52 protein-coding genes are annotated in these 55,262 nt (G+C 72.8%); 17 read left to right on the plus strand and 35 right to left on the minus strand.

What is annotated here, in order from left to right; translation table 11 throughout:
• From ABZ441_RS29300 to ABZ441_RS29315, 4 genes are all read right to left on the minus strand, one after another.
• A partial coding sequence (locus ABZ441_RS29300; RefSeq protein WP_358979634.1) for a DEAD/DEAH box helicase occupies nt 1–1,498 on the minus strand: 1,498 nt, incomplete at its 3' end.
• Between the two features lie 197 nt (nt 1,499–1,695).
• A complete protein-coding gene (locus ABZ441_RS29305) occupies nt 1,696–1,899 on the minus strand; it encodes a cold-shock protein (protein WP_015607926.1) in 204 nt (67 codons plus the stop codon).
• 619 nt (nt 1,900–2,518) lie between these two features.
• Nucleotides 2,519–3,031, minus strand: a complete 513-nt coding sequence (locus ABZ441_RS29310; RefSeq protein ID WP_358979638.1) for a pyridoxamine 5'-phosphate oxidase family protein — start codon at nt 3,029–3,031, stop codon at nt 2,519–2,521.
• Nucleotides 3,032–3,079: 48 nt separating this feature from the next.
• Entirely contained in the window at nt 3,080–3,880 is an 801-nt protein-coding gene (locus tag ABZ441_RS29315; protein WP_358979640.1) for a VWA domain-containing protein, read from the minus strand.
• Nucleotides 3,881–4,059: 179 nt separating this feature from the next.
• On the opposite strand from ABZ441_RS29315, the gene ABZ441_RS29320 reads away from it, so the two are divergent.
• A complete protein-coding gene (locus ABZ441_RS29320; RefSeq protein ID WP_358979642.1) occupies nt 4,060–4,971 on the plus strand; it encodes a rhomboid family intramembrane serine protease in 912 nt (303 codons plus the stop codon).
• A gap of 175 nt (nt 4,972–5,146) precedes the next feature.
• Entirely contained in the window at nt 5,147–6,310 is a 1,164-nt protein-coding gene (locus ABZ441_RS29325) for an SLC13 family permease (protein WP_358979723.1), read from the plus strand.
• Nucleotides 6,311–6,440: 130 nt separating this feature from the next.
• On the opposite strand, the gene ABZ441_RS29330 is transcribed toward ABZ441_RS29325, so the two are convergent.
• The 3 genes from ABZ441_RS29330 to ABZ441_RS29340 all read right to left on the minus strand — a co-directional run bounded on the left by ABZ441_RS29330 (nt 6,441) and on the right by ABZ441_RS29340 (nt 13,622).
• Nucleotides 6,441–7,901 carry a glutamate synthase subunit beta gene (locus tag ABZ441_RS29330; RefSeq protein WP_358979644.1) on the minus strand — a complete coding sequence of 487 codons (1,461 nt, stop codon included), beginning with the start codon at nt 7,899–7,901 and terminating at the stop codon, nt 6,441–6,443.
• The gene (gene gltB, locus ABZ441_RS29335; protein WP_358979646.1) at nt 7,894–12,453 is read right to left on the minus strand and encodes a glutamate synthase large subunit; all 4,560 of its coding nucleotides are present in this window, start codon (nt 12,451–12,453) and stop codon (nt 7,894–7,896) included. The genes ABZ441_RS29330 and gltB overlap by 8 nt, the downstream gene beginning before the upstream one ends.
• A 437-nt stretch (nt 12,454–12,890) precedes the next feature.
• Nucleotides 12,891–13,622 carry a VIT1/CCC1 transporter family protein gene (locus ABZ441_RS29340; protein WP_358979648.1) on the minus strand — a complete coding sequence of 244 codons (732 nt, stop codon included), beginning with the start codon at nt 13,620–13,622 and terminating at the stop codon, nt 12,891–12,893.
• Nucleotides 13,623–13,845: 223 nt separating this feature from the next.
• Between ABZ441_RS29340 and ABZ441_RS29345 the strand changes: the two genes are divergently transcribed.
• The 7 genes from ABZ441_RS29345 to ABZ441_RS29375 all read left to right on the plus strand — a co-directional run bounded on the left by ABZ441_RS29345 (nt 13,846) and on the right by ABZ441_RS29375 (nt 21,752).
• Nucleotides 13,846–15,033: an ADP-ribosylglycohydrolase family protein gene (locus tag ABZ441_RS29345; protein WP_358979650.1), complete on the plus strand. Its 1,188-nt coding sequence runs from the start codon at nt 13,846–13,848 to the stop codon at nt 15,031–15,033.
• A 62-nt stretch (nt 15,034–15,095) separates the two neighbouring features.
• Complete coding sequence (locus ABZ441_RS29350) at nt 15,096–16,355, plus strand: ADP-ribosylglycohydrolase family protein (protein ID WP_358979725.1); 1,260 nt, start codon at nt 15,096–15,098, stop codon at nt 16,353–16,355.
• Nucleotides 16,288–17,487 (plus strand): ADP-ribosylglycohydrolase family protein, encoded by a 1,200-nt coding sequence (locus ABZ441_RS29355; RefSeq protein WP_358979652.1) that lies wholly within the window; start codon nt 16,288–16,290, stop codon nt 17,485–17,487. The genes ABZ441_RS29350 and ABZ441_RS29355 overlap by 68 nt, the downstream gene beginning before the upstream one ends.
• On the plus strand, nt 17,484–18,851 hold the full coding sequence (locus ABZ441_RS29360) for an ADP-ribosylglycohydrolase family protein (RefSeq protein ID WP_358979654.1): 1,368 nt from the start codon (nt 17,484–17,486) through the stop codon (nt 18,849–18,851). Before ABZ441_RS29355 ends, ABZ441_RS29360 begins: the two co-directional genes overlap by 4 nt.
• Nucleotides 18,848–19,732: a ribokinase gene (gene rbsK, locus ABZ441_RS29365; RefSeq protein ID WP_358979656.1), complete on the plus strand. Its 885-nt coding sequence runs from the start codon at nt 18,848–18,850 to the stop codon at nt 19,730–19,732. Before ABZ441_RS29360 ends, rbsK begins: the two co-directional genes overlap by 4 nt.
• Nucleotides 19,729–20,937: a CoA transferase gene (locus ABZ441_RS29370; protein WP_358979658.1), complete on the plus strand. Its 1,209-nt coding sequence runs from the start codon at nt 19,729–19,731 to the stop codon at nt 20,935–20,937. Before rbsK ends, ABZ441_RS29370 begins: the two co-directional genes overlap by 4 nt.
• A complete protein-coding gene (locus ABZ441_RS29375; protein ID WP_358979660.1) occupies nt 20,934–21,752 on the plus strand; it encodes a CoA ester lyase in 819 nt (272 codons plus the stop codon). Before ABZ441_RS29370 ends, ABZ441_RS29375 begins: the two co-directional genes overlap by 4 nt.
• Before the next feature lie 137 nt (nt 21,753–21,889).
• On the opposite strand, the gene lgt is transcribed toward ABZ441_RS29375, so the two are convergent.
• From lgt to hisI, 11 genes are all read right to left on the minus strand, one after another.
• The gene (lgt, locus tag ABZ441_RS29380; protein WP_358979662.1) at nt 21,890–22,861 is read right to left on the minus strand and encodes a prolipoprotein diacylglyceryl transferase; all 972 of its coding nucleotides are present in this window, start codon (nt 22,859–22,861) and stop codon (nt 21,890–21,892) included.
• 84 nt (nt 22,862–22,945) lie between these two features.
• Nucleotides 22,946–23,767, minus strand: a complete 822-nt coding sequence (locus tag ABZ441_RS29385) for a thioredoxin domain-containing protein (protein WP_358979664.1) — start codon at nt 23,765–23,767, stop codon at nt 22,946–22,948.
• 75 nt (nt 23,768–23,842) lie between these two features.
• Nucleotides 23,843–24,655, minus strand: coding sequence for a tryptophan synthase subunit alpha (trpA, locus tag ABZ441_RS29390; protein ID WP_358979666.1), 813 nt, complete (start codon nt 24,653–24,655; stop codon nt 23,843–23,845).
• Nucleotides 24,652–25,932 (minus strand): tryptophan synthase subunit beta, encoded by a 1,281-nt coding sequence (gene trpB, locus ABZ441_RS29395; protein WP_358979668.1) that lies wholly within the window; start codon nt 25,930–25,932, stop codon nt 24,652–24,654. Before trpB ends, trpA begins: the two co-directional genes overlap by 4 nt.
• Nucleotides 25,933–26,065: 133 nt before the next feature.
• Nucleotides 26,066–26,347: a tryptophan synthase subunit(beta) gene (locus tag ABZ441_RS29400; RefSeq protein ID WP_358979728.1), complete on the minus strand. Its 282-nt coding sequence runs from the start codon at nt 26,345–26,347 to the stop codon at nt 26,066–26,068.
• A complete protein-coding gene (gene trpC / locus ABZ441_RS29405; RefSeq protein ID WP_358979670.1) occupies nt 26,344–27,153 on the minus strand; it encodes an indole-3-glycerol phosphate synthase TrpC in 810 nt (269 codons plus the stop codon). Before trpC ends, ABZ441_RS29400 begins: the two co-directional genes overlap by 4 nt.
• A 113-nt stretch (nt 27,154–27,266) precedes the next feature.
• Nucleotides 27,267–27,764: a DUF2752 domain-containing protein gene (locus ABZ441_RS29410; RefSeq protein WP_358979672.1), complete on the minus strand. Its 498-nt coding sequence runs from the start codon at nt 27,762–27,764 to the stop codon at nt 27,267–27,269.
• A 91-nt stretch (nt 27,765–27,855) separates the two neighbouring features.
• A complete protein-coding gene (locus ABZ441_RS29415) occupies nt 27,856–28,107 on the minus strand; it encodes an HGxxPAAW family protein (RefSeq protein WP_205019572.1) in 252 nt (83 codons plus the stop codon).
• A gap of 95 nt (nt 28,108–28,202) precedes the next feature.
• Nucleotides 28,203–28,862, minus strand: a complete 660-nt coding sequence (locus ABZ441_RS29420; RefSeq protein ID WP_358979675.1) for a TIGR02234 family membrane protein — start codon at nt 28,860–28,862, stop codon at nt 28,203–28,205.
• A 41-nt stretch (nt 28,863–28,903) separates the two neighbouring features.
• Nucleotides 28,904–30,397, minus strand: coding sequence for an anthranilate synthase component I (locus ABZ441_RS29425; protein ID WP_358979677.1), 1,494 nt, complete (start codon nt 30,395–30,397; stop codon nt 28,904–28,906).
• An 11-nt stretch (nt 30,398–30,408) separates the two neighbouring features.
• Nucleotides 30,409–30,789, minus strand: a complete 381-nt coding sequence (hisI, locus tag ABZ441_RS29430) for a phosphoribosyl-AMP cyclohydrolase (RefSeq protein ID WP_358979679.1) — start codon at nt 30,787–30,789, stop codon at nt 30,409–30,411.
• Nucleotides 30,790–30,874: 85 nt separating this feature from the next.
• On the opposite strand from hisI, the gene ABZ441_RS29435 reads away from it, so the two are divergent.
• Complete coding sequence (locus tag ABZ441_RS29435) at nt 30,875–31,507, plus strand: TIGR03085 family metal-binding protein (RefSeq protein WP_358979681.1); 633 nt, start codon at nt 30,875–30,877, stop codon at nt 31,505–31,507.
• Nucleotides 31,508–31,570: 63 nt separating this feature from the next.
• Here the strand turns inward: ABZ441_RS29435 and ABZ441_RS29440 are convergent, their stop codons facing one another.
• From ABZ441_RS29440 to ABZ441_RS29450, 3 genes are all read right to left on the minus strand, one after another.
• A complete protein-coding gene (locus ABZ441_RS29440; protein WP_358979683.1) occupies nt 31,571–33,166 on the minus strand; it encodes a cation acetate symporter in 1,596 nt (531 codons plus the stop codon).
• A 273-nt stretch (nt 33,167–33,439) separates the two neighbouring features.
• Nucleotides 33,440–34,789, minus strand: a complete 1,350-nt coding sequence (locus ABZ441_RS29445) for a helix-turn-helix domain-containing protein (RefSeq protein WP_358979685.1) — start codon at nt 34,787–34,789, stop codon at nt 33,440–33,442.
• 127 nt (nt 34,790–34,916) lie between these two features.
• Nucleotides 34,917–37,700 (minus strand): LuxR family transcriptional regulator, encoded by a 2,784-nt coding sequence (locus ABZ441_RS29450; RefSeq protein ID WP_358979730.1) that lies wholly within the window; start codon nt 37,698–37,700, stop codon nt 34,917–34,919.
• A gap of 178 nt (nt 37,701–37,878) precedes the next feature.
• Here ABZ441_RS29450 and ABZ441_RS29455 point away from each other — a divergent pair, with 178 nt between their 5' ends.
• Complete coding sequence (locus tag ABZ441_RS29455) at nt 37,879–38,652, plus strand: alpha/beta hydrolase (protein ID WP_358979687.1); 774 nt, start codon at nt 37,879–37,881, stop codon at nt 38,650–38,652.
• An 87-nt stretch (nt 38,653–38,739) separates the two neighbouring features.
• Here ABZ441_RS29455 and ABZ441_RS29460 read toward each other — a convergent pair whose 3' ends face one another.
• The 9 genes from ABZ441_RS29460 to hisD all read right to left on the minus strand — a co-directional run bounded on the left by ABZ441_RS29460 (nt 38,740) and on the right by hisD (nt 45,571).
• The gene (locus tag ABZ441_RS29460; RefSeq protein ID WP_358979689.1) at nt 38,740–39,666 is read right to left on the minus strand and encodes an alpha/beta hydrolase; all 927 of its coding nucleotides are present in this window, start codon (nt 39,664–39,666) and stop codon (nt 38,740–38,742) included.
• A 190-nt stretch (nt 39,667–39,856) separates the two neighbouring features.
• Entirely contained in the window at nt 39,857–40,612 is a 756-nt protein-coding gene (gene hisF / locus ABZ441_RS29465; protein WP_358979691.1) for an imidazole glycerol phosphate synthase subunit HisF, read from the minus strand.
• Complete coding sequence (locus ABZ441_RS29470) at nt 40,609–41,007, minus strand: RidA family protein (RefSeq protein ID WP_358979693.1); 399 nt, start codon at nt 41,005–41,007, stop codon at nt 40,609–40,611. Before ABZ441_RS29470 ends, hisF begins: the two co-directional genes overlap by 4 nt.
• Nucleotides 41,004–41,729: a bifunctional 1-(5-phosphoribosyl)-5-((5-phosphoribosylamino)methylideneamino)imidazole-4-carboxamide isomerase/phosphoribosylanthranilate isomerase PriA gene (gene priA / locus ABZ441_RS29475; protein ID WP_031099004.1), complete on the minus strand. Its 726-nt coding sequence runs from the start codon at nt 41,727–41,729 to the stop codon at nt 41,004–41,006. Before priA ends, ABZ441_RS29470 begins: the two co-directional genes overlap by 4 nt.
• Nucleotides 41,729–42,370 (minus strand): imidazole glycerol phosphate synthase subunit HisH, encoded by a 642-nt coding sequence (hisH, locus tag ABZ441_RS29480; protein WP_358979695.1) that lies wholly within the window; start codon nt 42,368–42,370, stop codon nt 41,729–41,731. Before hisH ends, priA begins: the two co-directional genes overlap by 1 nt.
• Nucleotides 42,371–42,379: 9 nt before the next feature.
• A complete protein-coding gene (locus ABZ441_RS29485) occupies nt 42,380–42,547 on the minus strand; it encodes a hypothetical protein (RefSeq protein WP_358979698.1) in 168 nt (55 codons plus the stop codon).
• Nucleotides 42,544–43,137, minus strand: a complete 594-nt coding sequence (gene hisB / locus ABZ441_RS29490; RefSeq protein ID WP_358979700.1) for an imidazoleglycerol-phosphate dehydratase HisB — start codon at nt 43,135–43,137, stop codon at nt 42,544–42,546. Before hisB ends, ABZ441_RS29485 begins: the two co-directional genes overlap by 4 nt.
• Nucleotides 43,134–44,252 carry a histidinol-phosphate transaminase gene (locus tag ABZ441_RS29495; protein WP_358979702.1) on the minus strand — a complete coding sequence of 373 codons (1,119 nt, stop codon included), beginning with the start codon at nt 44,250–44,252 and terminating at the stop codon, nt 43,134–43,136. Before ABZ441_RS29495 ends, hisB begins: the two co-directional genes overlap by 4 nt.
• Nucleotides 44,249–45,571 carry a histidinol dehydrogenase gene (gene hisD, locus ABZ441_RS29500; RefSeq protein ID WP_358979704.1) on the minus strand — a complete coding sequence of 441 codons (1,323 nt, stop codon included), beginning with the start codon at nt 45,569–45,571 and terminating at the stop codon, nt 44,249–44,251. Before hisD ends, ABZ441_RS29495 begins: the two co-directional genes overlap by 4 nt.
• A gap of 161 nt (nt 45,572–45,732) precedes the next feature.
• On the opposite strand from hisD, the gene ABZ441_RS29505 reads away from it, so the two are divergent.
• From ABZ441_RS29505 to ABZ441_RS29525, 5 genes are all read left to right on the plus strand, one after another.
• A complete protein-coding gene (locus ABZ441_RS29505) occupies nt 45,733–47,334 on the plus strand; it encodes an oxidoreductase (RefSeq protein ID WP_358979706.1) in 1,602 nt (533 codons plus the stop codon).
• Nucleotides 47,335–47,554: 220 nt separating this feature from the next.
• The gene (locus ABZ441_RS29510) at nt 47,555–48,589 is read left to right on the plus strand and encodes a hypothetical protein (protein WP_358979708.1); all 1,035 of its coding nucleotides are present in this window, start codon (nt 47,555–47,557) and stop codon (nt 48,587–48,589) included.
• Nucleotides 48,590–48,600: 11 nt separating this feature from the next.
• Nucleotides 48,601–49,377, plus strand: coding sequence for an LON peptidase substrate-binding domain-containing protein (locus ABZ441_RS29515; protein WP_358979710.1), 777 nt, complete (start codon nt 48,601–48,603; stop codon nt 49,375–49,377).
• 16 nt (nt 49,378–49,393) lie between these two features.
• Nucleotides 49,394–49,894 (plus strand): Cys-tRNA(Pro) deacylase, encoded by a 501-nt coding sequence (gene ybaK, locus ABZ441_RS29520; RefSeq protein ID WP_358979712.1) that lies wholly within the window; start codon nt 49,394–49,396, stop codon nt 49,892–49,894.
• A 72-nt stretch (nt 49,895–49,966) separates the two neighbouring features.
• The gene (locus ABZ441_RS29525) at nt 49,967–50,341 is read left to right on the plus strand and encodes a TraR/DksA C4-type zinc finger protein (protein WP_358979714.1); all 375 of its coding nucleotides are present in this window, start codon (nt 49,967–49,969) and stop codon (nt 50,339–50,341) included.
• 38 nt (nt 50,342–50,379) lie between these two features.
• Here ABZ441_RS29525 and ABZ441_RS29530 read toward each other — a convergent pair whose 3' ends face one another.
• The 5 genes from ABZ441_RS29530 to ABZ441_RS29550 form a co-directional block, all read right to left on the minus strand.
• Nucleotides 50,380–50,553 (minus strand): hypothetical protein, encoded by a 174-nt coding sequence (locus ABZ441_RS29530; RefSeq protein WP_205019594.1) that lies wholly within the window; start codon nt 50,551–50,553, stop codon nt 50,380–50,382.
• Between the two features lie 125 nt (nt 50,554–50,678).
• Nucleotides 50,679–51,407 (minus strand): ABC transporter permease, encoded by a 729-nt coding sequence (locus tag ABZ441_RS29535; RefSeq protein ID WP_358979717.1) that lies wholly within the window; start codon nt 51,405–51,407, stop codon nt 50,679–50,681.
• Between the two features lie 34 nt (nt 51,408–51,441).
• Nucleotides 51,442–52,323, minus strand: coding sequence for an ABC transporter permease (locus tag ABZ441_RS29540; RefSeq protein WP_358979719.1), 882 nt, complete (start codon nt 52,321–52,323; stop codon nt 51,442–51,444).
• 22 nt (nt 52,324–52,345) lie between these two features.
• Nucleotides 52,346–53,329 (minus strand): ABC transporter ATP-binding protein, encoded by a 984-nt coding sequence (locus tag ABZ441_RS29545; protein WP_358979732.1) that lies wholly within the window; start codon nt 53,327–53,329, stop codon nt 52,346–52,348.
• 112 nt (nt 53,330–53,441) lie between these two features.
• Nucleotides 53,442–54,701, minus strand: coding sequence for an NYN domain-containing protein (locus ABZ441_RS29550; protein ID WP_358979721.1), 1,260 nt, complete (start codon nt 54,699–54,701; stop codon nt 53,442–53,444).
• A gap of 267 nt (nt 54,702–54,968) precedes the next feature.
• Between ABZ441_RS29550 and ABZ441_RS29555 the strand changes: the two genes are divergently transcribed.
• Nucleotides 54,969–55,148 carry a hypothetical protein gene (locus ABZ441_RS29555; RefSeq protein ID WP_205019596.1) on the plus strand — a complete coding sequence of 60 codons (180 nt, stop codon included), beginning with the start codon at nt 54,969–54,971 and terminating at the stop codon, nt 55,146–55,148.
• Nucleotides 55,149–55,262: the final 114 nt, after the last annotated feature.

A 55,262-nucleotide genomic window follows, 5' to 3' on the forward strand; every position in this document is an offset into this window, starting at 1 on the left:
CTGCGGCGCCCGAGCCCGCGCCCGTTCCGCCGCGGCGGCCGCGGCCGCGGCTGCCCGAGCGGAAGGATCCGCCGGCCGCGGAGCCTGAGCCCTGGCCGCCGCGCGTGCGCGGCTTGGGCTGCGTCGGCTGCGGTACCTCGATGACGATCGCGACGCCGGACGGCTCGCGGGCACCCGTGATGCGGCTGAGTTCCTCGTCGCTGGACTTGATGCGGGTGGTGCGCGGCGCGATGCCCGCGTCCTGCATCAGCCGGGTCATGTCCCGCTTCTCGTCGGGCAGCACGAGCGTGACGACGCTGCCGGACTCGCCGGCACGCGCGGTGCGCCCGCCGCGGTGGAGGTAGTCCTTGTGGTCGGTCGGCGGGTCCACGTTGACGACCAGGTCGAGGTCGTCGATGTGGATGCCACGGGCCGCCACGTTCGTCGCGACGAGTGCGGTGACCTGGCCGTTCTTGAACTGGTCCAGGGTCCGGTTGCGCTGCGGCTGGGACCGGCCGCCGTGCAGGGCGGCCGCCCGTACGCCGCTGGCGAGGAGCCGCTTGGCGAAACGGTCGGCAGCACGCTTGGTGTCCACGAACATGATCACGCGGCCTTCACGGGCGGCGATCCGGGTGGCGACAGCCTTCTTGTCCGTCTCGTCCACCACGTGCAGCACGTGGTGCTCCATGGTGGTGACGGCACCGGCCGACGGGTCGACCGAGTGCACGACGGGGTCGGTGAGGAACATCTTGACCAGCCGGTCGATGTTCTTGTCGAGGGTCGCGGAGAAGAGCATCCGCTGCCCGCCCGGCTCGACCTGCTTGAGCAGCGCGACGACCTGCGGCATGAAGCCCATGTCGGCCATCTGGTCGGCCTCGTCGAGGACGGTGATCGACACCTGGTCGAGCCGGCAGTCGCCCCGTTCGATGAGGTCCTTGAGCCGGCCCGGCGTGGCGACGAGGACTTCGGCGCCTCGGCGGAGCGCTCCGGACTGCCGGCTGATCGACATGCCGCCGACGACGGTGGCGACGCGGAGGTTCACAGCGGTGGCGTACGGGGTCAGCGCGTCGGTGACCTGCTGGGCGAGCTCTCGGGTGGGGACGAGCACGAGTGCCAGCGGGGCGTGCGGCTCACAGCGGCGTCCCGCGGTGCGGGCGAGCAGCGCCAGGCCGAAGGCCAGGGTCTTGCCCGAGCCGGTGCGGCCACGGCCGAGGATGTCCCGGCCGGCCAGCGAGTTCGGCAGGGTGGCGCCCTGGATGGGGAAGGGGTCGGTCACGTCCTGTGCGGCGAGGGTCTTCAGCAGCGCGGCGGGCATGTCCAGGTCGGCGAAGGCGTCGACGGCGGGCAGTGCGGGGGTCAGGGTCTCCGGCAGGGCGAACTCGCCGCCCTGGGCGGGCGCGGTCCTGCGACGGGCCGGTGCCTTGCCGGATCCTCGGTTGTTCGCCTGTGTCCGGTCCGTGCCGCGCCCCTTTATCGGGCGGTTGCGGGTCGGTCGGTCCTGGCGTTCGGAGCGGGTCATACGGAATTGCCCTCCTGGGGGATTCCTGGGATTACTGCCGACTGCTGCGGACTGCTTGGTGTGCGCCCCAGGATGCATGCACAGAGCAGGTGTCCCGGCGGCGGAGCCGCACCGGGAATGGTCGAGTCGGAAACAGCACAAACCGGGGCCCGCACCTTCACGGTGCGGGCCCCGGTTGCGAGGTACGCGTCCGGCAATTAGGCCGGGACGATGTTCTCCGCCTGCGGGCCCTTCTGGCCCTGCGTGACGTCGAAGGAGACCTTCTGGCCCTCCTGGAGCTCACGGAAGCCCTGGGTGGCGATGTTGGAGTAGTGGGCGAAGACGTCGGCGCCGCCGCCGTCCTGCTCGATGAAGCCGAAGCCCTTTTCCGAGTTGAACCACTTCACGGTTCCAGTAGCCATGTCATTCTCCTAAAAGAGGTGCAGTGCCGGAAATCCGCACTTCACGAATTCCAAGTCGCCGCATTGAGCCCCATCCGGAGAAAGCCGGAAAACAATAAAGCGCCTGAGGAGGGTTCCCGTCAGGCGCACATAATGTTCATGGGTACCAAAACTGCAACTCGGCAACCGTAGCACGTTCTGTCGGCGGGCGGCAGATCAGTCCGCTCCCGCGCGCCGGAGAATCTGCCGGCCGGGTCGGCTGCGGGGAGCGTTCGTCGCGGCTCCCCGAATCGTTCACCGACGCTTCGCGCGCTGTTCTCCCAAGGGGTGCGCGCCCCGGCTTCGACGGGGCGGCGGAGTCCGGCGGGCGGTGCGGCAGGGGGCGGGACGTCCCTCGTGGGGGACGGCGGATTCACCTGATCGCCGTACCGCCACGCATGCGGGCCGGGCGCTCCCGGCAGCCGGACCGGTGGCCGGGGGTTACGCCGGAAGAGTGCCGCCCGCGGCGAACGGGCGCCTCCGCACCGGTCGGTTCCGCACCGGCCCGGTGCCGCCCCGGCCGGTGCGTCGGGCGATGGAGGGTGAGGCCGTCCGGCAGGAGCGCGAGTCCCCCGGCACCACGTGGCCGCCGGGCGGGGTGTCACGACTCGCGGACGGGGCTCTCGTCGGTCCCTCTGCGCAGGGTGCGCAGGGGGTGGCCGGGGCGCCAGACCTGTACGACGAGGTCGTCACCGTCGAGTCCGGTGCGGACCACCTCGGCGGGGTCGGCGCGGAAGAGGAGGAAGGGCTGTGGCGGGGTGACCTCCTCGATGAAGCGGGCCAGTACGGCGGCGTCGGTGATCTCCACCGCCCGTCCGGAGATGCGGATGTCCCCGTCGGCCATCTCCGCGTCCGGCCCCGGGTTGGCGTGGATGGCGAAGCGCGGGTCGCGCCGCAGGTCCAGTGCCTTGCGGGAGTTCGGCATCATCCCGAACCACAGCGCGTCCATCCGGAACTCGGTCTCCAGGCCGGTGACGCGGGGGGAGCCGTCCGCGCGCAGGGTGGCGAGGACGTGGTGCTTGTACTGCTGGAACCTGGTGCGCACGGTGTCGGCGAAGGCGGGTTCCGCCGCGCGGAAGTCCTGCCAGGAACTCGGTGTCACGTTCGATGTCATGGGCGCCATCGAACCGCGTCATCAGGACATCTTCTGTCGTGATGGGTCCTACGTCACCGGATCGGACGCCACCGTGTCGCGTTCGCCGTGCGCCCGGTGCGCGGGTCGGCCGACGAGCCCCTGGGCGCGGGCGGCCGCCAGCCAGTGCGGGAATTCGGCGACGAGCCGGTCGTAGAGCTCCGAGTCCGGGAGGGTGCGGGGGTCGGGGCCGGCGTGGAAGAAGCCCGCGTTGTCGAGGGGGCGTTTGGCCGGGACGGCGAGCTCGTCGAGCCGGCGCAGGAAGTCGAATTGTGAGCTCCGCTTGTTGCCGAAGCCGATGAACTGCCAGAACAGCGGGAGTTTCGCCGCCTTGCAGAGGTAGCGTTCCGCCGCGTGCTTGCTGATCGGCCCGCCGTCCGTCTGGAAGACGACGAGGGCGGGCGCGGTGGAGCCGCTGTCGAGGTAGTGGTCGATGACGGCGTCCATGGCCAGGTGGTAGCTGGTCTTCCCCATGTGTCCGAGACCGGCCACGATCGCGTCGATGCGGCCGTGGTGGTTGCCGAGGGTGAGGTCGGTGACGGCGTCGACGTCCGTGGAGAAGAAGACGACGGGCACCCGTCCGTCGTCGTCCAGATGGGCCGAGAGACCGAGGACCCGGTCGGCGAGCGCCTGGACGCTGCCGTCCTTGTAGTACTCCCTCATCGAGCCGGAGTGGTCGAGCACCAGGTAGACCGCGGCGCGTCCGCCGCTCATCCCGTGCTTCTCCAGGGAGATCCGGGCGCTCTCGTAGTGGCCGGCGATCGCCGGTGCCTGTTCCCGTATCTTGTGCAGGCTGATGGCCGGACCTGCGGCGTCGTGCGTACCGGTCATGTGGCTCTCCGATCGGGCGGGGCTCGTGCCGCGGCGGCTACGGGAGTTCCGAGCGTAGGGCAACGCCGGCGCACCCAGGTGTCCCGCTCCTCACCCGCGTTCGCTATCTTGAGCGCCCTCGCCTCATGGGGTCCTCCTGCCCGTGCACGAGCCCCCGCCCACGAATGAAGGAGCCGGCCATGGAGGCCGCCGCCACCACGTGTTACCGCCACCCGTCGTACGAGACGTATGTGCGGTGCACGCGCTGCGACCGGTACATCTGCCCCGACTGCATGCGTGAGGCGTCGGTCGGGCACCACTGCGTGGAGTGTGTGAAGGAGGGACAGCGCTCGGTCCGTCAGGCCCGTTCGCTGTTCGGCGGGGCGGTGCCGAGTGCCGCGACGCCGGTCGTGACGTACGTGCTGATGGCGCTGAACATCGTCGCGTACGTCGTCGAGGTGGTCCGGTCCGAGACGGTGGACCGGTTCGGGATGCTCGGGGCGGTGCTGGTCGATCCGTCGGGCGGGCAGTACTACTACAAGGGCCAGACCTATCCCGGGCTCGAGCTGACGGGGGTGGCCGACGGCGAGTGGTACCGGCTGCTGACGGGGGCCTTCCTGCATCTGCCGCCGGACGCGTCGTTCGGCGTGATGCACCTGGTGTTCAACATGCTCGCGCTGTGGAATCTGGGCCGGGTCGTGGAGGGGCAGCTCGGACGGGCCCGTTATCTGGCGCTGTACCTGTTGTCCGCGGTGGGTGGTTCGGTGCTGGTCTACCTGGTCTCGCCGGAGACGACGGCGGTCGGCGCCTCGGGTGCGGTCTTCGGTCTGGCGGCCTCCTTCTACGTCATCAACCGGCGTCTGGGCCGGGACATGCGGGCGGTCAACCGTTTCATGGCGGGGTTTCTGCTGTGGATGGTCGTCTCCGCCGTGTTCACCTCGTGGGAGGGGCACCTCGGTGGTCTGCTGACCGGCGGTCTGGTGACCTACGGGCTGGCGTACGCGCCGGCCAGGCTGCGGACGTCGGCGGCGCAGCTGGCGGGCGGGGTGGTGCTGGTCGCGCTGCTGGCCGTGGTGGTCGCCGTGCGGACGGCCGCTCTGACCGGGGCGTGACGGCGCACTCGCCCGCGGACGAACCGAGTCCACTTTCTGGGATCATCGTCCCATGGTGAGAGATTCCTCCGCAGAGCGGCCGGAGACCGCGGGCTCCGGGGGCGAGGGGCCCGTGGACGGGCCGGGTGAAGGGTTCGGAGCGGGGATTCGCCGTGGTGTCCGGCGGCTGCATCCGCTGGACTGGCTCGCGGGTGGCCTGCTGGTCCTGGGGGTGCTCGCGGTGGCGACCGGGCTGCTCCCCTCGGACGCGGCCGCGGACGAGATGCGGCGCACCGGGCCGCTGGTGGTGTTCCTGGGCACGGTGATCGTGATGGCCGAACTGACGGGCCGGGCTCAGGTCTTCGACGTGGTGTCGGCCTGGGTGGCGCGGGCGGGGCGGGGACGTTATCCGCTGCTCTTCGGGCTGTGTGTGCTGTTCGCCTCGCTCACCACGATCACGCTGAACCTGGACACGACGGCGGTGCTCCTCACCCCGGTCATGCTGTCGCTGGCCTCCCGGGTCGGGATCGCGGCGTTGCCTCTGGCGATGACGACGGTGTGGCTCGCGAACACCGCGAGTCTGCTGCTGCCGGTCTCGAATCTGACGAATCTGCTGGCGGCGGACCGGGTCGCGCTCTCGCCGTCGGGTCTCGCCGCGGTGATGTCGCTGCCTCAGCTCGCGGCGATCGCGATGACCGCGGTGTGTCTGTGGGTCTTCTACTGGCGGCGTGGCCGTCGCGGCGCGGACCGGTACACCCCGCCGGGTCCCACGGTGGCCGCGGATCCCGTCCTGCTGCGGATCTGTTCGGTGGCCTGTGCGGGCTTCCTGCTGGCGATCATGGTCGCGGACGTGCCCCTCTGGTCGGCGTCGCTGACCGCGATGGTGGTCGTCGTGGTGGCGTTCGCCGTACGGCGCAGGGAGGAGTTGCGGCTGTCGCTGGTGCCGTGGCGGCTGCTGGTGCTCGTCCCGGGGATGTTCCTGGTGGTGGAGACCGTCAGCGCGCACGGGCTGCACACGTTGCTGGAGTCCCTGCTGGGCTCGGACAACGGCTTTCCGGGGATGCTGCGGTCGGCGGCGGTGGGGGCGGGGCTGTCGAACGTCCTGAACAACCTTCCGGCGTATCTGGCGGGCGAGGCGGTCATCCCGGTGGGTAACCACGAGCAGTTGCTGGCGCTGCTGATCGGGGTGAACGTGGGGCCGCTCGTGACCCCGTGGGCGTCCCTGGCGACGCTGTTGTGGTTCGAGCGGTGCCGCTTGCACGGGACGAGGATCGAGATGCGCCGTTTCGTGGGGACCGGTCTGGTGCTGTCGGTCACGGGCACCCTGGCCGCCGTGTCGGCGCTGGCGCTGGTCGGCTGAGTTCCGGTGCCGGCCGGTGTCCGCGAGGTCCTGGACACGCCGCGGCGCCCGCCCTTGTCCGGTCGGGGACGGGGGCGGGCGCCGCGTTCAGTTCCGTACGCCGTTGTACGGGACGTCTGTGTTGCCGCGATCAGACCATCAGGGAACGGTCCGTCGGGCGGATCGGGGCGTGCAGGGCGCTGGTCCCTGTCAGGAAGCGGTCCACGCCGCGCGCGGCGGAGCGGCCCTCGGCGATGGCCCAGACGATGAGGGACTGGCCTCGGCCCGCGTCACCGGCGACGTAGACGCCGTCGACGTTGGTCGCGTAGTTCTCGTCGCGTGCGACGTTGCCGCGCTCGTCGAGGTCCACGCCGAACTGCTGGACGAGGCCGTTGGCCTGGTCGGTGCCGGTGAATCCCATGGCCAGGGTGACGAGCTGGGCCGGGATGACGCGCTCGGTGCCGGCCTTCTGCTCCAGCTTGCCGTCCTTGAACTCCACCTCGATGAGGTGCAGGGACTGGACGTTGCCGTCCTCGTCGCCCTCGAAGTGGGTGGTGGAGACGGAGTAGATCCGCTCGCCGCCCTCCTCGTGCGCGGAGGTGACCTTGTAGAGCATGGGGAAGGTCGGCCAGGGCTGGTTGGCGTTACGCTCCTCGCCCGGCTGCGGCATGATCTCCAGCTGGGTGACGGAGGCCGCGCCCTGGCGGTGGGCGGTGCCGACGCAGTCGGCGCCGGTGTCGCCGCCGCCGATGACGACGACGTGCTTGCCCTCGGCGGTGATCGGGGAGACGGTCAGGTCGCCCTCCTGCACCTTGTTGGCGAGCGGGAGGTACTCCATCGCGAAGTGCACGCCCTTGAGGTCCCGGCCCGGGACGGGCAGGTCGCGGGAGACGGTGGCACCGGCCGCGATGACGACGGCGTCGTACCGGCGGCGGAGCTTGGCGGCGTCGATGTCCTTGCCGATCTCCACCTCCGTGCGGAACTTGGTGCCTTCCGCGCGCATCTGCTCGATGCGGCGGTTGATGTGCGACTTCTCCATCTTGAACTCGGGGATGCCGTACCGGAGGAGTCCTCCGATGCGGTCCGCGCGCTCGAAGACGGCGACGGTGTGACCGGCCCGGGTCAGCTGCTGGGCCGCCGCGAGACCGGCCGGGCCCGAGCCGACGACGGCGACGGTCTTGCCGGAGAGGCGCTCGGGCGGCTGCGGGGTGACGTCGCCGCTGTCCCACGCCTTGTCGATGATGCTGACTTCGACGTTCTTGATGGTGACGGCCGGCTGGTTGATGCCGAGGACGCACGCCGACTCGCACGGGGCGGGGCACAGGCGGCCCGTGAACTCCGGGAAGTTGTTCGTGGCGTGCAGGCGCTCGGACGCCGCCGACCAGTCCTCGCGGTAGGCGTAGTCGTTCCACTCGGGGATGAGGTTTCCGAGCGGACAGCCGTTGTGGCAGAACGGGATGCCGCAGTCCATGCAGCGGCCGGCCTGCTTGCTGATGATCGGGAGCAGTGATCCCGGAACGTAGACCTCGTTCCAGTCCTTGACGCGCTCGCCGACGGGGCGGGTCCGGGCGACCTCGCGTCCCGTGGTCAGGAAGCCCTTGGGGTCAGCCATTGGTCGCCGCCTCCATCATCTTCTCGGTGGTCTCCTGCTCGGAGAGACCGGCGAGCTCAGCGGCGTCCTTGGCGGCGAGCACTGCCTTGTAGGTGGACGGGATGATCTTGCTGAAGCGGGCGACCGAGGTGTCCCAGTCGGCCAGCAGCTTCTCGGCGACCGTGGATCCGGTCTCCTCCCGGTGGCGGCGCACGACGTCGTGCAGCCACTGCCTGTCGGTGTCGTCGAGGAGTTCGACGGCGCCGACGTTGCCGGTGTTGACGTTGTCGAGGTCGAGGTCGATGACGTACGCGATGCCGCCGGACATGCCTGCGGCGAAGTTACGTCCGGTCTCGCCGAGGACGACCGCGTGTCCGCCGGTCATGTACTCGCAGCCGTGGTCGCCCACGCCTTCCGAGACGACCGTGGCACCGGAGTTGCGGACGCAGAAGCGTTCGCCGGTCCGGCCGCGGAGGAACAGCTCGCCGCCGGTCGCACCGTAACCGATGGTGTTGCCGGCGATGGTGGAGTACTCGGCGAGGTGGTCGGCTCCACGGTCCGGGCGGACGATGACGCGGCCGCCGGAGAGGCCCTTGCCGACGTAGTCGTTGGCGTCGCCCTCCAGGCGCAGCGTCACACCACGCGGTACGAAGGCGCCGAAGGACTGGCCCGCGGACCCGGTGAAGGTGATGTCGATGGTGTCGTCGGGCAGGCCCGCACCGCCGAACTTCCTGGTCACCTCGTGGCCGAGCATGGTGCCGACGGTCCGGTTGATGTTGCGGATCGCGATCTGCGCGCGGACCGGCTGGGCGGCCTCGGCGCTGTCGGCGCCCAGGGCGTCGGCGGCGAGCTTGATCAGCTCGTTGTCGAGGGCCTTGGTCAGTCCGTGGTCCTGCTCGTTGACGCGGTGGCGTACGGCGCCCTCGGGCAGTTCGGGCACGTAGAAGAGGGGCTCGAGGTCGAGGCCCTGGGCCTTCCAGTGGTTGACGGCCCGGTCGGTGTCGAGGAGTTCGGCGTGGCCGACGGCCTCCTCGATCGTGCGGAAGCCGAGCTCGGCGAGGATCTCGCGGACCTCTTCGGCGATGAACTCGAAGAAGTTGACGATGTGCTCGGCCTTGCCGGAGAACCGGCTCCGCAGGACGGGGTTCTGGGTGGCGATGCCGACCGGACAGGTGTCGAGGTGGCAGACGCGCATCATGACGCAGCCGGAGACGACGAGCGGCGCGGTCGCGAAACCGAACTCCTCGGCGCCGAGCAGCGCGGCGATGACGACGTCGCGGCCGGTCTTGAGCTGGCCGTCGGTCTGGACGACGATGCGGTCGCGCAGGCCGTTGAGCAGCAGGGTCTGCTGGGTCTCGGCGAGGCCGAGCTCCCAGGGGCCGCCCGCGTGCTTGAGCGAGGTGAGCGGCGAGGCGCCGGTGCCACCGTCGTGTCCGGAGATGAGGACGACGTCGGCGTGGGCCTTGGAGACACCCGCGGCGACCGTTCCGACGCCGACCTCGGAGACCAGCTTCACGTGGACGCGGGCCGCCGGGTTGGCGTTCTTGAGGTCGTGGATCAGCTGAGCCAGGTCCTCGATGGAGTAGATGTCGTGGTGCGGCGGGGGCGAGATCAGGCCGACACCCGGGGTGGAGTGCCGGGTCTTGGCCACCCACGGGTAGACCTTGTGGCCGGGCAGCTGGCCGCCTTCGCCGGGCTTGGCGCCCTGCGCCATCTTGATCTGGATGTCGTCCGCGTTGACCAGGTACTCGCTGGTGACACCGAAGCGGCCGGAGGCGACCTGCTTGATGGACGAGCGGCGCGCCGGGTCGTAGAGACGCTCGGAGTCCTCGCCGCCCTCGCCGGTGTTGGACTTGCCGCCCAGCTGGTTCATGGCGATGGCGAGGGTCTCGTGCGCCTCCTGGGAGATGGAGCCGTACGACATGGCGCCGGTGGAGAAGCGCTTGACGATGTCGGCGGCGGACTCGACCTCGTCGAGGGAGATCGGCTCGCGGCCGCTCTTGAAGCCGAACAGTCCGCGGAGCGTCATGAGGCGCTCGGACTGCTCGTTGACCCGGCCGGTGTACTTCTTGAAGATGTCGTACCGGCGGTTGCGGGTGGCGTGCTGAAGGCGGAAGACCGTCTCGGGGTCGAAGAGGTGGGGCTCGCCCTCGCGGCGCCACTGGTACTCGCCGCCGATCTCCAGCGCGCGGTGCGAGGCGGAGATGCCGGAGGCGGGGTACGCCTTGGTGTGCCGGGCGGCAACCTCCTTGGCGACGACGTCGAGTCCGGCGCCGCCGATCTTGGTGGCGGTGCCGTTGAAGTACTGGGCGACGAAGGCCTCGTCGAGGCCGACGGCCTCGAAGACCTGGGCGCCGCGGTAGGAGGCGACGGTCGAGATGCCCATCTTCGACATGACCTTGAGGACGCCCTTGCCGAGGGCGTAGATCAGGTTGCGGATGGCCAGTTCGGGCTCGGTGCCCTCGATGAACGTGCCGGCGCGGACGAGGTCCTCGACGGACTCCATCGCGAGGTACGGGTTGACCGCGGCGGCGCCGTAGCCGATGAGCAGCGCGACGTGGTGGACCTCGCGGACGTCTCCGGCCTCGACCAGCAGGCCCACCTGGGTGCGCTGCTTGGTGCGGATGAGGTGGTGGTGGACGGCGGAGGTGAGCAGCAGCGAGGGGATCGGCGCGTGCTCGGCGTCGGAGTGCCGGTCGGACAGGACGATGAGGCGGGCGCCGTCCTCTATGGCCGCGTCGACCTCGGAGGTGACCTGTTCGATGCGGGCGGCGAGGGCCTGGCCGCCGCCGCTGACGCGGTAGAGGCCGGAGAGGGTCGCGGCCCTCATGCCCGGCATGTCGCCGTCGGCGTTGATGTGGATGAGCTTGGCCAGCTCGTCGTTGTCGATCACCGGGAAGGGCAGCGTCACCGCTCGGCACGCGGCGGCGGACGGCTCCAGGATGTTGCCCTGGGGGCCGAGCGTGGAGCGCAGCGAGGTGACGAGCTCCTCGCGGATGGCGTCCAGCGGCGGGTTGGTGACCTGGGCGAACAGCTGGGTGAAGTAGTCGAAGAGCAGCCGGGGGCGCTCGGAGAGCGCGGCGATCGGCGAGTCGGTGCCCATGGAGCCGAGGGGTTCGCCGGCGGTGCGGGCCATCGGGGCGAGGAGGACGCGGAGCTCTTCCTCGGTGTAGCCGAAGGTCTGCTGGCGGCGGGTGACCGAGGCGTGGGTGTGGACGATGTGCTCGCGCTCGGGGAGGTCCTCGAGCTCGATCTCGCCGGTTTCCAGCCACTCCTCGTACGGGTTCTCGGCGGCCAGGGAGGCCTTGATCTCGTCGTCCTCGATGATGCGGTGCTCGGCGGTGTCGACGAGGAACATCTTGCCGGGCTGGAGGCGGCCCTTGCGGACGACCTTGGCGGGGTCGATGTCCAGGACGCCGACCTCGGAGGAGAGGACGACGAGGCCGTCGTCGGTGACCCAGTAGCGGCCGGGGCGCAGACCGTTGCGGTCGAGGACCGCGCCGACCTGGGTGCCGTCGGTGAAGGTGACGCAGGCCGGGCCGTCCCAGGGCTCCATCATCGTGGAGTGGTACTGGTAGAAGGCGCGGCGGGCCGGGTCCATGGAGGCGTGGTTCTCCCACGCCTCGGGGACCATCATCAGCACCGAGTGCGGCAGCGAGCGGCCGCCGAGGTGGAGCAGCTCCAGGACCTCGTCGAAGGAGGCGGAGTCGGAGGCGTCCGGGGTGCAGACGGGGAAGATCCGGTCGAGCTGCGCTTCTCCGAAGAGGCTGGAGGCGAGCTGGGACTCACGGGCCTTCATCCAGTTGCGGTTGCCCTTGACCGTGTTGATCTCGCCGTTGTGCGCGACGAAGCGGTACGGGTGGGCAAGCGGCCAGCTGGGGAAGGTGTTGGTGGAGAAGCGGGAGTGGACCAGCGCGACCGTGGTGGCGAAGCGGCGGTCGGAGAGGTCCGGGAAGAACGGCTCCAGCTGCCCGGTGGTGAGCATGCCCTTGTAGACGATCGTGCGGGCGGAGAGCGAGGGGAAGTACACCCCGGCCTCGCGCTCGGCACGCTTGCGCAGGACGAAGGCCTTGCGGTCCAGCGCGATGCCGGTGCTGACGCCGTCGGACACGACGATCTGGCGGAACTCGGGCATGACGGCGCGGGCGCCGTTGCCGAGGATGTCCGGGGTGACCGGGACCTGGCGCCAGCCGAGGACGTCGAGGCCCTCTTCGGCGGCGATCTTCTCGATCTGCTTGACGGACCCGGTGGCGTCGTCCGCGGGCAGGAAGGCGATGCCGACGGCGTAGGAGCCGGCCTCGGGGAGGTCGAACCCGGTCTCGTCGCGGAGGAAGGCGTCCGGGACCTGAAGGAGAATGCCGGCGCCGTCACCCGAGTCGGGCTCGGATCCTGTGGCGCCGCGGTGTTCGAGGTTGCGCAGTACGGTCAGCGCCTGCTCGACCAGCTCATGGCTGGCCACACCGGTCAGAGTGGCCACGAACCCGACGCCACAGGCGTCGTGCTCGTTACGGGGGTCGTACATCCCCTGCTGGGCGGGGCGACCGTCCATGGGCGACCAGGCGTCGGAACGCATTGGCTCTCCCGTCGTCGTCGTGGCATGTGCTGTGCCGAGGGACGACGCTGGCCCTCTGCGAAATTTCGTGCAGGTTACATGATGGAACGCTTCTCAAAAAGCGGAAAGACTGTTCCAACATGCGGACACCACGGAGCCGTGGTGCGGGTGGGTCACGGTCGGAAGGATCGTTGTGGATCACTGTCCGGGGAGACCGCAGAGAGCGGGCGTCGTTGCCCGCGAGTGTCTACGGCTCTTGCCCGGCGGTCATCGAATCGAAACCGCCGAGTAACGGCTACTTATGTGTAGCACTGCATAGCGTCTCATTTTACGGTGGGCGCACCCCATCCGCCCAGTGACGTGCGTCAAGACGTACGTCACACCGGCGGAACGCCGGCGGAACACCGGAACCGTCCGCGAGGTCCCGCCCCCTTCGGGGCCTCCGGGCCCCGGTCCGGTCAGCCGGCCGCCACTCCGAGCAGCGTGCCGAGTCCGTACGTGACCGCGGCGGCCGCCCCGCCGAGCACGAGCTGGCGCAGTCCGCTGAACCACCAGGTGCGTGCCGTCACCCTGGCCACGACCGCGCCGCAGCCGAACAGGCCGACGAGGGCGAGCAGCACGGCGGGCCACAGCCGGTCGGCGCCGAGCAGGTAGGGCAGCACGGGGAGCAGGGCGCCGAGCGCGAAGGCGCCGAAGGAGGACAGAGCGGCGACGAGCGGCGAGGGCAGGTCGCCCGGGTCGATGCCGAGCTCCTCGCGGGCGTGTATCTCGAGCGCCTGTTCCGGGTCGCGGGACAGCTGCCGCGCGACCTCCTGGGCGAGCGCGGGCTCGACCCCGCGGGACTCGTAGAGGGCGGCGAGCTCCCGCATCTCGTCCTTGGGGTGTTTGCGCAGCTCACGCCGCTCGACGGCGAGCTCCGCCTCGACGAGCTCCCGCTGCGAGGCGACCGAGGTGTATTCGCCCGCGGCCATCGAGAACGCACCGGCCGCGAGCCCCGCGAGTCCCGTGATGACGATGGTCTGCTGGGAGACCGCTCCCCCGGCGACGCCCGTCATCAGGGCGAGGTTCGAGACGAGACCGTCCATGGCGCCGAACACCGCGGGCCGCAGCCAGCCGCCGTTGACGTCACGGTGGGTGTGGTTGTCCCGATGGGCCTCGTGCAGTACGGCGTCGGTCTCGATGATGGACACAGCTCTCCCCTTCTCCCGGAGCGGTCCCCGATCTGATGCTTCCGCTCCGCACCGTCGAAAGTACGCACGAAAAACGCCTCCCGCCAGCAAGGAAGGCCGAACTTACCTGCCGCGAGGGCGTCACTCGGGCGGACGATTTGTACGAAATACGAGCCTCTCTTCGGTGTGATCGGGGAAACCTCGCGTATCCGGTCGTTCCGGGTGCGAGGGAAAGGTCTTCACGATGGAGCTCATGGCGGACACTCCGGCGGCGGGCACGGCCGACCGGGCTCGGGGGGCCCTGCTGGGGCTCGCGGTGGGGGACGCGCTCGGCGCCCCGGCGGAGAACATGCGCCCCTCCGAGATCCGCCGCCGCTGGGGCCGCATCGAGGGCTTCGTCAGCGACGATCCGGCCGGGACCGATGACACCGAGTACGCGATCTTCTCGGGGCTCCTGCTGGCCAGGCACGGTTCGGCGCTCACCGTCTCGCACGTCGAGCGGGCCTGGCACCACTGGATCGCCGATCTGGACGAGGGCCCGTTCCGGGGTGCCGGATTCAGTGAGCGCGGCACGCTGGAGAATCTGCGGCGCGGTCTCGCCGCCCCGATCTCGGCCCAGCACCGGCACGCCTGGAGCGACGGTCTCGCGATGCGGGCGGCGCCGTTCGGGGTATTCGCGGCGGGCCGGCCCGCGGAGGCCGCCCGGCTGGTGGCGGTGGACGGGCAGGTCAGTCACGACGGGGAGGGCATCTACGGCGGACAGGCGGTCGCGGCGGGGGTGGCCGCCGCGATGGTGGGGGCGGGGCTCGCCTCCGTGATCGCCGCCGCGCTCTCGGTCGTACCGATGGACTCCTGGACGGCCCGCTCGCTGCGCCGCGCGGTCTCGGCCGCGCAGCGCTCGTACCCGGACCGGCTGGCCGGGGAGCGCGCGGTGCGTTCCGCGGTGGTGATCGGTGGCTACCCGTGGACGGATCTGGCGCCGGAGGCGGTGGGCCTGGCCTTCGGGGCCCTCACCGCGGCGCGCGGAGACTTCCCGACGGCGGTGCTCACGGCCGTGAACATGGGCCGGGACGCCGACACGACGGCCGCGGTGGCGGGCGCGCTGGCCGGTGCCCTGCACGGGGCGTCGGCCATCCCCCGGGACTGGGCGGCGGCGATCGGCCCGGTGCGGGGCAGTTGCCTGCCGTCGATGCGGGGTTACCACGTCCTGGACATCGCGGAACTCCTGACCCCGGACGACGGGGAGGACCCGCCGGGGGTCCGGGCCACCCCGGAGCAGGAGCCCTCCGCGCGCCGGGAGTCCGCGGTCGCGCCCCTCTCCCCGCGGCAGGGGGTGTCCGGCGGCCCACGGCTCTCGGGCGCCGGGTGGCAGACCCCCGTGCGCACCGGGCCGGCGGCACCGGCCGCCGCTACGCGGCAGGGCTCCCGGTGACCGCGGCCCCCCGCACTCCGCGGGGCACGGCCGAGGTGGCGGAGTCCGCCCCGCACGTCGCGATCCGGATCACCGCGGCACCGGCGGCCGCGGTCGGCGCGAAGGGGCCCGGCGCACCGGGACGGCAGGCCCGGATCGAGGGGCTGCTGCTCGGACTGGCCGCCGGTGACGCCGCCGGGTGGCCGGCAGCGAGGCACCGGGCCGCCCGGATGCCGGAGTGGACGAGGCGGCTCACCCGGGAGCTGGACACGTTCGCGGAGCAGAACGCGACGACGACGCTGCCCGTGCCCATCGCCCTCAACCAGCCGCCGGAACCGCTGCGGCTCGGCCCGTCCGACGACGCCGAGTGGGCCGCGTTCGCCGCCAGGACCGTGCTGGCCGCCGCGGCGGACCACGCTCCGGGCCTCTCCCCCGGCCACCGGATGCGGGACGCGATCGACCGGTCGTGGAACGCGCTGGCGGCCAAGGTCGCCGCCGCGAGCGCCCGGGCCCCCGAGGTCGAGTCGGCCGTCCTTCCGCTCCGGGCCCGGATCTCCGTGCGGGCCGGGCTGGGCAATCTGGCCGCCGGGCTGCGCCCGCCCGCGACCGGTCACGACAATCCGCACTACTTCGACGACGCGGCCTGTGTGCGGGCCGCCGTGCTCGCGGTCGTGCACCCCGGCGACCCGGCGGCGGCGGCCGGGCTCGCCGAGTTCGACGCCCGGTACACCCAGGACGGGGACGGCGTGCACGGCGCGCGGGCCGTCGCCGCGGCGATCGCCGAGGCACTCGCCGGCGCGGACGTCGGCACGGTGGTGAACGCCGCGCTCGACCAGCTTCCCGAGGGGACCGAGATCGCCCGCAACGCCGTCCACGCCGTGCGGCTGGCCCGGGAGTTCGCCGACGAGGCGGCGGGCGCCTTCGCGCTCGTCCCCGTACTCGAGCATCAGATCGTGGACCACGTCTACAGCTACGGGATCGCCGCAGCCGAGACCGTGCCGGTCGCCCTCGCCCTGACGGCGGCGGCCCGGGGCGATTTCGCGCAGGCCGTCCCCGCGGCCGCCTGCCTGTCCCGGGTCGCCGATTCGGCACCCGCGCTCGCCGGAGCCCTGACCGGGGCGCTGGGCGGGACGGCGTCCGTGCCCGCGGGCTGGCGGGAGGCCTGCCGGACACTGGCCGGGTGCGCGCTGCCCCGGCTCGCCGGCACGGACCTGATCGAACTCGCCGGGCTGCTGGCAGCCACGGAACCGGTCACCCCGGGTGGACAATTCCGGCATGACACACAAAGCAACCGAGCCTCGCGCGGTCGGTACGGCCACCACCACGACGCTCACCCTGGATGAACGCATCACCGGAGCGCTCGTCGGCGCGGCCGTGGGAGACGCGCTCGGCGGTCCCGTCGAGGGCTGGACACCCGCCCAGATCGTGGAGCGTCACGGCGGCCGGGTGACCGGCGTCGTCGGGCCCTGGCACGGCGACGACTGGCGCACCGCACGGCCCATCGCCCCGTACCACAAGGGTGACGGACACGTCACCGACGACACCTTGATGACCCATGCGCTGATCCGGGTGTACGAGACGGTGCGCGGCCACCTCGACGCGTACGCGGTCGCCGACCACCTCGTGCCGGACCTGATGTCACGGCCCCGCTGGATCCCGGAGCTGGAGGCCGAGGCGCTCCCCCTGCAGCGGATCTTCCTGGCCGAGAAGTGGATCGTCACGCGGCTGCACTACGGGCACGCCGATCCGCGTGAGGCGGGTTCGGGGAACATCGTCAACTGCGGGGCGGCGATGTACATGGCCCCGGTCGGTCTGGTGAACGCCGCCCATCCGGAGGCCGCGTACGCGGAGGCGCTGGACGTCGCGGGTGCGCACCAGTCCTCGTACGGGCGGGAGGCGGCCGGGGTCCTGGCCGCCGCCGTCGCCGCCGCGTGCGCCCCGGGGGCGACCCCCGTCTCCGTCGTCGAGGCCGCTCTTGCCCTGGCCAAGGACGGCACCCGGTCGGCGATCGAGTCGGTGTGCGAAGCGGCCTCCCGCCACACGGACTTCGAGTCAGCACTGGTGCCGCTGCGCGCGGCGGTCGCCCCCTTCGACACGGTCGGTCCCCACTACCGCGACCCTTCGCTGGGCGCGCGGCGGCCCTCCCGGCTGCACTCCGTCGAGGAGCTGCCGGTCGCACTGGGCATGCTCCTCGTCGGCGGCGGCGACTACCACCACACGGTGCTCGGCTCGGTCAACTACGGCCGTGACTGCGACTCGATCGCCACGATGAGCGGTGCGCTCGCGGGCGCGCTCCACGGCGAGCAGGCGATTCCCGGGGCCTGGGTGAAGACGGTCGCCGAGGCCAGCCGCCTCGACCTGCACGCCCCGGCCCGGGCCCTGACGGAGGTCGCCCGCGAGATCTTCGTACGGGACACGGCACGGCGCCGGTCACACGAGGCGGCGTTCGCCGTACTGGCGGGCGACGGCCGGTGACCGTACGCCTGACCTGGGTCCAGCCGGAGGACCTGGTGGGCCATGAGCTGCGTCAGGCCGCGCAGGACGGCCGGGACGCGGAGGACGTCGCCCGGCGCTGGTACGCGGCGGGTGGTGCCCCCGCCCCGGAGCGCGCGGGTGCGTCGGAGCCCGCCGCACCACGCGGGCTGCGTGCGCTCGCCGAGCAGCTCCTGGACGAACTGGCCGCACGGGAGTCCCCGTTGGCCGGTGACGAGCCGACCGGCCTGGGCCGGATCCGGGCCGCCTGTCCGCGCTGGCCCGCCCCGCGCACCCGTCCCGTGTCGCTCGGGCACGACCGGCTGCACGCGGCCTGGCTGGGCCGTGCCGCCGGCTGCCTGCTGGGCAAACCGGTGGAGAAGCTGCCGCTGGACGGCATCCGCGCCCTGGCCCGGGCCACCGGCAACTGGCCGCTCACCACCTGGTTCACCGCGCGGGGGCTGCCCGCCGAACTGGCCGCCGCCCACCCGTGGAACCGGCGCTCGGCGCCCACCTCCCTCGCCGAGAACATCGACGGGATGCCGGAGGACGACGACCTCAACCACCCCTTGCTGACCGTGCTGTTGCTGCAGAGACACGGACGCGGGTTCAGCACGTCCGACCTCGCCCGGCTGTGGCTCGACGAGCTGCCCGCGGGAAGGCTCTTCACCGCGGAGCGCATCGCGTACCGCAATCTGCTCGACGGCATCGAACCGCCGGACACCGCACGTCACCGCAACCCGTTCCGGGAGTGGATCGGCGCCCAGATCCGGGCCGACGTGCACGGCTGGACCCACCCCGGCGACCCGGGGGCCGCGGCGGAGCAGGCCCACCGCGACGCGGTCCTCACCCACACGGCCAACGGGGTGTACGGGGCGATGTTCACCGCCGCCGCCCTCGCCGAGGCCGCGGGCGGCGAGACGGATGTGCACGGCTGTCTGGCCGCCGGGCTCCGTGTGGTGCCGCCCCGGTCCAGGTACGCGCACGCGGTCCGGCTCGGCATCCGGGCGGCGCACGCCGAACAGGACTTCGACACCGTCGTCGACCATCTCCACGACACCTACGGATCCACCCACCACTGGGTGCACGTCCTGCCCAACGCGGCACTGCTCGCCGCGGCCCTCACCCACGCGGACGGGGACTTCGGCCGCTCCATCGGCTGCGCGGTGTCCGGCGGCTGGGACACCGACTCCAACGGCGCTACGGCGGGCTCGCTCGCCGGGCTGCTGGCCGGGCGGGCCGCCGCACTGCCCGGCCACTGGACGGCCCCGCTCAAGAACCGCCTGGCCACCTCCGTACCCGGCTTCGGCTCCATCGGCTTCGACACCCTCGCGGAACTGACCTATCAGGAGGTACGCCGCCCATGACAGCGATCGCGGTGCTCGGCAGCACCAACATGGACCTGGTCGCCTACGTCCCCCGGGCACCCGGTCGCGGGGAGACCGTGACCGGACGCGAGTTCCGGACCGTCCCCGGCGGCAAGGGGGCCAACCAGGCGGTCGCCGCGGCCCGCGCCGGGGGCGACGTGGTGATGATCGGCGCGGTCGGGACCGACGAGTACGGTTCGGCGCTCCGGACGAACCTGGAGCACGCCGGCGTGGACACGGATCTGCTGCACACCGTCGCGGGACCCAGCGGCACCGCCCACATCGTCGTCGACGACGAGGGGTCGAACGCGATCGTGGTGATCCCCGGCGCGAACGGCACGGTGACCACGCTGGGGCCGGGCGAGAAGGCGGCGGTCGCGGCGGCCGGGCTGCTGCTCCTGCAGCTGGAACTGCCGCTGGCCGCCGTGACCGAGGCGGCGCGGACCGCGAGGGCCCACGGGGTGAGGACGATTCTCACCCCCTCCCCCGTGCAGCTGCTGCCCTCCGGCCTCCTGGACGCCGTCGACCTGCTGATCCCCAACGAGCACGAGGCGGCCGCTCTCACCGGCTACGAGGATCCGCACGCCGCGTCGGCGATCCTGCTCCGGCAGGTCCCCGAGGTCGTGATCACGCTCGGCCGGAAGGGCTGCCTCTACGCGGCCCGGGACACCGAGCCGGTCCTCTTCGCGGCACCCGAGGTCCTGGCGGTCGACACGACCGGCGCCGGGGACACCTTCGTGGGCGCCCTCGCCGTGGCACTCGGCGAGGGCCGGTCCGTCGCCGAGGCGGTCGCCTGGGCGTCATCGGCCGCGGCGCTCTGTGTGCAGAAACCCGGAGCGTCGACGTCGATGCCCTACCGAAGCGAGATCGATGCGGCATGACCGCTCCTGGGACAGCCACGACACCGCCGCTCGCCGGCCTGCGGGTCCTGGACCTCGCCACGCTCTTCGCCGGGCCCCTCGCGGCCACCCTGCTCGGCGATTTCGGGGCCGAGGTCATCAAGGTCGAGCACCCTCGGAAACCCGATCCTTCGCGGGGGCACGGCCCCGCGAAGGACGGGATCGGCCTGTGGTGGAAGCTGCTCGGCCGCAACAAGCGCACGCTGACCCTCGACCTGTCCGCCCCGGGCGGCCGTGATGTGCTGCTGCGGCTGGCGGCGGACACCGACGTGGTCGTCGAGAACTTCCGGCCGGGCACCCTGGAACGCTGGGGGCTGGGCTGGGAGGAGCTGCGTGCGGTCAACCCGCGGCTGGTGCTGGCCAGGGTCACGGGCTTCGGGCAGACGGGCCCGTACGCCCACCGGCCGGGCTTCGGCACGCTCGCGGAGGCGATGAGCGGCTTCGCCGCCGTCACCGGGGAGCCGGACGGGCCGCCGACGCTGCCGCCGTTCGGGCTCGCCGATTCGATCGCGGCGCTCACCACGGCGTACGCGGTGATGACGGCGCTGGCCGGACGTGACCGCACCGGGGCCGGTCAGGTGGTGGACATGGCGATCATCGAGCCGATCCTGACCGTGCTGGGGCCGCAGCCGCTCTGGTACGACCAGCTCGGCTACGTCCAGCCGCGGACCGGCAACCGCTCCCGGAACAACGCCCCGCGCAACACCTACCGCACAGCCGACGGCCACTGGGTCGCGGTCTCCACCTCCGCCCAGTCGGTCGCGGAGCGCGTGATGCGTCTGGTGGGGCGCCCGGAGTTGATCGAGGAGCCGTGGTTCTCCGCGGGGAGCACGCGCGCAGAGCACGCGGACGAACTCGACGAGGCGGTGGGGCACTGGATCGCCCGGCGCACCAGGGACGAGGCGGTGGACGCGTTCGAGAAGGCCGAGGCGGCGATCGCCCCCATCCACGACGTACGGGATGTGATGGAGGATCCCCAGTACCGGGCGCTGGGCACGATCACCGAGGTCGACGACCCCGAACTGGGACCGCTGCGGATGCAGAACGTGCTGTTCCGGCTCTCGGAGACGCCGGGGGCGATCCGCTGGGCCGGCCGGCCGCACGGAGCGGACACGGAGGAGATCCTCGCGGAGCTCGGGCTCTCCGCGCCGGCGATCTCGGCGTTGCGGGAGGAGGGGGCGCTGTGAGCAGCCCGGCGGTGGCGCTGACCTGGCTGTACGTTCCCGGGGACCGGCCCGGGGTGGTCCGCAAGGCGCTCGGCTCCGGTGCGGACGTGGTGATCGTCGATCTGGAGGACGCGGTCGCCCCGGCCCGGAAGGAGTACGCGCGGACGGCGACGGCGGAGCTCCTCTCGGAGCAGGTCACGGTGGACGCGAGGGCGGTTCCGGTCCACGTCCGGGTCCACGGCGAGGACGATGTGAAGGCGCTGGCGGGGCTGCCCGGTCTGTCCGGGATACGGCTCCCCAAGATCACCCATGCGGCGTCCGTGCAGCACGTCGCGGCTCTGGCGCCCGGTGTGCCGCTGTATCCGCTGCTGGAGTCGGCGCTGGCGATCGAGCACGCGTACTCGATCGCCGGGTCGCATCACGACGTACGGGGTGTCGCGCTGGGCGAGGCGGATCTCCGCGCGGATCTGGGGGTGCGGGACGACGCCGGTCTCGACTGGCCGCGCAGCCGTGTGGTGATCGCCGCCCGTGCGGCCGGGCTCGATCCGCCCGTGATGTCGGTGTATCCCGATGTCCGGGATCTGTCCGGTCTGCGTTCGTCGTGCGCGCACGGGAGGGATCTCGGCCTGCTCGGCCGGGCGGCCATCCACCCCCGGCAGCTTCCGGTGATCGAGCGGGCGTTCCGGCCGACGTCATGCGAGGTCGAGGCGGCGGAGCAGATCCTGGAGGCGTCCCGGACCGAGGCGGGGGCGCAGGCCCTGCCGGACGGGAGGTTCGTCGACGCGGCGGTGGTGGCGACCGCGGAGCGCGTGCTCGCCCTGGCGCGACGGCGCTGATCCGGGGCCCGGAGCCCGGCGCCCGGCGCAGGGCGGCCCGGGCCGTCCCGGGTCACCGACCGCGGCCGGATTCCGGGGACGCACGGAGGGGCCGCCGGACCTGTGTGGTCCGGCGGCCCCTCCGGTCGTCGTGGGCGTCAGCTCCGGTCGGCCTTCTGCGGGGGCGCGCCGTCGCCCTCGGTCTCCTCGGCGCCGGACGCGGGGGCGTCCGGGTCGTGGTCGGAGGACGGGTCCTTTGACACGGCGTCGTCCTCGGTGGTGCCTTCGGAGGGGGCCACCTCGGCGGCGTCCCCCGAGAGGTCGGGCTCGACGATCTCCTCGCGGCCCGGGCGGATCTTCGCGGAGATCACGATGTAGGTCACCGCGAGCACGAACACGATGATCGCGGTCCACACGTTGAGGCGGAGGCCCAGCACGTGGTGTGCCTCGTCGACGCGCATGTACTCGATCCATCCGCGGCCCGCGCAGTACGCGGCGACGTACAGCGCGAAGGCCCGGCCGTGTCCGAGCTTGAAGCGCCGGTCGGCCCAGATGACGAGGAGCGCGGCGCCGACGCACCACAGGGACTCGTAGAGGAACGTCGGGTGGTAGGTGCCCGCGACCCGGTTCGTCCCCTCACTGATCTCCAGTGCCCAGGGGACCTCCGTCGGCTTGCCGTAGAGCTCCTGGTTGAACCAGTTGCCCCAACGGCCGATCGCCTGGGCGAAGGCGAGACCGGGGGCCAGGGCGTCGGCCCAGGCCGGGAGCGGGATGCCACGTCGGCGGCAGCCGATCCAGGCACCGACCGCGCCGAGCGCGACCGCACCCCAGATACCGAGGCCGCCCTCCCAGATCTTGAAGGCGTCCACCCAGTCCTGACCGTCGCTGAAGTACAGCTGGTAGTCGGTGATGACGTGGTAGAGCCTGCCGCCGACCAGGCCGAAGGGCACGGCCCAGACGGCGATGTCGGCGACGGTGCCGGCTTTGCCGCCTCTGGCGATCCAGCGCTTGTTGCCGAACCAGACGGCGACGAAGACACCGATGATGATGCAGAACGCGTAGCCGCGGAGCGGGATCGGGCCGAGCTCGATCACGCCGGTCGACGGGCTGGGAATGAAGGCAAGGTTCATGACGGGGTCGACGCTACCCTGCCGGACGGGACGCGCGGCAAGCCGTCCGGCAACTTCTGGGTAACGGGGTGCGGCGGAGCGTCCTCAGGGGGAGGGTGTCGCTTTGACCGTGCCGGGCTTCTTGCCCTTGTTGGCCTCGGCCACCCACTTCTTGAGGTTGGCCACGGAGATCTGCTCGTCCCCCTTCTTCGGGAACACCGACTCGCCGTTGAGCAGGGCCGCCGGCGTGCCCTCGAACCCGCCCTCGGCGAACGCCTTGTTGGACTTCGCGACCCAGCTGTCGTGCGTGCCGTCCTCCACACAGCTGCGGAAGGCGGGGGTGTCCAGGCCCTTCACGCCGCCGGCCAGCTCGATCAGCTTGCTGTTCTCGCCGAAGGCGTCGTCGGTCTCCGCGGGCTGGTTGCGGAAGAGGACGTCGTGGTAGGGGGCGAACTTGCCGTCGTCCTGGGCACAGGCGGCGGCGTTGGCCGCGCGCACCGACCCGGTGCCGCCGACGTTGCCGTCGATGATCGTGGCCAGGTGGTACTGCACCTTGAGCTGACCGCTGTCCGCGAGCTCCGTGATCGTGTCGCGGAAGGCGTTCTCGAACTGGGCGCAGACGGGGCAGCGGAAGTCCTCCCAGATCGTGAGCGTGGACGGCGCGTCGTCCGCCCCGACCTGGAGGGTGAGTCCGTCCTCCCCCATCGCCCCGGACGGGGTGACGGCGGGCCCGGCCTCGCTGTCCTTGCCGTTCTTCCCGGCGTTGGCGGCGATCACGCCGATCACGGCCGCCAGCGCCAGCACCCCCACCACGGCGGTCGTGACGATCAGCGTGCGGCGGCGGCGCTCCCGCGCCCGGTCCTGCTCACGCTGCTGGACTAGCCGGTCACGTGCGGCTCTGCTTCGGTCTCGGTTCTTCTCGCTCACACCGCGCAAACGAACCGGGGAGGCACGTGAGCGCCTCCCCGGTCCCAGGTCCACCCTTACGGATGACGTCCGCTGTCAGCGCTTTCGAACGCCCAGGGCCAGTTCGGCCGCCAGCGCGCGGACGGCGGCGAGGCCGGCGGCCTCGTCCGGGGCGTCCAGCATCCGCTTGACGAAGGCCGAGCCGACGATCACTCCGTCGGCGAAGCCCGCGACCTGCTGGGCGTGCTCGGCCGTGGAGACGCCGATGCCCACGCAGACGGGCAGGTCGGTGGTGGCGCGGGTGCGCCGCACCAGGTCCTGGGCCTGCTGGCCGACCGATTCGCGGGTGCCGGTGACGCCCATCAGCGAGGCGGCGTAGACGAAGCCCGAGCCGGCGGCCGTGATGGTGGCGAGGCGTGCGTCCTTGCTGCTCGGGGCGACGACGAAGACGGTGGCGAGACCGTGCTTGTCGGCGTGTTCCCTCCACAGCGCCGACTCCTGGACGGGCAGGTCGGGCAGGATGCACCCGGCTCCGCCGGCCTCGGCGAGCTCGGCGGTGAAGCGCTCCACGCCGTACCGGTCTACCGGGTTCCAGTACGTCATGACGAGGATCGGCGCGCCCGTCGCCTCGTGCGTCTCGCGGACCGTCCGCATGATGTCGGCGATCTTGAGTCCGCCGCGCAGCGCGATGTCGTCGGCGGTCTGGATGACCGGCCCGTCGAGCACCGGGTCGCTGTGCGGGAGCCCCACCTCGATGACGTCGGCGCCGCCCGCGACGGCCGCCTTGACCGCCTCGATGCCGCCGTCGACGGTCGGGAAGCCACCGGGCAGGTAGGCGATGAGCGCCGCCCGGTTCTCGGACGCCGCCTCGGCCAGCGTGGATTCGAGGAGTCCTCGGTTGCCGCTCACTTGGTGACCTCCACCTCTCCGTCGGCCACATCGGCCTCGACGACCGCGTCGGCACCGTCGTACAGCCCGAAGTACCGGGCTGCCGTGTCCATGTCCTTGTCGCCGCGGCCGGACAGGTTGATCAGGATCAGACCCTCCTCGCCGAGCTCCCGCCCGACCTCCAGGGCCCCGGCGAGGGCGTGCGCGCTCTCGATGGCCGGGATGATCCCCTCGGTGCGGGAGAGGAGGCGCAGGGCCTGCATGGCGTCGTCGTCGGTGACCGCGCGGTACTCGCCACGGCCGACGTCCTTGAGGTAGGCGTGTTCCGGGCCGATGCCCGGGTAGTCGAGCCCGGCCGAGATCGAGTACGGCTCGGTGATCTGGCCCTCGTCGTCCTGGAGGACGTAGCTGCGCGAGCCGTGCAGGATTCCGGGCTCGCCCGCGGTCAGGGTCGCCGCGTGCTCGCCCGTCTCCACGCCGTGTCCGGCGGGTTCGCAGCCGATCAGCCGGACGCCGGCGTCGGGGATGAAGGCGTGGAAGAGGCCGATGGCGTTGGAGCCGCCGCCGACGCAGGCGACCGCGGCGTCCGGGAGCCGGCCGGTCCGCTCCAGGATCTGGCGGCGGGCCTCGACTCCGATGACACGGTGGAAGTCGCGGACCATGGCCGGGAACGGGTGCGGTCCGGCGACCGTGCCGAAGAGGTAGTGGGTGCGGTCCACGTTGGCGACCCAGTCGCGGAAGGCCTCGTTGATGGCGTCCTTGAGGGTCCTCGAACCGGACTTCACGGCGACGACCTCGGCGCCGAGCATCCGCATCCGCGCGACGTTCAGCGCCTGCCGCTCGGTGTCGATCTCGCCCATGTAGATGGTGCACTCGAGGCCGAAGAGGGCGCAGGCGGTCGCGGTGGCGACGCCGTGCTGGCCGGCTCCCGTCTCGGCGATGATGCGGGTCTTGCCCATGCGCTTGGTGAGGAGGGCCTGGCCGAGCACGTTGTTGATCTTGTGCGAGCCGGTGTGGTTGAGGTCCTCGCGCTTCAGGAAGACGCGGGCGCCCCCGGCGTGCCCGGCGAAGCGCGAGACCTCGGTCAGCGCGCTGGGCCGGCCGGTGTAGTCGACCATGAGCGCGTTGAGTTCGGCGGCGAAGGCAGGGTCCGCCTTGGCCTTGTCGTACTCGACGGCGACCTCGTCCACGGCGGCGACCAGCGCCTCCGGGATGAACTTGCCGCCGAAGGCGCCGAAGTAGCCCTCGGCGCTGGGGATCAGACCCTCGGGGTCCGGGATGAAGAAGTCGGACGACATGCGACGTGCTCCTTGAATCGCAACGGGTGATGTCACCGTATGCGCCGTGAGCGGAGCGCCGCGCCGGCCGGGGTGGTCGGTGCGGTGGGACGTGCGGATCCCCTTGTACGACGGGGGCGACGGCCGGGGCTCGCTACGGCGCGGACCCCGTGGGCCATCGCATGCCGTTGACCTGTCCGGGCTCGTCGCCGATCACGTACCGCACGCGCCGGCCGTGCACACGCCGGGCGGGGGCGCGACAGCCGCGGTGCCAGAAGGGCGGCGCGCAGCGCCTCGGCTGAGGGTGGCGGAGGGAGACGGGTGGGCGGCAGCCGCGCGCCGACGGCGCGTGCGGGTCCCGGGCACTCGCCGCGGCGGGGCGCAGGCCCGGCCTGGTGGGGGCGGCGGGACGGTCGGCGGGCACGGGTGGGGTCAGCTCCGTCCGTGCCGGAGGGCGGGGTGGGCGCCGGCGGCGACCAGGTCGGCGACGGCGGCCCGGGGGTCGCGGCCGGTGACCAGGGACTCGCCGACGAGCACCGCGTCCGCGCCCGCGTTGGCGTAGGCGATGAGGTCGTGCGGGCCGCGGACGCCGGACTCGGCGACCTTGACGATGTGGTCGGGGATCTCGGGGGCCACGCGATCGAAGGTGGAACGGTCGACCTTGAGGTCCTTGAGGTTACGCGCGTTGACACCGATGATCTTCGCCCCGGCGTCCACGGCGCGCTCCGCCTCCTCCTCGTCGTGCGCCTCGACGAGCGGCGTCAGGCCGATCGACTCGGCCCGCTCGATCAGCGAGACCAGGGCCTCCTGGTCGAGGGCGGCGACGATCAGCAGGACGAGGTCGGCGCCGTGGGCCCGTGCCTCCCACAGCTGGTACGAGGTGACGATGAAGTCCTTGCGCAGGACCGGGATGTCGACCTTGGCGCGGACGGCCTCCAGGTCGGCGAGCGAGCCGCCGAAGCGGCGCTCCTCGGTGAGGACCGAGATGACGGATGCCCCGCCGGCCTCGTAGTCCGCGGCGAGCGCGGCCGGGTCGGCGATGGCGGCCAGGGCCCCCTTGGAGGGGCTGGAGCGCTTGACCTCGCAGATGACGGTGACGCCCTCGCCCCGCAGGGCGGCGACTCCGTCCTTGGCCCGGGGAGCGCGCTCGGCGCGTTCCTTGAGCTCGTCGAGGCTGACACGCGCCTGCCGCTCCGCGAGGTCGGCTCGTACGCCGTCGATGATCTCGTCGAGCACACTCACGCGAGCGGCCCCCTTTCGAAGCGGTGATGGGTACAGGATCAGCCATCTCGATGGTATCCGCAGGAGGGCTCAGGGCCCGCATCCGGCGCTCTCACGTCCCACTACCTGGTCATTCACGGCGCCAGCGCGGAGCCGAAGGGCAGGTTCCTGACCACCGAGAACACCAGCAGCACCGCGCCGATCCCCCACCAGTAGGCGGGTGCGATACCGATCCGCAACGTCCGGCCCCGGCTCACGCGGACCACCCAGAGCAGCCAGACCACGGCGAGGACGCCGTAGCCGATGACGGCCAGGGCGTTGGCGCCGAGGGCCGTGGCGAGGTCGCCGTGGGCGAAGGCATGGGCGCTGCGCAGCCCGCCGCAGCCGGGGCAGAGCACTCCGGTGAACCGGAGCATGGGGCAGACCGGGTAGTGCCCGGGTTCGTTGGGGTCGACCGTGGCCACGTAGGCGAAGGCCCCGGCGACGGCTGCCATCACCCCGAGGGGACCGGCGAGCCGCCGGAACAGGGGGACCGGGGCGGGCGGGGGCATGGGCCCGGGGGCGGGTGCGTACCCGGGGGCGGGTACGGGGGCCGGCTCGGGGGCGGCGGCGGGAGAGGGTGAGGCGTCCACGGGCCGATTGTCCCCGCTCACGCGGAAAGGCGCAGCCCGGTCCGGGCTGCGCCTCGCGTCGTGTCGTGGAACCGGCGGCTGCCGGAAGGGCTCAGGCCGCGACCTGGGCCTGTGAGGCACGCGCCCTGGCGGCCTCCATCTCGGCGGACTCCTTCGGCATGCCCAGGCCGGCCATCTTCATGGCGAAGCCGACGACACCGCCGAGGACGACCACGGCGATACCGGCCCAGAAGCCGAGCGTGTTCGCCGCGACCATGAAGAGGCCCGCGATGCAGAAGCCGATGAACGAGATGATGACACCGGTCCAGGCGGCCGGGGTGTGTCCGTGGCTGCTGCCCGCCATGAGTTGCTCCTCGTTGGTGTTGCGCGAAGGTGTCGCTGTTACAGAAAGCTCTCCGCCATTGTCCCGCACCGGCGGGCAGGACGTGAGCGCGGGGGTCACGCCTCGCGCGTCGGGTCCTCGCCGCGGTCCAGGGCCTTCCACAGTTCCTCGGGCCGGTCGGGGTCCGGGGCGGTGCGGGCGGCCTTGCGGGGGCGGGGGGTGCCGTCGCGTTCGTAGCGTCCCGACATGGCGGGCCAGCGGCTGCCGTAGCGCAGGGCCAGGACTCCGGCGAGCAGGATCAGCAGACCGCCGGCCGCGGTGACGTAGGGCCAGGCGGTGTGGCTGAGGGCGTCGACGGTGGCCGCGGTGTTGCCGGTGGTCTGCGCGGCCTGCTCGTCCAGGGCCGAGCGGTCCGAGGCACCGGCCCAGGCGCTCAGTCCCGCGCCGAGGCCGCTGAGGGCCAGCAGGCCGGCGACGACGGCCCGGCCTGCGCCTCGGACGGCGAAGACGGCGACGAGGGCGGCCAGGCCGACGACGGCGAGGGCCGCCGGGAGGCCGGTGACGTCCTGGCCGTCGGCGCTGAGCGGCAGGGTGCCGCCGCCGACGGCCGCCTCGCCCTCGGCCCAGGTCTGCCCCGAGGCGAGGAGGACGACGGTGGCGCCGGCCGCGCCGAGGAGCAGGCCGGCGCCCAGGCTCCGGCGGCTTCCCGCGCTGTCGGGCGCGGAGGCGGCTCGGGCACGGGGCTGGGGTACGGGGACAGCACTCACGTACTCCACTATCCCCTACCGGCTCGGACCGGCCGACGAACGGGTCGGTCTCAGCCGGCCGTGAGCCGGTTCGCCGTGTGTACGGCGCGCAGGACCGCGGCGGCCTTGTTGCGGCACTCCGTGTCCTCGGCGACCGGGTCGGAGTCCGCGACGATGCCCGCGCCGGCCTGGACGTACGCGGTGCCGTCCCGGAGCAGGGCGGTCCGGATCGCGATGGCGGTGTCGGAGTCCCCGGCGAAGTCGAGGTAGCCGACGCAGCCGCCGTACAGGCCCCGGCGGGTGGGTTCGAGCTCCTCGATGATCTGCAGGGCGCGTGGCTTGGGGGCGCCGGAGAGGGTGCCGGCGGGGAAGCACGCGGTGAGGACGTCGAAGGCGCTGCGGCCCTCGGCGACGCGGCCGGTGACGGTGGACACGATGTGCATCACGTGCGAGTACCGCTCGACCGACATGAAGTCGACGACCTCGACGCTGCCGGGTTCGCAGACCCGCCCCAGGTCGTTGCGGCCGAGGTCGACGAGCATGAGGTGCTCGGCGCGTTCCTTGGGGTCGGCGAGGAGTTCGTCGGCGAGGGCCTGGTCCTCCTGCGGTGTGGTGCCGCGGTGCCTGGTCCCGGCGATCGGGTGGACCATCGCCCGGCCGTCCTCGACCTTGACGAGCGCCTCGGGGCTGGAGCCGACGACGTCGAAGCCGTCGAAGCGGAAGAGGTACATGTACGGCGACGGGTTGGTGGCCCGCAGGACCCGGTAGACGTCCAGCGCGCTCGCCGTGCAGGGTGTCTCGAAGCGCTGGGAGGGGACGACCTGGAAGGCCTCGCCGGCGCGGATGCGCTCCTTGACGTCCTCGACGGCGTCCATGAACGCCTGGCCGCCCCACAGTGCCGTGTAGGGCGGGAGTTCCGAGGGCGGCAGTGCGGCGGGGGTGTTCTCCACGGGCCGGGACAGGTCGCGTTCCATGGCGTCGAGCCGGGCGACCGCGTCCTCGTACGCCTCGTCGACCCCGGTGTCCAGGTCGTTGTGGTTGATCGCGTTGGCGATCAGCAGGACGGTGCCGTCCCCGTGGTCGAGCACGGCGAGGTCGGAGGTGAGCAGCATCGTGAGCTCGGGGAGCCTCAGGTCGTCGCCGCCGTGCTCGGTGATCCGCTCCAGGCGGCGTACGACGTCGTAGCCGAGGTAGCCGACCATGCCGCCGGTGAACGGCGGCAGGCCGTCGTCCCCGACCAGGTCACGGGGGGTGTGCAGGGTCTCGACGGTGGCTCGCAGCGCCTGGAGCGGGTCGCCGCCGAGGGGGACGCCGACGGGTGGGGTGCCGAGCCAGTGGGCCTGTCCGTCGAGGGAGGTCAGGGTGGCGGCGCTGCGTACCCCGATGAAGGAGTAGCGGGACCAGGTGCGGCCGTTCTCCGCGGATTCGAGGAGGAACGTGCCGGTGCGTTCGGCCGCGAGCTTGCGGTAGAGCCCGACCGGGGTGTCGCCGTCCGCGAGGAGCCGGCGGCTGACGGGGATGACACGCCGGTCGACGGCGAGCTTGCGGAAGGTCTCGAGATCCATGGCGGCTGACCTTATCGGGGCGCGGTGAGCGGGAGGACGTCCTTGTCGAAGCAGGTGCGGTCGCCGGTGTGGCAGGCGGCACCGGTCTGGTCGACCTTCACCAGGACGGTGTCGGCGTCGCAGTCCAGCGCGACCGACCTGACCTCCTGGACGTGGCCGGAGGTGTCGCCCTTGACCCAGTACTCCTGGCGGCTGCGGGACCAGTAGGTGCAGCGGCCCGTGGTGAGGGTGCGGTGCAGCGCCTCGTCGTCCATCCAGCCGAGCATGAGCACCTCACCTGTGTCGTACTGCTGGGCGATGGCCGGGACCAGCCCGTCGGGGCCGCGCTTGAGGCGGGCGGCGACGGCCGGGTCGAGGTTGCTGACGGGCGTGGGGCCGGGCGTGCTGGTCATGGGCCCCATTGTGCCGCGCCGGGTGGGGCGGCCCGCCCGTGCGTCCACTGGGCGGACGGCGGGTGGCGGTCGTACGCTGGCGGGCATGTCGACCCATGCGAAGCGTGAACGTCTTCTGCTCGCCGACCTGTTGGAAGCGGCGGGTCCCGAGGCTCAGACCCTGTGCAACGGCTGGAAGACCCGTGATCTGGCCGCCCATGTCGTGGTGCGTGAACGCCGTGCGGACGCCGCGGGCGGGATTCTGCTGGGCGCCCTGAAGAACCGGCTGGAGCGGGTCCAGGCGGAGTTCGCCGCCAGACCGTACGAGGAACTGATCCAGCTCATCCGTACGGGCCCGCCCCGGATGTCACCCTTCGGGCTGAAGCAGCTGGACGAGGCGGCCAACACCGTCGAGTTCTACATCCACGCGGAGGATGTGCGCCGGGCCCAGCCCGACTGGTCGCAGCGGGACCTGGATCCGGTCTTCGCCGACGTCCTGTGGGCGCGCACCGAGAAGACGGCCCGGATGCTGGGCCGCCGGGCCCCGGTGGGACTGGTACTGAGGCGTCCGGACGGCCAGACGGCGGTGGCTCACAAGGGCGCCCCGGTGGTGACGGTGACCGGGGAGCCGGGTGAGCTGCTGCTGTTCGCCGCGGGGCGGCAGGACGCGGCGCGGGTGGAGCTGGACGGCGACAAGGACGCACTGGCCCGGCTGCACACGGCCGAGCTGGGTCTGTAGGGCGGGCCCGCCGCGCCTCGTGACGGAGGGCAGGTCATGGGCGCCGCGCCCGTGGCGGGCCGCTCAGCCGCCGTCGCGGGCGCGCGGTGGCACCGAGAGGGCCCGGTGCCGTGCGTCCGGCGCCGCGCCGGGGACCCGGCCCGACCCCAGCAGCCCGAGGAGGAATCCCGCCGGGACGGTGACCAGGCCCGGGGTCTGGAGCGGGAACACATCGAAGTCCCACTCCGGGAAGAGCGCGACGGGTGTGCCGGAGAAGGCCGGTGACAGGACCATCAGGGCGCCGATCAGCGGGAGCGTGCCGTAGACGGTCCACCGCACCCCGCGGGCGTTGAAGCCCGGCCGGAGGACGGCGTACAGCAGGACGGGCGGCAGGACCGATGCCGCGGCCGCGAACGAGAGGGAGAGCAGCACCTGGGGGTTGCGGTCGTGCGTGTACGCCGAGAGGAGGACGGCGAGCGCGCCGATCCCGGCGACGGCCCAGCGGGCTCGCCGGATCTCTCCGCCGGACGCCCTTCCCTCGCCCTGCGCGCCCGGCTTAACCGCGAAGTCGCGGGCCAGGGAGGAGGCGGCGGCCAGGGTGATTCCGGCGACCGCGGCCAGCGTGGTGGCGAACGCGGCGCACGCCACGAGCGCGAACAGGGGGCTGTCCCGTGGCCCGGCCGCACCGGGGTCCAGGGCGCTCGTCACCATCAGCAGGGCGGTGCCGCCCGCCGGGTCGGCCGCCCGCAGCTGCTCCCGGCCCACCAGGGCGGAGGCGCCGAGTCCGACGATGACGATGCCGACGCACAGCAGGGCGACGGGGCCCACGGCCCAGACACCGGCCCGGCGGGCGGTCCGGGCGTCACGGATCGGATGGAGCCGCATCATGATGTGCGGCATGCAGGCGGCACCGAGCAGGAGGGTGATCTGGAAACCGATGAGGTCGAGCCCGCCGGCGAGTCCGTGGCCGAACTGCATCCCGGGGCGCGCGTAGTCGACGCCCGCCCCGCTGCCTGCCCGGGCGGCGTCGAAGAGGGCGAACGGGGACCAGTCGAAGCGTGCGAGGACGAGTCCGGCGAGCAGGGTGACCGCGCCCAGGACGACGGCCACCTTGAGGATCTGGATGTAGCCGGTGCCCCGCATCCCGCCGAACGCCGAGTAGCAGACCATCAGCGCGCCGCTTGCCACGGTGCAGCCGGTGAGCGCGCCGTCGGGCAGCCCGAACATGGCGGACATGACGCGCCCTGCGGTGGTGAGCTGCACGAGCAGCAGCGGGGCCAGCACGACGAGGGTGGCCACGCCCAGCGCACGGCGTACGGATTGGTCGCCGAGACGGTTGGCGAGGAAGTCGCCGAGGGTGAACACGCCTCTGCGGCGCAGGCGTTCGGCGAAGAGGCGCATCACGAGGGCCAGCGAGGCGACCGTCGCCAGGGCGAACAGCAGGCCGTCGAAGCCGGCCAGCGCGACGGAGCCGGTGGTGGAGAGCAGCGTGGCGGCGGAGACGTAGTCCCCGGCGATCGCCAGTCCGGCGCCGACGGGACCGAGGGCGGCGCCGCCCGCGTAGAAGTGCTCGGGATCGTCCTGGTCGGCTGCGGCGAGTCCGCACAGCAGCAGGGACACGGCGACGAAGCCGAGGAAGATGACGACGGCCAGGGAGCGGGCGTCGACCGCGCCGCTCACCGGTTCCGCTCCGCCGGTACGGGTCTGCAAAGGGCAGCTGAGGACATGCGCGCCATGGCACCAGCCGGGGGGCGACCGGCACAGGGGGCCGGTGCGGGGCGCGGCGGCGGTACAGCCCGTACGGCGCAGGACTGTGCCGCCGCACAGCGGGCGGGCCCCGGTTCGGGGAGGGCTGGTCGTCCGCGGCGGCGCTCCGCACTGCACCCCCGCGGGCACGCGGGGCTCCGCACTGCTTCCCCGCGGGCACGCAACCTCCGCCGCGGACGGCCCCGCTCAGCCCGCCAGCAGCCGCCGTGCCGCGAGCGCCAGAGACACCTCGACCGCGTCCGACGGGCGCGTCAGGCAGCGCCCCGTCAACTGCTCGAACCGCCGCAGCCGGTTCAGCACGGTGTTGCGGTGGCAGTACAGCTTCGCCCCCGCCCGCTGCGCCGAACCGTCCGAGTCGAGCCACGCGGTCAGCGTCTCGATGAGCACGTCCCGGTCCGCCGGGTCGAGCCGGTCCAGCGGCCCGAGGACCCGGTCGGCGAGCGCGGTCCCGAGGCCGGGCGAGGACACGACCAGCGCGGCGGGCAGGTGCTCGTCGAGCAGGACCGTTCCTCCGGAGGCCGGGCAGGTCTTCAGCGCCGTCTCGGCGAGGCGCCGCGCGTCACCGACGAAGGCCAGCCCGTCGACCACGGAACTGACGCCGACGCGGGTTCCCACAGGCGCTGTCAGACCGTGTGCGAGCAGCGTGAGTTCACCGTCGGAGGGGGCGGCGGGGCCCGGCAGGGGTGCGGGCGCACCCGCGTCGCACCCCGGCTCCGCCTCGGCCGACGCCGGGAGGGTGCCGAGCGGCAGGACCGCGAACTCCACGTCCCCCGCCGAGTGCCAGAGCGCGGGGGTCCCCTCGGCCAGGGCGAGCGGCGGTCGCCCGGCGTCGTGCGGGGCGCGGCGGGCTCCGGCGACCGCGAGTACGGCGTAACGCCCCTGCACCGGGAGTCCCAGCATCGCCGCGGCGTCCGGCAGGTCCGCGATCCGGGCGGTGCCGTCCAGCAGGGCCGCCGTCATCAGGCGCTGCTGGTTCTCGCGGCGCCAGGAGAGCCGCCGTTCGGCCTGCCGGTAGGCCTCGGCGACCACGCCGCAGTGCTCGTCGACGAAGTTCCAGACGTCCGCGGCGACATGGACGAGCAGCCGGGTGTCCTCGGGGTGGCGCCGGGCCGTGCCGTCGACCAGGTCCTGCCAGACCATCGCCCCGCCCATGCGGAAGGCGTGCATGACCGCGTCGAGCGGTACGCCCTGCTCGGCGCGGCTCTCGCCGATCCAGCGGGAGGTCCGGTGGGCGGCCTCCTGGAACTCCCGGGGCTGGATCAGGGAGGCGACGTTGTGCCGCAGCGACTGGTGGACCTCCTGCCAGATCTCGGTCGGTTCGGTCTCCATCGCGGCGCGGTAGGCGGGCTCCTGCTCCCTGAGTGCCTCGACCAGCCGGTCCGTGAGCTCCGGCAGCGACTCCAGCAGCACACGGGCCGCCCGGTGGAGCACCGCCACGGCCTCGCGGTCGGCCAGGGAGCGGACGCGGAGCGGCAACGGTGCTACGGGGGGCGGTCCGTGCAGCGCCCTGATCCGTGTGCGTACGACCTGTGGCATGGCGGCCTCCACCGGGAATCGGCCGGCTGCGGTGGGCCGGCCCCGGTGCGTGCCCGGCCCCGGCGTCGGGCGGGCGCACACCGATCGATCCTGACGACCGCAGAATGGCATACCGCCCGGTCGGTACCTAGAGGTCTGCGCGGTTCTTCTCATCACGGTCCTGCAACCTCGGCCCGCCGTCGCGGTCCAGCAGCCGTGCGAGCTCGGTCCGGGACCGGACGCCGAGGGCGACGAAGACGTTGCGGAGGTGGTGGTCGACGGTCCGCGGGCTCACCGAGAGCCGCACCGCCACCTCACGGTTGGTGGCACCCTCCGCGACGCAGCGGGCGATCCGCTGCTGCTGCGGGGTGAGTCCGGCCAGCGGGCCTGGACCTCCCAGGTCCGGCACGTCCACCGCCTCCCCGGCGGCCCGCAGTTCCCCGCCCGCGCGCTCCGCCCAGACGCGGGCGGAACAGCGTTCGAACGCGACCAGCGCGTCACGCAGCGGGCCGCGTGCCTCGCGGGTGCGGCGCAGGCGGCGCAGCAGCTGCCCCTGGAGCAGCCGGGTTCGCGCGCGCTCGAAGTCGCCGCCCGCGCGGTCGTGGTGGGCGAGGGCCTCCTCGTACCGGGCCGAGGCCTCCTCGGGCGGCGCCAGCAGGGCGCGGCAGCGGGCCAGCTGTGCGGGGACCTGGGGGTCGGCCGTCCGAGCGGTCCACAGCGTGAACTCCTCCAAGGCCACGGCCAGTTCACCTGACCCTTCGTCCGTGCGGCCGGAGTGCACCATCGCCTCGACGTAGCAGGGCACGGCGAGCATGCGGGTGGCGAAGTGGCCCGTCCCCGGCCCCGGCCTGACCAGTGGACCGAGCCGGGCCGCCGCCTCGCCGGGCCGGCCGGCCGCCAGATCGGCACGGGCGACCGCCCAGGTGGCGAGCATGGCCGCCTGGGCCAGACCGTGGGGTCCGGCCCCGGCGAGGGTCGCGTCGGCGTGGGCTGCGCAGGCTTCGGCGGGCCCTTCGACCGAGGCGGCGAGCGCGAGCACGGCGTGCAGATGCGTGGCTGAGTTCCGCTGCCCGGTACGGCGGGCCGCGTGCAGCCCCTCCAACGCGTGGGCGCGGGCCCTGGCGTGCTGCCCGGCACGCAGTTCCGCGTACGCGAGCTGCTCCAGGGCGTGCGGCAGCAGGGCTTCGGGCCCCCGGGTGCGTACGACGGCGAGGGCGCGGGCGCCTGCCCGGCAGGCCGCGTCGACCTCGCCGAGCACCAGGGCCGAGGCGCCCGCCCGCAGGAGCTCGCCCGCTGCCTCGGCGCGGTCGGCCGTGTCGAGGCAGCGGCGCAGGAGGGCGTGGCCGCGGTCGGGGTGCCCGGACAGCACGGCACACATGCCGGCGCGGTACTGCGCCGTGGGCCGGTCGGCCGCGGCGACGGGGATGCGGTTCATGGCGTCCAGGTAGGCGATGGCGTCCCCCATGTCCCACGCCGCCTCCGCGGCGCCGAACAGGGCCTCCAGGGTGCGGCGCGTGTCGTGCGGGGCGAGCATCTCCGCCGCGGTCAGGAGCGCCTCGCGGGCGTCGGCGACGGGTCCGTCGCGCAGGGCGAGCATGCCGCGTACGTAGGGCGCGGCGCCTCCGGCGGGATGGGGGCCGACACGGGCCAGCATGGCGCGGGCCCGGCCGGTGTCGCCCGCCAGCCGGGCCTGTTCGGCGGCGGCGGTGAACCGCGCGGCGCGCAGGGTGTCGTCGGTGGAGAGCGCGGCGGCGCGGGCCAGTGCGGCCGACCGCTCCCCGTGCGGGCGCGGGGCGGTGGCCGCGGCCTCCAGCCGGCCGGCGAGTGCGGCGTCCGGCCCGGGAGCGGCGCACGCCCGCTGGACGAGCGCGGGCAGCGGGGCCGCGCCGGGCCCCGTGAGCAGTCCGGCGAGCAGTTCGTGCACGGCCCGGCGGCGGCCGGGAGGCGCCCGGTGCAGGACCGCGCGGCGCAGCAGCGGATGGCTGAAGTGCACGCGGCTGCCCGCGCGTTGAAGTGCTCCGGCGGTGCCCGTGGGTGCGAAGAGCACCCGGTCGAGGTGGGCCGTGGCCAGCCCTGCCCTGGCGCCCGCCCTCAGCAGCAGGGCCGCGTCGGCACCGGCCCCGTCCGGCTCGTGCTCCTCCGCGGCCGCGGCCAGCAGGAGCAGGGTGTGGGTGTCGGGGGACAGTCCGTCCAGATGCTCGGCGTGGGCGTCCAGGACGCTCTCGGCCCCGGGCAGCGGGTACGGGAGCGCGGTGCGCCCGGCCAGCTGGCCGGGGGTGAGACGGCCGGCCAGACCTGCCAGCAGCCGTGGGTTGCCGGCCGCCTCACGCAGGAGTTCGGCCCGTACGACGGGGTCGACGCCGGCCGCGCCCCCGGTGAGCCGGTCCAGGACCGCGGTCGCCGCGTCGTCGTCGAGCGGGCCCAGGCGCAGCGCGGGCAGGCCGGCGAAGGAGGTCTCGTCGGCCGCGCCGATCACGACCGCGACCCGGCTGCCCGCCCCGAGCCGGCGGGCGGCGAAGCCGAGTGCGGCGCGTGAGTCGGGGTCCCAGGCGTGGGCGTCGTCCACGCAGACGAGCAGGGGCTGTTCGGCACCCAGGTCCCGCAGCAGCCCGAGCAGTCCGCCCGGGGTGATACCGGAGCGCAGGACCGTGTCGGGCGCGACGGGCAGCGGTCCCGGGGCGGAGCAGAGAAGGGCGTGCAGCCCGCTGTAGGGCAGTCGCTGTTCGGTGGGGGCCGCGGAGGCGTACAGCACGGGGCCGCCGTGCCCCCGGAGGTAGCGGGCGGCGGTCTGCCGCAGCAGGGCGGTGCGGCCGAGGCCGGGCGGCGAGGTCAGCACGAGCGCTCCGCCGCCTCCTCCCCGTAGCCGACCCAACAGGGTTTCCAGGATGGCCAGTTCACCGCTGCGGCCGTACAGCCGGAGCGGACTGTGCACGGTCGTCGATGGGGTCACGCTCTCACGTTACTTCCGCGTAAACAGCGTCGGAAGGCTCGCGTCCGCTCCCTGTTCCCGGGCGCCCGGGAGCGGTGCGGGCTCCCAACGGAACGGCGTACGCGCTGTGCCGGGGCACAGTCCCGGCCCGTTCGGCGGCGGCCGCCCGTAACGTCGGTGCATGACTGATGAATTGCGTACACACGACGGTTTGACCCTGCGCTACCGGTCCTGGTCCCGGGACCCGGACGACGCGCTGCCGCCGGTGGTGCTGCTGCACGGCTTCGCCGCGGACTCCCGGCTCAACTGGGAGGGCCCCGGCGTCGTCGAGGCGCTCGTGGCACGGGGCCGTCGGGTGTACGCGCTGGACGCGCGCGGCCACGGCGCGTCGGACCGGCCGCACGACGACGCCCTGTACGGCGAGTCGCTGATGGCCCGTGACGTACGGCTGCTCATCGACCGGACCGGCGCGGACCGGGTGCACCTGGTGGGCTACTCGATGGGCGCCGTGGTGGCGGTCCTGGCGGCGGCGCAGGACGCGCGGGTCGGCCGGCTGGTGGCCGGCGGGATCGGTGCGGGCGCGGTGGAGGTGGGCGGACTGGACACCCGGGTGATGCCTCCCGAGCTGGTGTCGGCGGCGCTGACGGCCGACGACGCGGCGGACGCACCCGCGCGGACACGGGCCTTCCGGGTCCTGGCCGACACGGCGGGCGGCGACCGGCTCGCACTCGCGGCGCAGATACGCGCCGTGCACCGGGACGCGCTGCCGCTGGACCGGATCAAGGTCCCGACGCTGGTGCTCACCGGCGGGAGCGACCCCCTCGCGACCCGGCCCGAGGTGCTCGCCTCGGCGATCGCGGGGGCGGAACTGACCGTGCTGCCGGGAGACCACCTGACGGTCGTGCGTGATCCCGGATTCGCCGAGGCCGTCGTCGCGTTCCTCTCACGGGCCTGAGCGGCGGGGCGGTCACCCCCGAGGGCCGGGCAGCACGGAGGGGCCGGACCGCGGTACGCGCGGTCCGGCCCCGGTCGCTCCCCGGGATCAGTGCGGGCAGTTGCCCCGGTACTCCGCGATCGTCAGGCTGGCCGACGGGATCGGGCAGAGGAACTGCTCGTAGCGGGTGTCGTCGTCGATGAAGCGCTTCAGCCACGAGATGCTGTACTTCGCGATCGTGGTGTTCGAGGTGTTCGGGGTGAAGTGGGTGGCGCCCCGGAGCTCCAGATACGCCTTGTCCAGCGAGCTCGGCAGTGAGTTGTAGAACGGCTTCGAATGCGAGGCGACGGAGGCGACCGTGTCACCGTCGGCGCCGACGACGAGTGTAGGGGTCCGCACCTCCGGCCATGTCTTGTCCGTGTTCCAGCCGGTCAGCGGGATCGCCGCCTTCAGCGACGGGCGGTCCTTCGCGGCCTCCAGCGTGCCGCCACCGCCCATGGAATGGCCCATCACACCCAGCCGCGAGGCGTCGACCCGCGTGCGGGCCGAGCTCCTCTCGGTGAGGTAGTCCAGCGCGGCCAGCAGCTGGTCACCACGGCTGGCCGGCTGGTCCGCGGTCGTGTTGGTGTCGATGGTGAACACCACGAAACCCTGCGAGGCCAGGCGCGGGCCCAGCCAGGCGATGCTCGACTGGTAGGCGGTGAAGCCGGGCGCGATGACGACCGCGCCGAACGTTCCGTCGGCGGTGGACGTCGGGTAGTAGATCGTGCCGCCGCCGAAGCCGCTGACACTCAGCGAGGAGACCGTCGTCTGGGACGTGGCGTACGAGCCGCGGCTCGCCTCGATGCTCGAGTTGCTCGGGGCGGGGCCACGCTCGTACGGGTTGTCGGCGGCCTGCGCGCCCGGCACCAGGGCGGTGACCAGACCGGCCGTGGCGGCTGCGGCCGCCACGGCGAGTCTGACGGTACGGGAGCGGCTCTCGGACGTCCGGTGGCGGCGGGGGGAGATGTCGCCGGAGGGCAGATGCTGCTGCACGAGGGGGGATCCTCTCGGTTGTGGCGAACCACAACGCGGCAGCCGCGGGCCCCGTCGTCCGGGGGCCTTCGGGAGAGCACCGCGCGAGTGGCGCCGTCATGTGCTGACGGCGCCACTCTGGCGGCACCCGCTCCGTGGGGGCATCGGCGAGATCGCCGGTCTTCGCGACCGCGCCACTCCCCGGCCGGGGTCAGCGAACGGGGTGTCCGGCCTCGCGCAGAGCACCCTTGACCTCGGAGATGCGCAGGTCACCGAAGTGGAAGACGGACGCGGCGAGGACGGCGTCGGCGCCCGCACCGACGGCCGGCGCGAAATCCTCCAGCCGGCCCGCACCGCCGGAGGCGATGACGGGGACGGTGACGTGCGCCCGTACGGCCTTGATCATCTCGGTGTCGTAGCCGTCCTTCGTGCCGTCGGCGTCCATCGAGTTGAGCAGGATCTCGCCGGCGCCGAGTTCGGCGGCACGGTGCGCCCACTCCACGGCGTCGATGCCGGTGCCCCTGCGGCCGCCGTGGGTCGTCACCTCGAAGGTGCCCTTGGGGGTGCGCCGGGCGTCGACGGAGAGCACGAGCACCTGGCGCCCGAAGCGTTCGGCGATCTCACGGATGAGCTCGGGGCGGGCGATGGCGGCGGTGTTGACCCCGACCTTGTCGGCCCCGGCGCGCAGCAGCTTGTCGACGTCGTCGGGGGTGCGGACCCCGCCGCCGACGGTGAGCGGGATGAAGACCTGCTCGGCGGTGCGGCGCACCACGTCGTACGTCGTCTCGCGGTCACCGCTGGAGGCGGTGATGTCGAGGAAGGTCAGCTCGTCGGCGCCCTCGGCGTCGTACAGCTTGGCCATCTCGACGGGGTCGCCCGCGTCGCGCAGGTTCTGGAAGTTGACGCCCTTGACGACGCGGCCCTTGTCGACGTCCAGGCACGGGATGACCCGTACGGCGAGGGTCATCGCCCACCTGCCCGGTAGGCCTCGACCTCGACCTCGACGACCAGGGAGGGGTCGACGAGACCGGCCACGATGATCATGGAGGCGGCGGGTCGGACGTCGTCGAAGAGCTCCTTGTGGGCGCGGCCCACCTCGTCGACGTCGCGGGCGTGCGTGATGTACATCCGGGTGCGGACGACGTCCTCGCGGCCGAGCCCGACCTGCTTCAGGGCGTCGAAGGCGACCTGGAAGGAGGCGACGGCCTGCTCGTACGGGCTGCCCGCCACGATCTGGCCGTCGACCACGGACGTGCAGCCGGAGACCAGGACGAGGCCGGTGGGGAGCTCCACGGCGCGGGAGTAGCCGAACTTCTCCTCCCAGGGTGCGCCGGACGACACACGGCGTACGGAGTCCGTCATGCGGCGACCGCCTTGAGTGCCTCTTCGAGGGTGAACGCCTTCGCGTACAGGGCCTTGCCGACGATGGCTCCCTCGACGCCTTCCGGGACGAGCAGGGAGATCGCGCGCAGGTCCGCGAGCGAGGAGACACCGCCGGAGGCGACGACGGGCTTGTCGGTCGCGGCGCAGACGTCGCGCAGGAGGGCCAGGTTGGGGCCCTGGAGCGTGCCGTCCTTGGCGATGTCGGTCACGACGTAGCGGGCGCAGCCCTCGGAGTCGAGGCGGGCGAGCGTCTCGTAGAGGTCGCCGCCGTCGCGGGTCCAGCCGCGGCCGCGCAGCGTCGTGCCCCGGACGTCGAGGCCCACTGCGATCTTGTCGCCGTGCTCGGCGATGACCTTGGCGACCCACTCCGGGGTCTCCAGGGCGGCGGTGCCGAGGTTGACCCGGCGGCAGCCGGTGGCGAGGGCGGCGGCGAGCGAGGCGTCGTCGCGGATGCCTCCGGAGAGCTCGACCTTGATGTCCATGGCGCCGGCCACCTCGGCGATCAGCGCGCGGTTGTCGCCGGTGCCGAAGGCGGCGTCCAGGTCCACGAGGTGCAGCCACTCGGCGCCGGAGCTCTGCCAGGCGAGGGCCGCCTCGAGCGGGGAGCCGTAGGAGGTCTCGGAGCCGGATTCGCCGTGCACGAGGCGGACGGCCTGTCCGTCGCGTACGTCTACGGCGGGGAGCAGTTCAAGCTTCGGCATTACAGCGTCTCGATCCAGTTGGTCAGCAGCTGGGCGCCGGCATCGCCGGACTTCTCGGGGTGGAACTGGGTGGCCCACAGCGCGCCGTTCTCGACGGCCGCCACGAACCGCTCTCCGTGCGTGGCCCAAGTGACCTTGGGGGCGCGGATCTTGTCGTTGGTCACTTCGAGGGACCAGTCGTGCGCCGCGTAGGAGTGCACGAAGTAGTAACGCGCCTCGGCGTCCAGGCCCGCGAAGAGCTGGGAGTCCTCGGGGGGCTCGACGGTGTTCCAGCCCATGTGCGGCACGACGTCGGCCTGCAGCGGCCCGACGGTGCCGGGCCACTCGTCGAGGCCCTCCGTCTCGACGCCGTGCTCGATGCCGCGCTCGAACAGGATCTGCATCCCGACGCAGATGCCCATGACGGGCCGGCCGCCGGACAGCCTGCGGCCGATGATCCATTCGCCGCGCGCCTTCTTCAGGCCCGCCATGCAGGCGGAGAAGGCACCGACGCCGGGGACGAGCAGCCCCTCGGCGTTCATCGCGGTGTCGAAGTCGCGGGTGATCTCCACGTCCCCGCCGACATGGGCGAGGGCCCGCTCGGCGGACCGTACGTTGCCGAAGCCGTAGTCGAAGACGACGATCTTCTTCTTGTCGCTCACAGTGCTACCTCAGTTCCAGAGTCCCTGGATCCGCATGACGCCCGCCACCAGGCACATCACGGAGCCGATCCCGAGGAGCACGACGACGCCCTTGGGCATGCCCTGCTTCCAGAAGGAGTAGACCCCGCCGGCCAGGAAGAGGCCGACGAGGATCAGAACGGTGTTGAGGCCGGTCACAGGGCGCCCTTCGTGGACGGGAGGATGCCGGCCGCGCGCGGGTCGTGCTCGCTGGCGTACCGCAGGGCGCGGGCGAGCGCCTTGAACTGGCACTCCACGATGTGGTGGGCGTTGCGCCCGTACGGGACGTGGACGTGCAGGGCGATCTGCGCCTGGGCGACGAAGGACTCCAGGATGTGCCGGGTCATCGTGGTGTCGTACTCGCCGATCATCGGCGCCATCTTCTCCGGCTCGGTGTGCACCAGGTAGGGGCGGCCGGAGAGGTCGACGGTGACCTGGGCGAGCGACTCGTCCAGCGGGACGGTGCAGTTGCCGAAGCGGTAGATGCCGACCTTGTCGCCGAGCGCCTGCTTGAAGGCCGCGCCGAGCGCGAGGGCGGTGTCCTCGATGGTGTGGTGCGAGTCGATGTGCAGGTCGCCCTCGGTCTTGACCGTGAGGTCGAAGAGTCCGTGGCGGCCGAGCTGGTCGAGCATGTGGTCGTAGAAGCCGACCCCGGTCGAGACGTCGACCTTGCCGGTGCCGTCGAGGTTGATCTCGACGAGTACGGAGGTCTCCTTGGTGGTCCGCTCCACCCTGCCTACGCGGCTCATGCGTCGTGCTCCTTCTTCAGTTCGCGCACCGCATCGAGGAACGCGTCGTTCTCTGCCGGGGTTCCCGCGGAGACCCGCAGCCACCCCGGTACGCCGTTGTCCCGGACCAGGACGCCCCGGTCGAGGATCTGCTGCCAGGCGGTGTGGCTGTCGGCGAAGCGGCCGAACTGGACGAAGTTGGCGTCCGAGTCGGTGACGGCGAAGCCGAGCTCCCGCAGTTCGTCGACCAGCCGGTCGCGCTCGCTCTTGAGCTGCGCGACGTATCCGAGCAGCGTATCGGTGTGCTCCAGGGCGGCGAGCGCGGTGGCCTGGGTGACGGAGGACAGGTGGTACGGCAGGCGTACCAGCTGGACCGCGTCGACGACGGCCGGGGCCGCCGCGAGGTATCCGAGGCGCAGGCCGGCGGCGCCGAACGCCTTGGACATGGTGCGGGAGAGCACCAGGTGGGGGCGACCCTCGATGAGCGGGAGCAGCGAGGCGTGGTGGCTGAACTCGCCGTACGCCTCGTCCACGACGACCATCGAGGGCCGGGCGGCCTGGGCGGCGTCGTACAGGGCGACGACGGTGTCGGCGTCCACGGCGGTGCCGGTGGGGTTGTTGGGCGAGGTGATGAAGACGACCTCGGGCCGGTGCTCGGCGATGGCCTGCTCGGCGGCCTCGACGTCGATGGTGAAGTCCTCGTTGCGCGGTCCGGAGATCCAGCCGGTGCCGGTGCCGCGGGAGATGAGGGCGTGCATGGAGTACGAGGGCTCGAACCCGATCGCGGTGCGCCCGGGTCCGCCGAAGGTCTGCAGCAGCTGCTGGAGGACCTCGTTGGAGCCGTTGGCCGCCCAGACGTTGGCGGTGGTGACCTCGTGCCCGGCGGTGCGGGTGAGGTAGCGGGCGAGCTCGGTGCGGAGCTCGACGGCGTCACGGTCGGGGTAGCGGTTCAGGTCGCGGGCGGCCTCGCGGACCCGCTCGGCGATGCGGTCGACGAGCGCGTCGGGCAGCGGGTACGGGTTCTCGTTGGTGTTCAGCCGGACCGGTACGTCGAGCTGGGGCGCGCCGTACGGGGACTGGCCGCGCAGTTCGTCGCGGATCGGGAGCGCGTCCCAGGCGTTGGTGCTGTTCGTCACGCTTGCGGAACCTTCCAGCCGAACCTGGCCTTGAGCGCGGCGCCGTGGGCGGGGAGGTCCTCCGCCTCGGCGAGGGTCACCACGTGGTGGGTGACCTCGGCGAGCGCGTCGCGGGTGTAGTCGACGATGTGGATGCCGCGCAGGAAGGACTGCACGGACAGGCCCGAGGAGTGGCAGGCGCAGCCGCCGGTGGGCAGGACGTGGTTGGAGCCGGCGCAGTAGTCGCCGAGGGAGACGGGCGACCAGGGGCCGACGAAGACCGCGCCGGCGTTGCGGACCCGGTCGGCGACGGCGGCCGCGTTCTCCGTCTGGATCTCCAGGTGCTCGGCGGCGTACGCGTCGACGACCTTGAGGCCGTCCTCGATCGAGGAGACCAGGACGATCGCGGACTGGCGACCGGTCAGCGCGGGCTCGATCCGGTCGGTGACGTGCTTGGTCGCGGCGACCTGGGGTGCCAGCTCGGCCTCGGTGGCGACGGCCAGCTCCTCGGAGTCGGTGACGAGGACGGCGGCGGCCATCGGGTCGTGCTCGGCCTGGCTGATCAGGTCGGCGGCGACGTGCACCGGGTCGGCGCTCGCGTCGGCGAGGATCGCGATCTCGGTGGGGCCGGCCTCGGCGTCGATGCCGATACGGCCCTTGAGGAGGCGCTTGGCGGCGGCGACGTAGATGTTGCCGGGGCCGGTGACGAGGTTCACGGGCAGGCAGTCCTCGGTGCCGTACGCGAACATCGCGACGGCCTGGGCGCCGCCGGCGGCGTACACCTCGTCCACGCCGAGCAGGGCGCAGGCGGCGAGGATCGTGGGGTGCGGCAGGCCGCCGAAATCCTTCTGGGGCGGGGAGGAGACGGCGAGGCCCTCGACGCCCGCCTCCTGGGCGGGGACGACGTTCATCACGACGGAGGACGGGTAGACCGCACGCCCGCCCGGCACGTAGAGCCCGACGCGCTCGACGGGCACCCACTTCTCGGTGACCGTGCCGCCGGGGACGACCTGGGTGGTGTGCGTGGCGCGGCGCTGCTCGCGGTGGACGAGGCGGGCGCGGCGGATCGACTCCTCGAGGGCGGCGCGTACGGCGGGGTCGAGCTGCTCCAGCGCCTCGGTGATCGCGCCGACGGGGACCCGGATCGAGTCCAGGCGTACGCCGTCGAACTTCTCCCCCCACTCGATCACTGCCGCCGAGCCGCGATGGCGTACGTCCTCGCAGATGGGCCGCACCGTCTCCAGGGCGGCTTCCACGTCGAACTCGGCACGGGGCAGCAGGTCGCGCAGGCCGCCGCCCTCGGGGAGGGCGGTGCCGCGCAGGTCGATTCGAGAGATCACATCCCCAATTCTCTCAGACCGTTTCCGGCGTCCGGTCGCCCGTATCACTGGCTGATACATGTCCCGGCTGTCACTGCTGACCGTTAGCTTTCACACGGTCACGCAGAGGGAAGAACGACTGTACGAGGCGCGGGGCGATCCGTGCGGGCGGAGGTGGTGCAGTGACGGAATCGCTGGACGGTGAGATTCCCGACGGGCTCAGCGCCGCGGAGCTGGGCATGTGGCAGTCGTTCCGGAACGGGACGACGTACGACCTGCGCTCCCACGACCCGGTGCGTGATGATCCGTTCGCCCCGCACAGCTGGGGGCCGGAGCGGAGTGTCGGCGCCCGGACGGTGGCGCGGCTGCTGCTCAGCGGCCCGGCGGCGCGGCCGGGGCGGGTGGCGGCGCTGAAGCTCAGGGGCGTCCGCATCACGGGGAAGCTGGACCTGGCGGGCGGGCGTGTCTCGCCCTACGTGGAGCTGACGGGCTGCCGCTTCGAGCAGGAGGTGGTGGTGCCCGAGTGCCACTTCACGACGCTGCGGATGGTGGGCTGCTCGGTGCCGCGGCTCGACGCGGCCAGGCTGCACACGGAGGGGGACCTGCATCTGCCGCGGTGCCGGATCGACCGCGGCATCCGCCTGACCGACGCCCAGATCGGCACGGACCTGCTGATCAACCAGATCCGTATCGGCCCCGACCGGCGCGGCCGCGCCTTCGTGGGCGACGGGATGTCGGTCGCGCAGGATCTGCAGGCCGAGATGATCGAGACGCGCGGGGAGCTGAGTCTGCGCGGGGCGAAGGTCGGCGGTTCGCTGAGTCTGCGCGGCAGCCGGCTGCGTGCGACGGACGGGCGCCGGGCGCTGAACGCCCCGCAGCTGAGCGTGGAGCGCACGCTGTACATGACGGAGGCGTGGGTGAGCGTCGACACGGGGAACCAGGGCACCACCCCGCCGTTCGGCATCGCGCGCGGCGGCGGTCCGGCGCGCGGGACGCGGGCGCAGGTCTTCGAGTGCCGGGGCGCGGTGCGGCTCGACGACGGGAGGTTCGGGGACGCGGTGGACCTGCACAAGGCGCGCTTCGTGCTCGCCGACCGTGAGGAGCTGTCGCTGCGCCGGATCGTCACCCCCGAGCTCCGGTTCAACGCGGAGCGCCCGCAGGAGGGCAGGGTCGTGCTGAACGGCGCGAAGGTCGTCACGCTGATCGACGTGTCGACCAGCTGGCCGGGCCCGGGCGGCCTGGCGATGGGCGGCTTCGTCTACGAGAACCTCGTTCCGTACGGCCATTTCCCGCTGTCCCGGCGCCTGGAGTGGGTACTGGCCGCGACCCCCGAGTACGTCCCGGAGCCGTACGAGCGCCTCGCGACGGTGCTCCGCAGCTGTGGTGAGGACGCGGACGCCCGCGAGGTGCTGCTGGCCAAGCAGCGGCGCCGGCGCGAGACGCTGCCGCCCGCGGGAAGGATCTGGGGCTACCTCCAGGACTGGACGGTGGCGTACGGCTACCGGCCGGGGCGGGCCCTGGTCTGGATGGCGGTGCTGTGGGCGGCGGGGGCGGTGGCCTTCTCACGGTACGACCCGGAGTCGATCAAGGGGAACGAGCATCCGCAGTGGAACCCGGCCCTGTACGCGCTGGATCTGCTGGTGCCGGTGATCGATCTCGGACAGGACGGTTACTGGCTGCTGGAGGGCGGCTGGCAGTGGACGGCCGCGGTCCTCGTGCTGCTGGGTTGGATACTGGCCACGACGGTGGCGGCGGGTGCGTCCCGGCTGCTGCGGCGCGGCTGACGGGAGACGGCGTGCCGTGCGGCCGGATCCCTGCCACAGGGCGGTCGAAACTCTGGTCGAGGCTCGGCCGGGCGGACGGTGACCGGCGACCGGAAGGTCGGAATCGCGCCAGCCACGCGCGGTTCCTTTGCTTCTTCTTGACCTTTCCCAGGGCAACCCTTCCACTCGCCACAGAAGCTTCACAGGGCCCCTCTGGCGTCGCTCCCACCAGGGCTTTTCAATGGTCTGCACCATGGCATTCCTTCGTGCACTGCTGAGCTCCGCGCGCACGCTCCGGTACGGCCCCGGGCTGTCGGCCGGGCTGCCCGCGGACGACGCGGTGATGCTCGACGCCCCCGACGAGCGGCTCTCCCCCGCGCTGGTGGCGGCGGCCCTGGGTGACTACGACCCCGCGGCCAAACTCCTCGCCACCACGCGGGACGCCGCCGACTGGGAGGCCCGCGACCGCACCCTGGCCAGGCTGGTGGCCTTCGCACGCAACCGCGACGACTGGCTCACCGGCTGGCTTTCCGCGGCCCCGCGTGACCCGGACGCCCTGCTCGTCAAGGCCGGGCTGTCGATGCGCCGCGCGTGGGAGTCCCCCGCCCACGCCGAGCTGCTGCTCGAGGTGGGCCCGCTGATCACGGCGGCGGCCGAGGCCGACCCCCGGGATCCGGTGCCGTGGCGGCTCGCGCTCGACCACGCCCGTGGCACGCATGCCACGCACACGGCCTTCGAGTCGCTGTGGGAGCAGGCCGTGCGCCGCTGCCCGCACCACTACGGCAGCCATGTCGCCGCGCTGCGGTACCTCTCGGCCGAGTGGCACGGTTCCCACCGCGAGTGCTTCGACTTCGCCGAGCGGGCGGCCGAGGACGCCGCCGGGGACTCCCTGGTGCAGGCACTCCCCGTACGTGCGGCGTTCGCCCTCCTGCTGGACGAGAGGGCCGCCGCGCGGGCGAACTCCGTACAGGCGGACCGGGTCGACGCCGCCGCCGACCTCGCGATCAGGCTCTCGGCCGGGTTCGCCGCCGGTGACCCCTGGCCCGCGGAGGTCCGCAACCTCCTCGCCTACGTCCTGGTCGCACGAGGCCGCGCGGCCGAGGCGCTGGAGCAGTTCCGGCTGATCGGCCCCTACGCGACCTCGTTCCCGTGGGCGTCCGTGACCGGGGAGGCGCTCGGGGGGTTCCTCGACGCGCGGGCCCATGTCCGGCTCCGGGTGGCCTCTTCCACGCCTCTGTGCGGGAGGCCGGAACACGGCGGGCTCCGCGGCCATTAGGCTTGGCCGCTGTGACCACCGCTCGCCTGCCCCTCTTCCCGCTGAACGCGGTGCTGTTCCCAGGCCTCGTACTGCCGCTCAACGTCTTCGAGGAGCGTTATCGCGCCATGATGCGCGAGCTGATCGAGATCGACGAGGACGAACCGCGCCGCTTCGTGGTGGTCGCGATCCGCGACGGCCGCGAGACCGCCCCGACCGCCGTCGGGATGCCGGACACGATCGCCGCCGCGGCCCCCGTGGAGCGGGCCCCTGCCGACGGATTCGGGCCCGACCCCATCCAGACCTTCCACCGGGTCGGCTGCGTCGCGGACGCGGCGAAGATCCGTGAGCGCGCCGACGGCAGCTACGAGGTCCTGGCGACCGGCACCACACGGGTACGGCTGCTGTCCGTCGACGCGAGCGGTCCGTTCCTCACGGCCGAGGTCGAGGAACTGCCCGAGGATCCGGGGGCCGCCGAGGGCGGGGACTCGTCCACGAACGAGGCCGGGGCGCTCGCGGAGGGCGTCCTGCGTGCCTTCCGCAGCTACCAGAAGCGGCTGGCCGGAGCGAGCGAGCGATCCCTGACGACCGGCGCGGACCTCCCGGACGACCCGTCCGTGGTCTCCTACCTGGTGGCCGCCGCCGCCGTGCTCGACGTCCCGTCGAAGCAGCGGCTGCTCCAGGCCCCGGACACGGCGACCAGGCTGCGCGAGGAGCTGACGCTGCTGCGCAAGGAGACCGCGGTCATCCGGCACCTGCCGTCGCTGCCGGCGACCGACCTGACCCGCGACCCCACCTACCCCAACTGACCCGAGGACCTGCCCGGTGGCGAAGAAGTCCAGGAAGCAGCAGCCCGGCGGCACCCCGGCCACGGTCGCCCTGACCGGGGCCGGCACCTCCTTCACGGTCCACTCGTACGACCACGACCCCTCGGCCCCGTCCTACGGGGAGGAGGCGGCGGAGGCGCTCGGGGTGTCGTCCGACCGGGTGTTCAAAACGCTGGTCGCCGACGTCGACGGCGAGCTGGTCGTCGCCGTCGTCCCCGTCGCGGGGTCACTGGACCTGAAGGCGCTGGCATCCGCGGTGGGCGGCAAGCGGGCCGCCATGGCGGATCCGGCGGCGGCGGAACGCACCACCGGCTACGTCAGGGGCGGCATCTCCCCCCTGGGCCAGCGCAGGAGGCTGCGCACGGTACTGGACGCGTCGGCCGGCTCGCACGTCACGATCTGCGTCTCGGCGGGCCGCCGGGGCCTCGAGGTGGAGCTCTCCCCCACGGACCTGGCCGCCCTGACCGACGCTGCCCTGGCCCCGATCGCCCGGGGCTGACGGGAGACGCACGGGGACGGCCGGCCCGGGGACGTGTGGAATGCGCCTTGGGGCGGGGCCGTTGTCATACGAGTGAACGATTCCGCTGGTTCCGGCGACCACGCCTCCGTCCGTCGGCGGCTGGAGGCGGAGCGCCTCGACACGGACGCCCGGATCTCCGCCCTGCACCGTGACTTCGACGCGATCGTCGAGGCGAACACCCTGGTCGCGGTCGACGACGAGCACGACCCGGAGGGGTCGAGCACCGCCTTCGAGCGGGCCCACGTCGCCTCGCTGCTGGCTCGGGCGCGCGACCACCTGGACGAGGTGGACAGGGCCCTGGAGCGGCTGGAACAGGGCGAGTACGGCCGTTGCGAGAGGTGCGGTGAGCCGATCCCGCCGGACCGTCTGGAGGTACGTCCGGCAGCCACGACCTGTGTGAGGTGCGCCGCCCGGGCACCACGCTGACCCGCGCCCGCGGGGGTGCCCCCGCAGGCGGCTCCCGGTCAGTGCTTGAAGGCGCCCTTCGACTTCTCCTTGGTGGCCCGGCCCTTGCCCCGGGCCTCCAGTGCCGCGCCCTTGGCCGCGGTGGTGTCGTTGCCGACCGCGTGGGCCACCTTGCGTACGGCCTTGCCGACGATCTGCTCGGTCTTGGCCTTGGTCTTCTCTCCGGCGCTCATGGCGGTCCTTTCGTAGGTACTCACCCAGTCCCCTGCCCCTGACCTCGGGGCGGAAACGGCCCGGAGTGAAACCCCCGGGGGCACGGAGGCGGAGCGGCACCGGGGTGCCCGGCGTCCGGATATCGCTACGGCTGTCCCGGCCCGTCCTCCGGCCGGCCGGCGGTCCCCCGCTCCTCGGCGGCACCCGGCTCAGGCCCGGACGCGGTCCCGCTCGCCGGCCAGGCCGGCGGCGCCCCGTACAGGGCGCCCCACTCGGGCTCGGGGTCCCGAGGCCCGAACAGGGCCGTGAGCCCCAGGTGGACGGCCATCGCCGCGATGGGCCAGGCGAGGATCGCCGCCCCCACCGCGTGCAGCTCCAGCGGCGCGTCGAAGGTGACCCCCTTGCCGACCTCCTTGGCATGAGCCACCACGTCGGACGTCGGCCCGAACCAGATGCCGACCCCCCATGCCAGGAGGGAGCCGAGCAACCCGCCCAGGGCGAGTCCGACGACCAGCGGGATGCCCCCACGCCGGCGGAGGAGGAAGACGGCGACCGCCGAGACGAGGCCGAAGGCGAGTGCCAGCAGCACGAACGTGCCGTCGGCCCCGATGGCCTCCTCGCCCTCGCTGTTCTTGAGGAACACGGCGGTGTCGTCGGAGACGAGCGGCACCCTCGGCGCGAGCCACAGCCAGAGCATCCCGAGCGCGGCACCCGCCACCGTCAGCACCGCGGCGATCACGGCTGCCTGCCTGTTCTCCGTACCCCGCTCGTCCACGCCCGGCTGCTCGCCGGGCACGGCATGCGACCCGGACGGCGGGGCCTGCCACGGGTCGTTCGGCTGGGGCTGGTGCGGCGGCGTCAACGGTGCGGTCACCGTGCCATCGTGCCAGGCCGACCCGTGCACCGCCTCACCGGACCGCCGCACGACGGTACGCCCACGTGGCCACGGCCAGCGAGAGGACACCGACCGCCGCGCACACGGCGAGGTCGAGGGCGACGACGGCCCAGTCGGGGTGGGCGTCGAAGGACCGGGCCAGCGCCTCGACGCCGTACGTCGACGGGAGCAGATCCCGCGCCCACCCGACAGGTCCGGGCAGCCGCTCGGCCGGCAGGACTCCCAGCAGCAGCGCGGCCGACATGCCCAACTGCCCGAGCAGCGTCGCCAGCTCCTGGCGCGGCGCCAGCAGGCCGAGCGCGGCACCCAGACCCGAGAGCGCGGCCCCGGACAGCGGGATGACCGCGACGAGCACCCACAGATGGGTCATCGGAAGCCCGAACAGCGCGCTGCCCGCCACCGCCGTGACGATCGTGCCGGGCACGGTGAACGAGGCGTACGCCCCGGCCGCCCCCAGCACCACCGCGGCGGGCGGCACCGGCAGCGTCGCGTAGTGGTCGAGCCCGCCGCCCGCCCGGAGCCGGCCGAAGTACTGGGCGAGCAGGTTGAGCGCGACGAACGCGACGACGAGCACGCTGGACCCGGCGACGACGGCCCGTGCCTCGGCCCCGCCGTCCACGACCCCGCGCATCAGCACCATGATCCCGACGGACTGGAAGGTCGCGACGAACAGCAGCGGAATCCGCGCGACCCTCGCCCGCGAGAGCTGCGCCCGGTACACGGCGGCCAGCGACGGAAGCAGTCCGGCCCGCGGTGCGAGAGCCGCGGGAGCGGTGCGGGCGGGCGGGCCGGTCCGTACGGCGGAGGGCCGCGCCTCAGGCCCGGTCACCTTCGCGGACTCCGTGGGAACGATGCTCCTCACCTGGCAGTGCTCCCGTCCGACCCCGACACGCATCCCGACACGTTCACCGTCCTGATCACGCCTTCACCAGTCCCTCGGTGGCCCTCGCGGCGTCCCCGCCGAGGGCCAGATAGACGTCCTCCAGGCTGGGCGTGGCCAGCGTGAAGTCGTCGAGCGAGGAGAAAGCCGCCCCGCCGGTCACCGCGGCCACCGCGGCGCGCGCCTCGTCGGGCCCGAGCCGCAGCACCCACTTGCGTCCCGACTCCTGCGCGGACCCGCGCAGCGCGGCGACCTCCGGGACGTCCAGCGGTGCGCGCTCGCGCCACATCAGCTCGACCCGCACCTCGCCGGCCACCCGCTCCTTGAGCCCGGCCGGGGTGTCGCAGGCGATGACCTTGCCGCGTTCCATGACTGCCACCCGGTCCAGGACCGTCTCGGCCTCGATGACGTTGTGGGTCACGAGCAGCACCGTCGCCCCGTGCTCGGCACGCCTGCGGTCGACGGCTGACCAGACGGAGCGCCGGGCGACGGGGTCCATGCCGGTCGTCGGCTCGTCCAGCACCAGGACGGGGCGCTCACCGACCAGCGTGGCGGCGAAGCAGGCGAGCCGCCGCTGCCCGCCGGACAGCTTGTTCAGCGGGCGGTCGGCGAGCGTGGTGAGCCCGAGCTCCTCCAGTACGTCGTCGCGTGCGGACCGCGCCTCCCGTACGGGCATGCCCCGGAGCCGGCCGGTGGTCTCCGCGGCGAGCGACACCGTCAGTTCGTCGAGGGCGGTGGACTCCTGGCCGAGGTATCCGATGAGCCGCGAGGCCCGCTCGGGATGGCGCACGAGGTCGTGTCCCAGCACCTCCACGCTCCCCGAGTCGGGGCGCATCAGTCCGGTGAGCTGCCGCACGAGCGTGGACTTGCCCGCACCGTTGGGCCCGAGCAGTCCGAAGATCTCGCCGCGCCGGACATCGAGGCAGACCCCGTCGGTGGCGCGCACCTCGGGAGTGGCGGCGCGGCCGCGTCGGCCGCGGACGGCGGGGTAGGTCCTGACCAGATCACGCACCGCGCACACGGACTGTGCCTGCGCCGCGCCCGTAGCCTGTGCTGTGCCCGTACTCACGAGGAATGAGACTACGGGGTCGGATGCCCCGTATTGCGTCCGGGGCAGGGCAGCGCCGCCCTGCTCACTCCCCGGCGGGAGCGTGCTCGGTGGCGGCCCGTACGTCGATCTCGCGCCAGAACCCCGCCCGGATGGCATAGCGGTCGTGCTCGTCGATCTGGTCGTCCTTGTGCGCGAGCAGCCCGAAGCGGGCCGCGTATCGCAGCAGTTCGCCGTCGATGCGGTGCGGGACGCGGGGGTACATCGTGGACAGCTTCTGCAGGTGGGCGGCCTCCGGCAGCCGTTCCATCCAGCGCCGGGCGAAGACCTGACCGACCTCGAAGGGGTCACCGCCGACGGTGGTGATGTCCTCCTCCCGGTCGGCCCAGCGCTGTTCGGCGCTGGTGAGCTGGGCCAGGGTCGGCAGGGACGCGGTCTCGGCGGGCTCGCCGAGGGGCCCGCCGCGTTCGAGCCAGCCCTTGTCGGAGGACCAGCGCAGTGTCGCGTTGGGGGCCGGCGTCTGCACGGTGTGCTGGGCCGCCTGCGGACCGGGGGCGCGCAGGCTCGCCAGGTCCTTGGGGGTGGGGACGCCCTTGTGGCCGGGGGCGGGGTGGGCCTGCGGGGCGGCCTCGCCGTCCGGCGCGTCGGCCCCGCCACGGGCCGCGGCGGCCTGGGCCTCCGATGCCCGCTCGGCGGACGCGGCGAGGGCGGCCTCGGGAAGCGGCGCGGACAGGATCGCGGCGATCTCGGGGCGTGGGACGGGCGGCGGCGCGCACACTCCTCCGGTCTCCTTTGCCCGTACGGCCTTGGTGATCCAGGCCCGGTCGAGCACCCGCCGCTCGTCGGCCTCGGCGACCAGGTCCTCGGACTGGTTGTAGTCGCCGTCGGCGGCCTGGACGGCCCAGAGGTGGACGGCGACGCCGTGTTCCTTGGCGGACATGAGACCGGGCAGCAGATCGCCGTCGCCGGTCACGAGCACCACGTCGGAGCAGGCCCTGTTCCTGGCCAGCTCGGTCAGCTCGGCGTGCATGGCGGCGTCGACGCCCTTCTGCGCCCACCGTCCGTCACTGCGGGTGAGGGCTCCGAGTCGCACGGTCACGCGCGGCATGACCCGCAGCCTGCGGTGCTCGGGCTGGGGGACGCGGTCGGGGGCGCCGTCGAACCAGTAGATGCGCAGCAGCGGCTGTTCCGTATCGGCCTCGGCGCGCTCGCGCAGGCCCTGGATCAGGGCCGCGTGGTCGACGGTGATGCGGGAACGGGCGGGCTCTCCGGCCAGCAGACTCGCGGCTGCGCCCAGCAAGTAGCCGGCGTCCACCAGGACGACGCAACGGTCCACGCGTTCCACCCTCTTCCGGTTCGGGAGTGGGGCAGCGGGACCGGACATGGGGGGAGGTCCGCCGACCCGGGGTTTGCTTACGCAGGGTTTCCTTCGAGTCTGCCCGACGGCAGGGAGGTTAAGGTCCGGAACTCGATCATCGGCGTGGCGGATCCGGCAGCCGCGCATGATACCGCGCCTACTACGCTCGGTAATGATCCAACATGCGGCCTATACGGTGATATGTGAGTCTGACAGCGGTTCTGGACCCCCAGATCTCCCACAGGAGGCATGACGATGGCGAAGAACAAGAACCGCAAGCAGGGCAGCCAGCACGACCGCGCGTCCGCAGCGGAGCGCGGCGCGGACGAGGCCAAGTCCTCGGCGTACGAGTCGCAGACCCAGCCGCAGTCGCAGGCTCAGGGCAGCCCCGCCGATGTCGCCCGCAAGCACCAGAAGCGCTTCGGACACAACTGACCGTCGCTCGCGGAGCCGACAGGCCGAGAGCCGACCTGCTGAATCAGTTCGCCTGGAAGGTCGCCTTCGATGTCCTGTCCGAACTCCTCGGCTGCCCCGACGGCATAGGGACCC

Source organism: Streptomyces sp. NPDC005752 (assembly GCF_040630715.1).
GTDB lineage: Bacteria > Actinomycetota > Actinomycetes > Streptomycetales > Streptomycetaceae > Streptomyces.

Bases quoted from the DNA above. Each gene is read 5' to 3' on its own strand.
- gltB (WP_358979646.1), bottom strand. From the start codon at position 12,453: ATGCGTTCCGACGCCTGGTCGCCCATGGACGGTCGCCCCGCCCAGCAG.
- ABZ441_RS29555 (WP_205019596.1), top strand. From the start codon at position 54,969: ATGGCGAAGAACAAGAACCGCAAGCAGGGCAGCCAGCACGACCGCGCG.
- hisF (WP_358979691.1), bottom strand. From the start codon at position 40,612: ATGACCCTCGCCGTACGGGTCATCCCGTGCCTGGACGTCGACAAGGGC.
- ABZ441_RS29315 (WP_358979640.1), bottom strand. From the start codon at position 3,880: ATGACCGGTACGCACGACGCCGCAGGTCCGGCCATCAGCCTGCACAAG.
- ABZ441_RS29415 (WP_205019572.1), bottom strand. From the start codon at position 28,107: ATGGCGGGCAGCAGCCACGGACACACCCCGGCCGCCTGGACCGGTGTC.
- ABZ441_RS29305 (WP_015607926.1), bottom strand. From the start codon at position 1,899: ATGGCTACTGGAACCGTGAAGTGGTTCAACTCGGAAAAGGGCTTCGGC.
- hisI (WP_358979679.1), bottom strand. From the start codon at position 30,789: ATGACCAGCACGCCCGGCCCCACGCCCGTCAGCAACCTCGACCCGGCC.
- ABZ441_RS29470 (WP_358979693.1), bottom strand. From the start codon at position 41,007: ATGACGGACTCCGTACGCCGTGTGTCGTCCGGCGCACCCTGGGAGGAG.
- rbsK (WP_358979656.1), top strand. From the start codon at position 18,848: ATGACAGCGATCGCGGTGCTCGGCAGCACCAACATGGACCTGGTCGCC.
- ABZ441_RS29425 (WP_358979677.1), bottom strand. From the start codon at position 30,397: ATGGATCTCGAGACCTTCCGCAAGCTCGCCGTCGACCGGCGTGTCATC.
- ABZ441_RS29355 (WP_358979652.1), top strand. From the start codon at position 16,288: ATGACACACAAAGCAACCGAGCCTCGCGCGGTCGGTACGGCCACCACC.
- ABZ441_RS29370 (WP_358979658.1), top strand. From the start codon at position 19,729: ATGACCGCTCCTGGGACAGCCACGACACCGCCGCTCGCCGGCCTGCGG.
- ABZ441_RS29435 (WP_358979681.1), top strand. From the start codon at position 30,875: ATGTCGACCCATGCGAAGCGTGAACGTCTTCTGCTCGCCGACCTGTTG.
- lgt (WP_358979662.1), bottom strand. From the start codon at position 22,861: ATGAACCTTGCCTTCATTCCCAGCCCGTCGACCGGCGTGATCGAGCTC.
- ABZ441_RS29510 (WP_358979708.1), top strand. From the start codon at position 47,555: ATGGTCTGCACCATGGCATTCCTTCGTGCACTGCTGAGCTCCGCGCGC.
- ABZ441_RS29320 (WP_358979642.1), top strand. From the start codon at position 4,060: ATGGAGGCCGCCGCCACCACGTGTTACCGCCACCCGTCGTACGAGACG.
- ABZ441_RS29445 (WP_358979685.1), bottom strand. From the start codon at position 34,789: ATGCCACAGGTCGTACGCACACGGATCAGGGCGCTGCACGGACCGCCC.
- ABZ441_RS29540 (WP_358979719.1), bottom strand. From the start codon at position 52,323: ATGCGTGTCGGGGTCGGACGGGAGCACTGCCAGGTGAGGAGCATCGTT.
- hisB (WP_358979700.1), bottom strand. From the start codon at position 43,137: ATGAGCCGCGTAGGCAGGGTGGAGCGGACCACCAAGGAGACCTCCGTA.
- ABZ441_RS29455 (WP_358979687.1), top strand. From the start codon at position 37,879: ATGACTGATGAATTGCGTACACACGACGGTTTGACCCTGCGCTACCGG.
- trpB (WP_358979668.1), bottom strand. From the start codon at position 25,932: ATGTCGTCCGACTTCTTCATCCCGGACCCCGAGGGTCTGATCCCCAGC.
- priA (WP_031099004.1), bottom strand. From the start codon at position 41,729: ATGCCGAAGCTTGAACTGCTCCCCGCCGTAGACGTACGCGACGGACAG.
- ABZ441_RS29310 (WP_358979638.1), bottom strand. From the start codon at position 3,031: ATGACATCGAACGTGACACCGAGTTCCTGGCAGGACTTCCGCGCGGCG.
- ABZ441_RS29530 (WP_205019594.1), bottom strand. From the start codon at position 50,553: ATGAGCGCCGGAGAGAAGACCAAGGCCAAGACCGAGCAGATCGTCGGC.
- ABZ441_RS29345 (WP_358979650.1), top strand. From the start codon at position 13,846: ATGGAGCTCATGGCGGACACTCCGGCGGCGGGCACGGCCGACCGGGCT.
- ABZ441_RS29330 (WP_358979644.1), bottom strand. From the start codon at position 7,901: ATGGCTGACCCCAAGGGCTTCCTGACCACGGGACGCGAGGTCGCCCGG.